General features: G+C 62.9%; 51 protein-coding genes, 1 tRNA gene and 2 pseudogenes. 33 read left to right on the top strand and 21 right to left on the bottom strand.

Annotated elements, in window-relative coordinates:
* Positions 1-39: 39 nt before the first annotated feature.
* The 3 genes and pseudogenes from EN749_RS01695 to EN749_RS01705 all read left to right on the top strand — a co-directional run.
* Positions 40-636 (top strand): annotated as a pseudogene (locus EN749_RS01695) (DUF6638 family protein); the annotation flags it as partial.
* 105 nt (positions 637-741) lie between these two features.
* Positions 742-1,866, top strand: a complete 1,125-nt coding sequence (locus EN749_RS01700) for a DUF2333 family protein (RefSeq protein ID WP_128362443.1) — start codon at positions 742-744, stop codon at positions 1,864-1,866.
* A 313-nt stretch (positions 1,867-2,179) separates the two neighbouring features.
* Positions 2,180-3,859 carry a formate--tetrahydrofolate ligase gene (locus tag EN749_RS01705; protein ID WP_127321325.1) on the top strand — a complete coding sequence of 560 codons (1,680 nt, stop codon included), beginning with the start codon at positions 2,180-2,182 and terminating at the stop codon, positions 3,857-3,859.
* A 66-nt stretch (positions 3,860-3,925) separates the two neighbouring features.
* Here EN749_RS01705 and EN749_RS01710 read toward each other — a convergent pair whose 3' ends face one another.
* The gene (locus EN749_RS01710) at positions 3,926-4,570 is read right to left on the bottom strand and encodes a cysteine hydrolase family protein (RefSeq protein ID WP_128362444.1); all 645 of its coding nucleotides are present in this window, start codon (positions 4,568-4,570) and stop codon (positions 3,926-3,928) included.
* Positions 4,571-4,697: 127 nt separating this feature from the next.
* On the opposite strand from EN749_RS01710, the gene EN749_RS01715 reads away from it, so the two are divergent.
* Entirely contained in the window at positions 4,698-5,687 is a 990-nt protein-coding gene (locus EN749_RS01715; protein WP_128362445.1) for a helix-turn-helix domain-containing protein, read from the top strand.
* 5 nt (positions 5,688-5,692) lie between these two features.
* Here the strand turns inward: EN749_RS01715 and EN749_RS01720 are convergent, their stop codons facing one another.
* Positions 5,693-6,250 carry a sugar O-acetyltransferase gene (locus EN749_RS01720; protein WP_127266541.1) on the bottom strand — a complete coding sequence of 186 codons (558 nt, stop codon included), beginning with the start codon at positions 6,248-6,250 and terminating at the stop codon, positions 5,693-5,695.
* Positions 6,251-6,391: 141 nt separating this feature from the next.
* On the opposite strand from EN749_RS01720, the gene EN749_RS01725 reads away from it, so the two are divergent.
* The 4 genes from EN749_RS01725 (at position 6,392) to EN749_RS01740 (ending at position 10,667) form a co-directional block, all read left to right on the top strand.
* Positions 6,392-6,853: a membrane protein gene (locus tag EN749_RS01725; protein ID WP_023809876.1), complete on the top strand. Its 462-nt coding sequence runs from the start codon at positions 6,392-6,394 to the stop codon at positions 6,851-6,853.
* Positions 6,850-8,226, top strand: a complete 1,377-nt coding sequence (locus EN749_RS01730; protein WP_128289531.1) for an FAD-containing oxidoreductase — start codon at positions 6,850-6,852, stop codon at positions 8,224-8,226. The genes EN749_RS01725 and EN749_RS01730 overlap by 4 nt, the downstream gene beginning before the upstream one ends.
* 126 nt (positions 8,227-8,352) lie before the next feature.
* Entirely contained in the window at positions 8,353-9,525 is a 1,173-nt protein-coding gene (locus EN749_RS01735; protein WP_127272313.1) for an MFS transporter, read from the top strand.
* Between the two features lie 86 nt (positions 9,526-9,611).
* The gene (locus EN749_RS01740; RefSeq protein ID WP_128362446.1) at positions 9,612-10,667 is read left to right on the top strand and encodes a succinylglutamate desuccinylase/aspartoacylase family protein; all 1,056 of its coding nucleotides are present in this window, start codon (positions 9,612-9,614) and stop codon (positions 10,665-10,667) included.
* Between the two features lies 1 nt (position 10,668).
* Here the strand turns inward: EN749_RS01740 and EN749_RS01745 are convergent, their stop codons facing one another.
* Entirely contained in the window at positions 10,669-11,439 is a 771-nt protein-coding gene (locus EN749_RS01745; RefSeq protein ID WP_127273278.1) for an isocitrate lyase/phosphoenolpyruvate mutase family protein, read from the bottom strand.
* A gap of 103 nt (positions 11,440-11,542) precedes the next feature.
* Positions 11,543-11,719 (bottom strand): hypothetical protein, encoded by a 177-nt coding sequence (locus EN749_RS37545; protein WP_164767439.1) that lies wholly within the window; start codon positions 11,717-11,719, stop codon positions 11,543-11,545.
* A gap of 39 nt (positions 11,720-11,758) precedes the next feature.
* Between EN749_RS37545 and EN749_RS01750 the strand changes: the two genes are divergently transcribed.
* Both EN749_RS01750 and EN749_RS01755 read left to right on the top strand, forming a co-directional pair.
* Complete coding sequence (locus EN749_RS01750; RefSeq protein ID WP_128362447.1) at positions 11,759-13,948, top strand: anthranilate synthase; 2,190 nt, start codon at positions 11,759-11,761, stop codon at positions 13,946-13,948.
* Between the two features lie 5 nt (positions 13,949-13,953).
* On the top strand, positions 13,954-14,901 hold the full coding sequence (locus EN749_RS01755) for a cation diffusion facilitator family transporter (RefSeq protein WP_128362448.1): 948 nt from the start codon (positions 13,954-13,956) through the stop codon (positions 14,899-14,901).
* 6 nt (positions 14,902-14,907) lie between these two features.
* Here the strand turns inward: EN749_RS01755 and EN749_RS01760 are convergent, their stop codons facing one another.
* From EN749_RS01760 to EN749_RS01770, 3 genes are all read right to left on the bottom strand, one after another.
* Positions 14,908-15,294, bottom strand: coding sequence for a type II toxin-antitoxin system VapC family toxin (locus EN749_RS01760; protein WP_128362449.1), 387 nt, complete (start codon positions 15,292-15,294; stop codon positions 14,908-14,910).
* Positions 15,291-15,536, bottom strand: a complete 246-nt coding sequence (gene vapB, locus EN749_RS01765) for a type II toxin-antitoxin system VapB family antitoxin (RefSeq protein WP_023760667.1) — start codon at positions 15,534-15,536, stop codon at positions 15,291-15,293. Before vapB ends, EN749_RS01760 begins: the two co-directional genes overlap by 4 nt.
* A gap of 66 nt (positions 15,537-15,602) precedes the next feature.
* Positions 15,603-16,706, bottom strand: coding sequence for a hypothetical protein (locus EN749_RS01770; protein WP_127809502.1), 1,104 nt, complete (start codon positions 16,704-16,706; stop codon positions 15,603-15,605).
* A 102-nt stretch (positions 16,707-16,808) separates the two neighbouring features.
* Here EN749_RS01770 and EN749_RS01775 point away from each other — a divergent pair, with 102 nt between their 5' ends.
* The 5 genes from EN749_RS01775 to EN749_RS01795 all read left to right on the top strand — a co-directional run bounded on the left by EN749_RS01775 (position 16,809) and on the right by EN749_RS01795 (position 20,016).
* Complete coding sequence (locus tag EN749_RS01775; RefSeq protein ID WP_127809501.1) at positions 16,809-17,246, top strand: DsrE family protein; 438 nt, start codon at positions 16,809-16,811, stop codon at positions 17,244-17,246.
* 149 nt (positions 17,247-17,395) lie between these two features.
* Positions 17,396-18,175, top strand: a complete 780-nt coding sequence (locus tag EN749_RS01780) for an SDR family oxidoreductase (RefSeq protein WP_127270549.1) — start codon at positions 17,396-17,398, stop codon at positions 18,173-18,175.
* A 63-nt stretch (positions 18,176-18,238) separates the two neighbouring features.
* On the top strand, positions 18,239-18,547 hold the full coding sequence (locus EN749_RS01785; RefSeq protein WP_127320720.1) for a putative quinol monooxygenase: 309 nt from the start codon (positions 18,239-18,241) through the stop codon (positions 18,545-18,547).
* 28 nt (positions 18,548-18,575) lie between these two features.
* The gene (locus EN749_RS01790; RefSeq protein ID WP_127809500.1) at positions 18,576-18,821 is read left to right on the top strand and encodes a type II toxin-antitoxin system Phd/YefM family antitoxin; all 246 of its coding nucleotides are present in this window, start codon (positions 18,576-18,578) and stop codon (positions 18,819-18,821) included.
* A gap of 91 nt (positions 18,822-18,912) precedes the next feature.
* A complete protein-coding gene (locus EN749_RS01795; protein WP_127809499.1) occupies positions 18,913-20,016 on the top strand; it encodes an AbrB family transcriptional regulator in 1,104 nt (367 codons plus the stop codon).
* A 7-nt stretch (positions 20,017-20,023) separates the two neighbouring features.
* On the opposite strand, the gene EN749_RS38555 is transcribed toward EN749_RS01795, so the two are convergent.
* The 3 genes from EN749_RS38555 to EN749_RS01805 all read right to left on the bottom strand — a co-directional run bounded on the left by EN749_RS38555 (position 20,024) and on the right by EN749_RS01805 (position 22,125).
* The gene (locus EN749_RS38555; RefSeq protein WP_245491224.1) at positions 20,024-20,308 is read right to left on the bottom strand and encodes an SIP domain-containing protein; all 285 of its coding nucleotides are present in this window, start codon (positions 20,306-20,308) and stop codon (positions 20,024-20,026) included.
* Positions 20,202-20,891: a siderophore-interacting protein gene (locus tag EN749_RS38560; RefSeq protein WP_245491226.1), complete on the bottom strand. Its 690-nt coding sequence runs from the start codon at positions 20,889-20,891 to the stop codon at positions 20,202-20,204. The genes EN749_RS38555 and EN749_RS38560 overlap by 107 nt, the downstream gene beginning before the upstream one ends.
* A 340-nt stretch (positions 20,892-21,231) precedes the next feature.
* Positions 21,232-22,125 (bottom strand): LysR family transcriptional regulator, encoded by an 894-nt coding sequence (locus tag EN749_RS01805; protein ID WP_127269787.1) that lies wholly within the window; start codon positions 22,123-22,125, stop codon positions 21,232-21,234.
* A 147-nt stretch (positions 22,126-22,272) separates the two neighbouring features.
* On the opposite strand from EN749_RS01805, the gene EN749_RS01810 reads away from it, so the two are divergent.
* Positions 22,273-23,808 carry an MFS transporter gene (locus EN749_RS01810; RefSeq protein WP_128362450.1) on the top strand — a complete coding sequence of 512 codons (1,536 nt, stop codon included), beginning with the start codon at positions 22,273-22,275 and terminating at the stop codon, positions 23,806-23,808.
* Positions 23,809-23,831: 23 nt separating this feature from the next.
* Here the strand turns inward: EN749_RS01810 and EN749_RS01815 are convergent.
* Together EN749_RS01815 and EN749_RS01820 are read right to left on the bottom strand one after the other, a co-directional pair.
* A pseudogene (locus tag EN749_RS01815) lies at positions 23,832-24,607 on the bottom strand (esterase family protein).
* Positions 24,608-24,611: 4 nt separating this feature from the next.
* Positions 24,612-25,778, bottom strand: coding sequence for an ATP-grasp domain-containing protein (locus tag EN749_RS01820; RefSeq protein ID WP_128362451.1), 1,167 nt, complete (start codon positions 25,776-25,778; stop codon positions 24,612-24,614).
* Positions 25,779-26,341: 563 nt separating this feature from the next.
* Between EN749_RS01820 and leuA the strand changes: the two genes are divergently transcribed.
* The 4 genes from leuA to EN749_RS01845 all read left to right on the top strand — a co-directional run bounded on the left by leuA (position 26,342) and on the right by EN749_RS01845 (position 31,774).
* Positions 26,342-28,081: a 2-isopropylmalate synthase gene (leuA, locus tag EN749_RS01830; protein WP_128362452.1), complete on the top strand. Its 1,740-nt coding sequence runs from the start codon at positions 26,342-26,344 to the stop codon at positions 28,079-28,081.
* A 184-nt stretch (positions 28,082-28,265) separates the two neighbouring features.
* Positions 28,266-30,041, top strand: coding sequence for a hypothetical protein (locus EN749_RS01835; protein ID WP_128362453.1), 1,776 nt, complete (start codon positions 28,266-28,268; stop codon positions 30,039-30,041).
* A gap of 198 nt (positions 30,042-30,239) precedes the next feature.
* The gene (locus tag EN749_RS01840) at positions 30,240-31,043 is read left to right on the top strand and encodes an alpha/beta fold hydrolase (RefSeq protein ID WP_128362460.1); all 804 of its coding nucleotides are present in this window, start codon (positions 30,240-30,242) and stop codon (positions 31,041-31,043) included.
* Between the two features lie 113 nt (positions 31,044-31,156).
* Positions 31,157-31,774, top strand: a complete 618-nt coding sequence (locus tag EN749_RS01845) for a hypothetical protein (protein ID WP_127397201.1) — start codon at positions 31,157-31,159, stop codon at positions 31,772-31,774.
* Here the strand turns inward: EN749_RS01845 and EN749_RS01850 are convergent.
* Positions 31,758-32,681, bottom strand: coding sequence for a metallophosphoesterase (locus EN749_RS01850; RefSeq protein WP_127317849.1), 924 nt, complete (start codon positions 32,679-32,681; stop codon positions 31,758-31,760). The genes EN749_RS01845 and EN749_RS01850 overlap by 17 nt on opposite strands.
* A gap of 53 nt (positions 32,682-32,734) precedes the next feature.
* Here EN749_RS01850 and EN749_RS01855 point away from each other — a divergent pair, with 53 nt between their 5' ends.
* Positions 32,735-33,229: an NUDIX domain-containing protein gene (locus EN749_RS01855; RefSeq protein ID WP_127809493.1), complete on the top strand. Its 495-nt coding sequence runs from the start codon at positions 32,735-32,737 to the stop codon at positions 33,227-33,229.
* A 1-nt stretch (position 33,230) separates the two neighbouring features.
* Here EN749_RS01855 and EN749_RS01860 read toward each other — a convergent pair whose 3' ends face one another.
* Both EN749_RS01860 and EN749_RS37550 read right to left on the bottom strand, forming a co-directional pair.
* Positions 33,231-34,223: a glutathione S-transferase family protein gene (locus EN749_RS01860; protein ID WP_127809492.1), complete on the bottom strand. Its 993-nt coding sequence runs from the start codon at positions 34,221-34,223 to the stop codon at positions 33,231-33,233.
* A gap of 77 nt (positions 34,224-34,300) precedes the next feature.
* The gene (locus EN749_RS37550) at positions 34,301-34,465 is read right to left on the bottom strand and encodes a hypothetical protein (protein WP_164748917.1); all 165 of its coding nucleotides are present in this window, start codon (positions 34,463-34,465) and stop codon (positions 34,301-34,303) included.
* A gap of 29 nt (positions 34,466-34,494) precedes the next feature.
* On the opposite strand from EN749_RS37550, the gene EN749_RS01865 reads away from it, so the two are divergent.
* From EN749_RS01865 to EN749_RS01890, 6 genes are all read left to right on the top strand, one after another.
* Entirely contained in the window at positions 34,495-35,031 is a 537-nt protein-coding gene (locus tag EN749_RS01865) for an N-acetyltransferase (RefSeq protein WP_127317843.1), read from the top strand.
* 61 nt (positions 35,032-35,092) lie between these two features.
* Entirely contained in the window at positions 35,093-35,854 is a 762-nt protein-coding gene (locus tag EN749_RS01870) for a 3-hydroxyacyl-CoA dehydrogenase (protein WP_127267375.1), read from the top strand.
* A 6-nt stretch (positions 35,855-35,860) separates the two neighbouring features.
* Positions 35,861-37,042, top strand: coding sequence for a CaiB/BaiF CoA-transferase family protein (locus tag EN749_RS01875; RefSeq protein ID WP_128362454.1), 1,182 nt, complete (start codon positions 35,861-35,863; stop codon positions 37,040-37,042).
* 31 nt (positions 37,043-37,073) lie between these two features.
* Complete coding sequence (locus EN749_RS01880) at positions 37,074-37,853, top strand: HugZ family protein (protein WP_128362455.1); 780 nt, start codon at positions 37,074-37,076, stop codon at positions 37,851-37,853.
* 152 nt (positions 37,854-38,005) lie between these two features.
* The gene (locus tag EN749_RS01885) at positions 38,006-38,350 is read left to right on the top strand and encodes a metalloregulator ArsR/SmtB family transcription factor (RefSeq protein WP_023809905.1); all 345 of its coding nucleotides are present in this window, start codon (positions 38,006-38,008) and stop codon (positions 38,348-38,350) included.
* A 164-nt stretch (positions 38,351-38,514) separates the two neighbouring features.
* Positions 38,515-39,330, top strand: coding sequence for an RNA methyltransferase (locus EN749_RS01890; RefSeq protein WP_128362456.1), 816 nt, complete (start codon positions 38,515-38,517; stop codon positions 39,328-39,330).
* A gap of 91 nt (positions 39,331-39,421) precedes the next feature.
* Here EN749_RS01890 and EN749_RS01895 read toward each other — a convergent pair whose 3' ends face one another.
* Together EN749_RS01895 and EN749_RS01900 are read right to left on the bottom strand one after the other, a co-directional pair.
* Positions 39,422-40,558 (bottom strand): hypothetical protein, encoded by a 1,137-nt coding sequence (locus EN749_RS01895; protein WP_128362457.1) that lies wholly within the window; start codon positions 40,556-40,558, stop codon positions 39,422-39,424.
* 190 nt (positions 40,559-40,748) lie between these two features.
* Positions 40,749-41,285: an EipA family protein gene (locus EN749_RS01900; protein ID WP_245463604.1), complete on the bottom strand. Its 537-nt coding sequence runs from the start codon at positions 41,283-41,285 to the stop codon at positions 40,749-40,751.
* Between the two features lie 391 nt (positions 41,286-41,676).
* On the opposite strand from EN749_RS01900, the gene EN749_RS01905 reads away from it, so the two are divergent.
* Together EN749_RS01905 and EN749_RS01910 are read left to right on the top strand one after the other, a co-directional pair.
* On the top strand, positions 41,677-42,306 hold the full coding sequence (locus EN749_RS01905) for a histidine phosphotransferase family protein (protein WP_024504504.1): 630 nt from the start codon (positions 41,677-41,679) through the stop codon (positions 42,304-42,306).
* 239 nt (positions 42,307-42,545) lie between these two features.
* On the top strand, positions 42,546-42,950 hold the full coding sequence (locus EN749_RS01910; RefSeq protein WP_127268016.1) for a response regulator: 405 nt from the start codon (positions 42,546-42,548) through the stop codon (positions 42,948-42,950).
* Between the two features lie 102 nt (positions 42,951-43,052).
* Here EN749_RS01910 and ctrA read toward each other — a convergent pair whose 3' ends face one another.
* Positions 43,053-43,748, bottom strand: coding sequence for a cell cycle two-component system response regulator CtrA (gene ctrA / locus EN749_RS01915; RefSeq protein WP_006203583.1), 696 nt, complete (start codon positions 43,746-43,748; stop codon positions 43,053-43,055).
* A gap of 452 nt (positions 43,749-44,200) precedes the next feature.
* On the opposite strand from ctrA, the gene EN749_RS01920 reads away from it, so the two are divergent.
* A complete protein-coding gene (locus EN749_RS01920; protein WP_013529907.1) occupies positions 44,201-44,578 on the top strand; it encodes a flagellar export protein FliJ in 378 nt (125 codons plus the stop codon).
* An 86-nt stretch (positions 44,579-44,664) separates the two neighbouring features.
* On the opposite strand, the gene EN749_RS01925 is transcribed toward EN749_RS01920, so the two are convergent.
* Positions 44,665-45,063 (bottom strand): helix-turn-helix domain-containing protein, encoded by a 399-nt coding sequence (locus tag EN749_RS01925; protein WP_023809911.1) that lies wholly within the window; start codon positions 45,061-45,063, stop codon positions 44,665-44,667.
* A gap of 90 nt (positions 45,064-45,153) precedes the next feature.
* Here EN749_RS01925 and EN749_RS01930 point away from each other — a divergent pair, with 90 nt between their 5' ends.
* Positions 45,154-46,080, top strand: a complete 927-nt coding sequence (locus tag EN749_RS01930; protein ID WP_128362458.1) for an NADP-dependent oxidoreductase — start codon at positions 45,154-45,156, stop codon at positions 46,078-46,080.
* A gap of 62 nt (positions 46,081-46,142) precedes the next feature.
* Here the strand turns inward: EN749_RS01930 and EN749_RS01935 are convergent, their stop codons facing one another.
* On the bottom strand, positions 46,143-46,418 hold the full coding sequence (locus EN749_RS01935; RefSeq protein WP_013529904.1) for a DUF1153 domain-containing protein: 276 nt from the start codon (positions 46,416-46,418) through the stop codon (positions 46,143-46,145).
* 288 nt (positions 46,419-46,706) lie between these two features.
* Between EN749_RS01935 and mnmA the strand changes: the two genes are divergently transcribed.
* Positions 46,707-47,897: a tRNA 2-thiouridine(34) synthase MnmA gene (gene mnmA / locus EN749_RS01940; RefSeq protein ID WP_128362459.1), complete on the top strand. Its 1,191-nt coding sequence runs from the start codon at positions 46,707-46,709 to the stop codon at positions 47,895-47,897.
* A gap of 44 nt (positions 47,898-47,941) precedes the next feature.
* Here mnmA and EN749_RS01945 read toward each other — a convergent pair whose 3' ends face one another.
* The gene (locus EN749_RS01945; protein WP_127317829.1) at positions 47,942-48,907 is read right to left on the bottom strand and encodes a Gfo/Idh/MocA family oxidoreductase; all 966 of its coding nucleotides are present in this window, start codon (positions 48,905-48,907) and stop codon (positions 47,942-47,944) included.
* Positions 48,908-49,147: 240 nt separating this feature from the next.
* Here EN749_RS01945 and EN749_RS01950 point away from each other — a divergent pair.
* Positions 49,148-49,224 (top strand) — tRNA-Met (locus EN749_RS01950).
* Positions 49,225-49,389: the final 165 nt, after the last annotated feature.

Consider the following 49,389-nt stretch of genomic DNA (forward strand, 5'->3'; position numbering starts at 1 on the left):
TGTCGGCGTCGTTGATCGAGAGATAGCTGACCTGCCACGGCCGCCCCCGGTTTTCGCCGCTCGCGGCCGTGGCAGGTCAGCTATCTCTCGATCAACGACGCCGACAAGGTGTTCAAGTTCCTCGCCACCACCGGCCGCATCGAGCTGCCGCGTGCCTCCTGGGTCGAGGCCTCGGGCTATCTCGAGCACCGCGCCGAGATGGTGGTGCGCGCGCTGATCCGCGACGCCGAGCCGAACCGCAACTTGACCAATGTCGACAAGGTCTGGCTGCAGACCTGGATCCAGAGCCATGCCGACCTGATCACCAGGGACGGCAATTTCCCTTTCCTCAACGCCGCCAAGCGCGAGATCGCCCAGCTCGGCCACCTGAAGATCGAGGATGTCTTCCCGCAGCAGCGTTTCCTGGTGATCCGCGCCAAGCCAGACCACCCCGACGCCTGGCTGACCAACCGGCTGATCTCGGATTTCGTACCGTCGGACTTCGTCTCGCGCTACATCTTCAACAAGGACGGCTTCTACAAGGACTATGACGGCTTCAGCGATGCCTGGCGATCGCATGTTGTGGACGTTCTCAAAACCACATATTTGAAGGACAAGGTGGCGTTTCGCACACGCCTCTACGGCCTGACTGACTAGAACGAAATGAACCGTTATTTCGTTCTAGCTTCTTGTTTTGGCGCATGATGTTATCCAAAAAGTCTGCAACTTTTTGGCATCATGCTTTGAGGGGGTGACACAGCCATGCTCGATCCGATCGTGAATTTCTTCACCCGTATTTTCCAGTGGATCGGCCGCGGCATCGGCCTCCTGATCGGCGTCATCCTGTGGCCCTTCCTGTGGGCCGGACGCTGGTATACGCAGCGCGGCTGGATCCTCAAGGCGGCGGTCGGCCTCGCTCTGCTGGTGCTGATCGGCCTCTATGCCAATTTCTTCTACGCCACCCAGTGGTGGAACAATTTCAACCCGAACTATCCCGACACATACACCTTCGAGAAGCGCAATGTCTCGGCCGGCGAACAGGTCGCCGCCGGCGCCGGCACGGACACCGCCAAGACCTGCGGCAACTCTGGTATAGCCCAGATCGCCGCTGACCTGACCGACTTCAACGTCAACCAGAATGCCTGGATCTCGTCGATGATCCTCTACAAGCTGGGCCTGTTCGGCATCGACTGGGACCACACGCCGTGGATGGACAACAAGGCCTCCTTCCAGCGCGGCATCAACCAGGCGGTGCGGCGCACGGCGACCGAACTTGCCGACAATCTCGGCCGCGTCCGCACCACCTCGCAGATCGACAGCGATCTGCAGAATGCCCGCGGCAACCTTCAGTTCGACGAAGAGACCTGGTATTTCGGCCTGAGCCCGTTCGGCCCCAAGACGCCGACGCCAAGCTACTATCGCGACGCCGTGCGCATGCTGCGTTCCTTCAACGCCCGCCTTGCCACCTGCCAGGCGACATTCGACGCCCGCGCCGACAATCTGAAACAGTATATCGACCGCATCTCGTCCGACATCGGCTCGACCTCGGCGATCCTCAAGGAACGCGCCGAGAACCACAACAATGGCTGGTTCGACTTCCGCGCCGACGACCGCTACTGGTTCGCCTATGGCCAGCTCTACGGCTATTACGGCCTGATGAAGGGAGCCCAGGCCGACTTCGAGGACGTCATCAAGGAAAAGCATCTGCAGAACCTGTGGGACACGATGGACTCGCAGTTCGTTTCGGCGCTGCGCATCCAGCCCTTCATCATCGCCAATGGCCGCGAGGATGGCTGGCTGTTGCCGACGCATCTGACGACGATGGGCTTCTATGTGCTCAGGGTGCGCTCCAACATGGTCGAAATCAGCAACGTTCTGACGCAGTAGCGCTGTTCCATTAGGGACCAGGCGATGGCGAATTTGCGCCGTCGCCTCTGTCGCATTCCGTGCATTGTGCGGCTGTTTTGAGACGGCGGAACGGCGCGTCCTCTGGCTTCTATACGGCGCGGCAACGGAGCCGGGAAGAACCGACGACAGTTCGGCCGGTCCGCAGAGGAACTTTCTCCAGAGGAAACATAGTTGCATACAAGTTGACGCCGTGGCAGCGACAGGGTTAGAACATGCCCGCGCCCGGTTCCAACCTGCTTGCCAGTAAGATCAAACCCGTCCCCTCCACCGTCCAATCCAGAGGAAAGCCGTCATGGCCGAAGTGAAGTCCGACATCGAGATCGCGCGCGGCGCCAGGAAAAAGCAGATCCAGGAGATCGGCCAGAAGATCGGCATTCCGACCGAACACCTGCTGCCCTACGGCCACGACAAGGCCAAGATATCAGCGGAATTCATCAAGTCGGTGAAGGGCAACAAGGACGGCAAGCTGATCCTCGTAACCGCCATCAACCCGACGCCGGCCGGCGAAGGCAAGACCACGACTACGGTTGGCCTTGGCGACGGCCTGAACCGCATCGGCAAGAAGGCGATCGTCTGCATCCGCGAGGCCTCGCTAGGCCCGAATTTCGGCGTCAAGGGCGGCGCTGCCGGCGGCGGCTACGCGCAGGTCGTGCCGATGGAGGACATGAACCTTCACTTCACCGGCGACTTCCATGCCATCACCACGGCGCACAATCTGCTTTCCGCACTGATCGACAACCACATCTACTGGGGCAATGAGCTCGGCATCGACACCCGCCGCGTCGTCTGGCGCCGCGTCATGGACATGAACGACCGGGCGCTGCGCGAGATCATCTGCTCGCTCGGCGGCGTCGCCAACGGTTTCCCGCGCGAGGGCGGCTTCGACATCACCGTTGCTTCGGAAGTGATGGCTATCCTGTGCCTGTCGACCGATCTGAAGGACCTGGAAAAGCGCCTCGGCGACATCATCGTCGCCTATCGCCGCGACAAGTCGGCCGTCTATGCCCGCGACCTCAAGGCCGACGGCGCCATGGCCGTGTTGCTCAAGGACGCCATGCAGCCTAACCTGGTGCAGACGCTGGAGAACAACCCGGCCTTCGTGCATGGCGGCCCGTTCGCCAACATCGCGCATGGCTGCAACTCGGTCGTCGCCACCACGACGGCGCTCAAGCTCGCCGACTACGTCGTCACCGAAGCCGGCTTCGGCGCCGACCTGGGTGCTGAAAAGTTCTTCGACATCAAGTGCCGCAAGGCAGGCCTCAAGCCGGCGGCGGCCGTCATTGTCGCCACCGTGCGCGCCATGAAGATGAATGGCGGCGTCAAGAAGGAAGACCTCGGCAAGGAGAACGTCGAGGCGGTGAAGAAGGGCTGCGCCAACCTCGGCCGCCACATCGAGAATATCCGCCAGTTCGGCGTGCCGGCGGTGGTTGCGATCAACCACTTCTACTCCGACACCGACGCCGAAATCCAGGCGATGAAGGACTATGTCGCCTCGATGGGCGAAGAGGCGATCCTGTGCAAGCACTGGGCGCACGGCTCGGCCGGCATCGAGGATCTCGCCAACAAGGTGGTGGCACTGGCCGAATCCGGTGCTTCGCAGTTCGCGCCGCTCTATCCCGATGCGATGCCGCTGTTCGAGAAGATCAACACCATCGTCCAGCGTATCTATCGCGGCTCGGAAGCGATCGCCGACAAGTCGGTGCGCGACCAGCTCAAGGCCTGGGAAGACGCCGGATACGGCCACCTGCCGGTGTGCATGGCCAAGACGCAGTACTCGTTCTCGACCGACCCGAACCTGCGCGGCGCGCCGACCGGCCACACGGTGCCGGTGCGCGAGGTCAGGCTTTCGGCAGGTGCGGGCTTCGTCGTCATCATCTGCGGCGAGGTCATGACCATGCCCGGCCTACCGAGGGCGCCGTCCTCGGAAAAGATCTTCCTCAACGAGATGGGCCAGATCGAAGGCCTGTTCTAGAATCCTTCTATTCGAACAGAAAGGGCGCCGCAGCGACGCGGCGCCCTTTCTGTTTTCAGATAGTCCCTACGCGGCGCTGCGTGACAGCGCCCGCTGGTTGGAGCCGAAGATGGTGTCGCGTTCCGGCAGCGCGCCGGTCTTCAGGCACTCGACCCATTCGGCGGTCTTGAGCACGGCGGCAAAGCGCGACTGCAGGATGATCGTGACCACGCGGTGGATCTCCTCGGCCGAGGCGTAGCCGGCGCTGTTGGCGTAAGGCACCGATCCGGTCGCATCCGACAGGAACTCGACGGCAAAGCTCATATGCACGGCGTGGATGATGGTCGACAGGTCGCAATTGTGCGTCATGTAGCCGACCACCGTGATCGTATCTATGGCGTTGGCGCGCAGCCAGTCCTCGAGGTCGGTGCCGGTGAAGGCGGAGGGCAGGTTCTTTTCGACATAATGGTCGCGCCCACGCCTGGCTATTTCGGGATGCAGTTCGCCGCCATGGCTTCCCCTGGCGAAGATCGGCGATGTCTCGGGCGCCATCTGCTTGACGACCACCACCTTGATGCCGGCAGCAGTCGCTGCATCCATCGCCCGCGCCACATTGACGACGCTGTCGCGGAACGGCGGATGCTGGATGGCAAGACTGCCGCCGTCATAATCGTTCTGCACATCGACGACGATCAGCGCCCGGCGCGGCGTGGCGTTGGCTGGGTCAGACATGGTGTTTTCCTTTCCGGCTTGAATGCGATGGGTGGAAAATAGGTGGGTTGCCAGACAGCCGAAAGTGGCCCGATTGACATCATTCGAAAGAATTGGGACAATCCGCATTCAACTGCCGGAAGCACCCATGACCGACCCGATCATTGCCGTACTCGCCTTCGACGTCATCAGCCCGTTCCACCTTTCCGTACCGTGCCTGGTCTTCGCAGAGGACAGGACGGCGCTTGGCCTGCCGCGCTTCGACTTCCGCATCTGCGCGGTCAAGCCCGGCCCGATCCACACCGAGGCCGGACTGACAATTGCCGCGCCGCATGGGCTCGAAGGGCTCGACGGCGCCGATATCGTCATCATTCCAAGCTGGCATCATCTCGGCGAGCCGGCATCGCCGTCGCTGATGGAGGCGTTGCGCCGGGCGCACCAACGCGGCGCCTTGATCGTCGGCCTGTGCCTCGGAACCTTCGCCATTGCCGCGGCCGGGCTGCTTGCGGGCCGTCGTGCCGCGACGCACTGGGCCTATTCCGAACAGTTGCAGAAACTCCATCCCGACATCGCTGTCGATGCCGCGGTGCTCTATGTCGACAATGGTGACGTCGTCACCTCGGCCGGCGTCGCCGCCGGCCTCGACTGCTGTCTCCACATCGTGCGCGCCCGCTATGGCGCGGAAGCAGCACTCCGGCTCGCCCGCCAGATCGTGCTTTCTCCGCATCGGCAAGGCGGGCAGGCGCAATTCATCGAGCATTCCGTGGCAAGAGGCGCCGATGCCGACCGCTTCACCCTGGCCCTGGACTCGGTTCGCGCTACACTTGGCGAGACGCATAGCCTCGACAGCGTCGCCGAGGCCGCCGGCCTGACCCGCCGCACCTTTACCCGGCGCTTTCAGAAATCGATTGGCGCCAGCTTTGGCGATTGGCTGACCAGCCAGCGGGTCGAACTGGCGCAGCGTCTGCTGGAAGCGACGGAGAAATCCATGGACATGGTGGCCTTCGAAGCCGGCTTCGGCAGCGCCACCTCGCTGCGCCAGCATTTTTCGGCAAGGCTCAGGACATCGCCGGCGCAATACCGGCGCGAGTTCTCCAGGCGGGCTGGTCGGGACGAACGCGTGGTGCTGTCGTCCTGATCTATTCAGTCCCGCTTGACCTGATGTGCCGGATTGCCGACCACCGTGGTGTTCGCAGCCACGTCGCGCGTCACCACCGCGCCGGCGCCGACGATGGCGCCTTCACCGATGCTGACGCCGCCAAGGATGACGGCTGAGCCGCCGATCCACGCATTGGCGCCGATCTCGACCGGCTTGGCGATCTCCAGTCCAGCTTGCCGCCCAGCGACCTCCTTGTGATGCTCGGCGCAATAAATCTGCACATTGGGACCGAGCAGCGTTCCCTTGCCGATGCGCACACTCGCCGTGTCGAGGATGGTGCAGCCGGCATTGAGGAAGACGCCGTCGCCGAGAAAGATGTTGAAACCATAGGCGCAGTGAAACGGCGCCTCGATGCGGGCACCCTCGCCGGCGTTGCCGAGTAAAGCTTTCAAGCCCGACCCGAGATTGCCGCGCTGCCGCGGCGGCAGGCAATTGTGCTCGAACACCGCGTCACGCGCTACCACACGCAAGGACTCCAGCTCATCATCGAGGCAGGTGTACCATTCGCCGGCCGCCATCTTCACGCGCTCGCTTTCGGCCATGACGCGGTCTCCAGTTCACGTCCTTCAAAAGCACAAGTGCGGCCAACAGAAAAGCGCCGATGCAAGTACTGGTCAAATATTGGACCTATGGTAGCCTGCGTCTCAAGGCCGTCCTGGCCCGGTGATCGAGGGGGATCGACCATGCTCTACATTCTCGCACTTCTGATCGGCGTCATTGCCGGTCTTCGCGCCATGACGGCGCCGGCTGCCGTTGCCTGGGGCGCTTATCTCGGCTGGCTGCCGGTTGCCGGCACCTGGGCGAGCTTCATGAGTCACTGGGCGGCTGTCGGCATCTTCACCATCCTGGCCATCGTCGAACTGGTCACCGACCAGTTGCCGTCGACGCCGAGCCGTAAAGTGCCGCAGCAATTCGGCGCCCGCATCGTCATGGGCGCCTTCACCGGCGCGGTGATCGGCGCGACAGGCGGCGCCACCATCGGCGGCTTGATTGCCGGCGCCATCGGCGCTGTCATCGGCACGCTGGGCGGCGCTGAAGCTCGCGGCCGGCTCGCAGCCGCCTTCGGCAAGGATCCGCCCGCCGCCTTCATCGAGGACGCGGTGGCGATCATCGGCGGCCTGCTGATCGTAGCGGCGGTGGCATGACGACGAAAACTTTCGACGCCATCATCATCGGTGCCGGACAGGCTGGCCCTCCGCTGGCCGGCCGGCTGACGGCCGCCGGCATGAGCGTGGCGCTGATCGAGCGCAAGCTGGTCGGCGGCACTTGCGTCAACACCGGCTGCATGCCGACCAAGACCATGGTCGCCAGCGCCTATGCCGCGCATCTGGCGCGCCGCGCCGCCGACTACGGCGTGACGCTCAGTGGCCCCGTCGGCGTCGACTATGCCAGGATCAAGGCGCGCAAGGACAAGGTGACGATCGACGCCCGCACCAATCTCGAGACCTGGATTGCCGGCATGGACAAATGCACCCTCTATCGCGGCCATGCGCGTTTCGAATCCGCCAACACGGTGCGCGTCGGCGACGATCTGCTGACCGCCGAAAAGATCTTCCTCAACACCGGCGGCCGAGCCTCGGTCCCAGACCTGCCCGGCATCCACGACATCGACTATCTGACCAATTCCTCGATGATGGATCTCGACGTGCTGCCGCGCCATCTCATCGTCGTCGGCGGCAGCTACATCTCGCTCGAATTCGCACAGATGTTCCGCCGCTTCGGTAGCGAAGTCACCGTCATCGAGAAGAGCCCACGCCTGACCGGCCGCGAGGACGAGGATGTCTCCGCCGCCATCCTGTCGATCCTCGAAAACGAGGGCATCACGGTCCATGTCGGCGCCGACGACATCGCTTTCGCCAGACAGGGCCAGGACATTGCCGTGACCTTCTCCGCCGGCAAACCGCCGGCGGTCGGCTCGCACGTGCTGCTGGCTCTGGGGCGGACGCCCAACACCGATGACCTCGGCCTGGAGAGGGCTGGCGTGGAGGTCGACAAGCGCGGCTTCGTCTCTGTAGACGACCAGTTGCGCAGCAGCGTGCCCGGCATCTGGGCGATGGGCGACTGCAACGGCAGGGGCGCCTTCACCCACACCTCCTACAACGACTACGAGATCGTCGCCGCCAACCTGCTGGACAACGATCCGCGCAAGGTCAGTGATCGCATCGAAGCCTATGCGCTCTACATCGACCCACCGCTCGGCCGCTGCGGCATGACCGAGGCCGCGGTGAAGAAATCCGGCCGTCGCGCGCTGGTCGGCCAGCGGCCGATGACCCGCGTCGGCCGCGCTATCGAAAAGGGCGAGACGCAGGGCTTCATGAGGATTCTGGTCGACGCCGACACCAGGCAGATCCTCGGCTGCTCGGTGCTCGGCCCCGGCGGCGACGAGGTTATCCATTGCGTACTCGACCTGATGTACGCCAAGGCGCCCGTCGACACGCTGGCGCGTGCCGTGCACATCCACCCGAATGTCTCGGAGCTGTTGCCAACCATTGCCCAGGAATTGAAGCCGCTGGCCTGACAGCCTGTTGGCGACCCCATTTCAAAGCTCTTCCTTTTCTGCATCGCTGCAATGCAGCAATGCAGCTTGCGCACGGTGGCGTCCTTCGCGCAGTTTCAATTTGAACCGATTCAGTCTGGACGCCCCATGCCCTTGCCGATCCTTGCGCTTGCCATTGCGTCCTTCTGCATCGGCACCACCGAATTCGTCATCATGGGCCTGCTGCCCGAGGTCGCAGCCGACCTCGGCGTGTCGATCCCTTCGGCGGGCCTGCTGGTCACCGGCTATGCGCTGGGTGTCGTCTTCGGCGCCCCGATCGTCGCAATGGCCACCGCGCATTTGCCGCGCAAGCCGGTGCTGGTCGGGCTGGCCGTCCTGTTCGTCATCGGCAATCTGTTTTGCGCCATCTCGCCCAACTACTGGACGCTGATGGCCGCGCGCGTTTTCACCGCTTTCGGCCATGGCGCCTTCTTCGGCATTGGCTCGGTCGTTGCCGCCAGCCTGGTACCGCGCAACAAACGGGCCAGCGCCATCGCGCTGATGTTCGCCGGGCTGACGCTGTCCAACATCCTGGGTGTTCCCGCCGGAACCGCACTTGGCGAAGCGTTCGGCTGGCGCTCCACCTTCGTTGCCGTGGTCGGTATCGGCCTGATCTCGGTGGCAGCGATCGCCTGGCTGGTGCCGTCCGATGTCGCCCAGCCAAGCGGTGGCGGCCTGCGCGGCGAACTGCGCGTGCTGGGCAAGCTGCAGGTCTGGCTGGCGATGCTGATCGCGGCGCTGACTTCCGCAAGCCTGTTCACCGTCTTCACCTACATCAAACCCTACCTCACCGAGGTGTCGGGCTTGTCGACCTCCGCAGTCACGTGGGTTCTGCTGCTGTTCGGCGCGGGCATGACCATTGGCAACATTATCGGCGGCAGACTGGCCGACTGGAAACTGATGCCGACAGTGATCGGCACGCTGCTGCTGATGGCCCTGCTCTTCGTTGGCTTCAGGCAGTTCGGCGCAATCGCAAGCGTTGCCGTCGGCATCGTCTTCCTGTGGGGTCTGCTGATCTTCGTCGTCGTCCCGCCGCTGCAGATCCGGGTCGTCGAGGCCGCTTCCGAGGGGCCGAACCTCGCCGCCACGCTGAACCAGGGCGCCTTCAATGTCGGCAATGCCAGCGGCGCCTGGATCGGCGGCGTGGCCCTGTCCGCCGGTGTTTCCTATGCCAATTTGCCGCTGGTCGGCGCAGCACTAGCTTTGTTGGCGGTCACCGTCGCCGTGCTGTCGCAGGCGCTGGACCGGCGCGCGCCGGTCATCCCGCTTCCGGCTGAATAGCCTCTTGCGCCCATAGCGCGGCGGGCTGGACCAATCGACATCGGCGCCTTCAAATCGCATGTCTCTCGCTCTTGATGGAGGAAGTCATGCAGAAATCGATCGAGCGCATCGCCGCCGAAAGCGAAGGGGTTTCCTACGAATTCCCGCTGTTCCGCTTCACTGGTTCCGACAAGGCTGCTCCTTCGGCATACCTACAGGCGGCACTCCATGCCGGCGAGTTGCCGGGCGTCGTCGCCATCGACGCGCTGATGCCGATGCTTGCCAAAGCGGAGGCCGAAGGCCGCATCAAGGGCAATCTCACCGTCGTGCCCTGGGCCAATCCGATCGGCCGGGCGCAATATCATTTCGGCGAGCATCAGGGCCGCTTCCATCTGGGCACGCGCACCAATTTCAACCGCGGCTTTCCGCTGCTCGCCGCGCCCGACACAGCGCTCTTGCCCGACACCACCCTTGGCAGCGTCGACCAGCGGCTGAAGACGCGGCTGGTGCAGCTCTCGCTCGGCCATGACATCGTGCTCGACCTGCACTGCGATGACGAGGGCCTCGCCTACCTCTACGTCCACACCAGCCTGTGGCCTGCCATGGCCGATTGCGCCGCCGCCATGGGCGTCGACGCGGTCGTGCTGTGGAGCGAGGACACCGACGGCACCTTCGAGGGCGCCTCGATCATGCCCTACCAGAACGTCCCCGCCGATGTGGCCAAGCTCGACCGCCGCGTCGCCACCACCGTCGAATATCGCGGCATCCTCGATGTCGACGGTGCCCTGGCCGCCGCCGACGCCGACGGCCTCTACCGGCTGTTGGTGGCGCGCGGCGTGATCGCCGATAGCACCCTGCCCGCGCCGGGTCCTTTCACCGGCTTCGTGGCGCCATTGGAAAACATCGACATGATGCCGGCGCCACGGGCCGGTGCCGTGCTCTACGACGTGAAACCCGGCGACCGCGTCGCCAGGGGCGCGCGCCTCGCCACCATCGTCCATGCACCGGGTGAAGCCGACGGCCGCACCGAGGTGTTCGCGCCGCAGGACGGCATCATCCTGACCCGCCGCTCGCGCCGCATCATCCGCGCCGGCGAGGATCTTCTGAAGCTGGTCGGCGACAGGAAGAGCACCGACGCCCGGTCGGGAACGCTGGAGGACTGACTTAACCCGAAATAGCTAGTCGCGCCTTCGCCTCCAGCCATTCCGCCATCTGCCGGTAAGGCACCGGGCCGTGGCTGATGCGGGCGACGCCGAGTTCGGCCAGCCGCTGGCGCGGCGGCACGTGCCCCAGCGCAATGATGTTGACCGGCAACGCGATTGCCTTGCAAAGCGTCTCGATCAGGTCCTCATCGCCAAGACCCGGCGCAAAGAAGCCGTGTGCGCCGGCTTTTTCGAAGGCCTGCGCGCGCTCGATGGCCTGGTCGAGCAGGACGTCGTCATGCGCATCCGGTTTCGCCTTGAGGAAGATGTCGGTTCGGGCGTTGATGAACGCCGGTATGCCGGAGGCCTTGACGGCCGCTGCCGCAGCTTCGATGCGTTTTACCTGAACAGAAATGTCGTGCAGGCCGGTGCCGCCGACAACCTGGTCTTCGAAATTGAAACCGATAGCGCCGGCCCGTAGCGCCAACGTCACCGTGCGAGCCACAATCTCCGGATCGACGCCGTAGCCGCCCTCGAGGTCCATGGTCACCGGCAGGTCGACGGCAGTGACGATGCGCTTGATGTTGTCGAGCGCCAGCTCCAGCGGGATTTTCTCGCCATCGGCATAGCCGAACGCGGCAGCCACCGGCCAGCTTCCGGTGGCGATCGCCTTGGCGCCCGCTTTCTCGACGATCTTGGCCGAACCCGGATCCCAGACGTTGTAGAGAACGATCGGGTTTCCCTTGACGTGGAGGGAATGGAACGTCCGCGCACGCTCGATCTGCTCGGTCATGGTGTTTTCCCGTCTCCTGCTGTTAGAGGAACAGTCTAAGCGGCACTGTCCGCCCTGGCGATGTGCCATGAGACGCTGAAGCGGCGGCCACCGGACAGGCTTTTCAAATCAGTTGCGCATCCGGTTTTTCGCGGCTATGGATTTTCGCCATGAACATGCGTTCGATCAAGACCATTTGGTGGTGGGCCTGCTGACAGCGGCCTGTTCGAACACGTGCGCGTGAAAAGAGAGGGTGGCCGCAGCGGAAAGTCCGGGCGGCCATTTGTTTTTTCCAAGCCATTCCCGGGTCCGTTGCCCCAAGACGCTGATGGAGACGGCAATGACGATAAAGCTTCTGGAAAACGGCGCGGAAAGTTTCGTGACCGCGGGTGGCATCACCATCACGCGCGCGCGCCACGACCGGCCCTATGCAGGTGCGATTGACGCCTATGTCGACGGCCTGAATTCGCGCCGCGGTGCGGTGTTTTCCTCCAATTATGAGTATCCCGGCCGCTACACGCGCTGGGACACCGCCATCATCGATCCGCCGCTGGTCGTCTCGGCGCGCGGCCGTGCCATGCGCATCGAGGCGCTGAACCGCCGTGGCGAGGCGCTGCTGCCGGTCATCGGCAAGGCGCTCGCCAGCCAGGCGGATGTCACCATCGCCGAGACGTCGAAGACACTCATCCGCCTCGATGTCGCCAGGCCCGGCCGTGTCTTCACCGAGGAGGAGCGCAGCCGCGTCCCTTCAGTCTTCACGGTGCTGCGCGCCATCACCGCTCTGTTCAAGACCGAGGAAGACGCCAATCTCGGTCTTTACGGCGCCTTCGGCTACGACCTCGCCTTCCAGTTCGACCCGGTCGACTACAAGCTCGAGCGCAAGCCAAGCCAGCGCGACCTGGTGCTTTTCCTGCCCGACGAGATCCTGGTCGTCGACCATTATTCGGCCAAGGCCTGGACTGACCGCTACGACTATGCCGGTGAAGGTTTTTCGACCGAAGGGCTGCCGCGCGACGAAATCGCCGAGCCGTTCAAGAGCCCCGACCGCATCCCGCCGCGCGGCGACCATGAACCGGGCGAATACGCCAATCTGGTCCGCAAGGCGATGGATTCGTTCAAGCGCGGCGACCTGTTCGAGGTCGTGCCCGGCCAAATGTTCTACGAGCGCTGCGAAACGCAGCCATCCGAGATTTCGCGCAAGCTGAAGGCAATCAACCCCTCGCCCTATTCCTTCTTCATCAATCTGGGCGAAGGCGAATACCTGATCGGCGCCTCGCCCGAAATGTTCGTTCGCGTCAACGGCCGCCGCGTCGAGACCTGCCCGATCTCGGGCACCATCAAGCGCGGCGACGATGCCATTTCGGACTCCGAGCAGATCCTGAAACTGCTCAACTCCAAGAAGGACGAATCCGAGCTGACCATGTGCTCGGACGTCGACCGCAACGACAAGTCGCGGGTCTGCGAGCCGGGTTCGGTGCGCGTCATCGGCCGTCGGCAGATCGAAATGTATTCGCGCCTGATCCACACGGTCGACCACATCGAAGGCCGGCTGCGCGAAGGCATGGATGCCTTCGATGCCTTCCTGTCGCATGCCTGGGCGGTCACCGTCACCGGCGCGCCGAAACTGTGGGCCATGCGCTTCATCGAACAGAACGAGAAGAGCCCGCGCGCCTGGTATGGCGGTGCGATCGGCATGGTCAATTTCAACGGTGACATGAACACCGGCCTGACGCTCCGCACCATCCGTATCAAGGACGGCATTGCCGAAGTGCGGGCCGGCGCCACATTGCTGTTCGACAGCATTCCCGAGGAAGAAGAAGCCGAAACCGAACTGAAGGCATCCGCCATGCTCTCCGCCATCCGCGACGCCAAGACAGGCAATTCCGCCAGCACCGAGCGCACGACCGCGCGCGTCGGCGACGGCGTCAACATCCTGCTGGTCGACCACGAGGATAGTTTCGTCCACACGCTGGCCAATTATTTCCGCCAGACCGGCGCCAACGTCTCGACCGTTCGCTCGCCGGTGCCTGAGGAAGTCTTCGACCGGCTGAAACCCGATCTCGTCGTGCTGTCGCCCGGCCCCGGCACGCCGAAGGACTTCGATTGCGCCGCAACCATCAAGAAGGCGCGCGCCCGCGAACTGCCGATCTTCGGCGTCTGCCTTGGCCTGCAGGCATTGGCGGAGGCCTATGGCGGCGAACTGCGGCAGCTGCACATACCGATGCACGGCAAGCCGTCGCGCATCCGGGTCTCCAAGCCCGGCATCATCTTCTCGGGCCTGCCCAAGGAAGTGACCGTCGGCCGCTACCACTCGATCTTTGCCGATCCGGTGCGCCTGCCCGACGATTTCATCGTCACAGCCGAGACCGAGGACGGCATAATCATGGCCTTCGAACACCGCAAGGAGCCTATCGCCGCGGTACAGTTCCACCCGGAATCGATCATGACGCTCGGCCACAATGCCGGCATGCGCATCATCGAGAACATCGTCGCCCACTTGCCCCGCAAGGCCAAGGAAAAGGCCGCCTGACGATCATGGCTGAAGCCGAGAACACGATGGCGATCGCGGCCAAGGCGGCCGCGAAGCGCAAAATCGCCAATCTCGCCTTCTGGTCGATTATCGTCGCTTTTGTCGTGCTCGCGCTGAAGGCTGCCGCCTGGTACGTCACCGGCTCGGTGGCGCTCTACTCGGACGCCTTGGAATCGATCGTCAACGTCATTGCCTCGGTTGCAGCCTTCTGGGCGATCCAGGTCAGCCACAAGCCGGCCGACCAGGACCACCCTTTCGGCCATCACAAGGCCGAGTATTTCTCGGCGGTGCTGGAAGGCGTGCTGATCGTGCTCGCCGCCCTTTTGATCCTCAACGAGGTCTGGCGCCACTGGCAGACCCCGGCACCGCTCGAACAGCCCTGGGAAGGTCTTGCCGTCAACGGCGTCGCTACGGTCATCAACGCCTTCTGGGCCTGGATGTTGATCCGCGCCGGCAGGGCGGAGAAATCACCGGCACTGGTCGCCGACGGCAACCACATCATGACCGACGTGGTCACCTCGATCGGCGTCTTCGGCGGCCTGGTCGGAGCGATCCTGACCGGTTGGCAGATCCTTGACCCCGCACTTGCCGTCCTCGTGGCTTTGAACATCCTGTGGCAGGGCTGGCATGTCATCGGCTCGTCGATGAACGGCCTGATGGACCGCGCCGTCGACACCCAGGAACACATGCGCATCCGTGACGTCATCTCGGCCAATTGCAAGGGCGCGCTCGAGGTGCACGACCTCAAGACGCGCATCGCCGGCCGCGCCACCTTCATCGAGTTTCATCTGGTCGTCGACGCAGACATGTCGGTCGGCGCCAGCCATGTCATCTGCGACCGCATCGAGGACGCGCTGAAAGCCGAAATCCCCTCGGTGCGCGTCACCATCCATGTCGAGCCCGACGACGAGGCCAAGCTGCCGAAGGGCACGACGGCCGTGCCGTTCGCCTGAGGCGGTTCACCAGGTCTCGATTGAGAGATCTTTTATCCGCTCGAATTCCCGGACATTACGGGTCATCAGCGTAAGGTTCCGAGCGCGCGCTTGCCCACCGATCAACGCATCGTAGGGACCGATCGGAGTTCCCAACGTCGCAAGCGTTGCCCGAATCTCCCCAGCATGTCTTGCGTCTTCTCGGTCGAATTCGAGCACCGGGAACTGCAGAGCTTCGATGCGCGCCAAATTTTCAGCTCTTCGCTGGCTCTTTTCAGCACCATAGTACAGTTCGTGCGCGACGATCGCAGAGAGGGCAAAGTCATGCGGCCTGTGCCGTTTCAGCAACGCCAACAGACCCGCGTCGCCCTTGATGACCGCGATGACGGCATTGGTGTCGAGCAGGTAGATCACTTGAAAACGTCATCCAAGGCAGGTCGATCCTGCCCGTCTTGACGTTCGAGCGCCGCCTCGGCGAAATCGTTATCAAGCGGTCCGATCACTTGGTCTAGCCACGCCCAGTCCTGCGCAAGCGGTTCCAGAATGACGGTTTGCCCGTGACGGCGGATCGAAACCTCATCTGTTTCGAAACGGAACTCCTTGGGCAGACGCACAGCTTGTGACCGGCCCGACCAGAACACTTTCGCCTTGTCCATCATGCTATCCTCAAATGAGATATAGCAAAGATATATCCCTTCATGGCGACATAGACAAGTCCGAGCTCAGGGCGAGCAGGCCGATTGCGGCATCGGCTGCAGCCGATAGACCTTGTCGTCGGATTTCGTCTTGCCATCGGCGGCCTTCGAACACAGGTCGACGATCGCGAGTGCACTGTTGGGATTTGCCAGCATTATCGTGCCATTGAGGCCACGCTTGAGGAAAATCTCCTTCTGCGCGATGTCGCAGGAAAAATCGCTCATCTTCGAACTGGCCGCGCAGCGCCACTGGTCGGCTTCGCCCTGGCAGGAATAGGTCTGCGTCACCTCAGCCGATCCCTGCCGTGTGGTGACGGTAACGGCAATGTCGGCGCCGTCTGGCCAGTTGGCGGCGTCGCCACCCGGGGCGAAGGACGCCAGCTCTACCTTGCCGCGGAAAACCCGGATCGACCGGGTGAGTTGATCGGGGTGCGAGGCGAGATGCGCTGCATCGTAGTCGCGCCCATAGCAGAAGGCCTGGTCCGGCTTCAGCCGCTCGCGCAGCGGCGGGCCTAGCGCCGGGTCGACCGGATCGATGCGCGCGAACTCCGCCTTGCAGGTCGCCGCTGGGATCGGGTCGAGGCGAAAATTGTCGTCATCCTTGCCGAGTGCCTGCCTGCTATATTCCGCAGCGCCAAGTTCTTCTTCCGAACCGGCATCGAGATAGATGTCGGGCTGCAGATCCGAGAGGAACAGCCGGCCCTTGTCGTCGACCTTCAGCGACGCAAGCGTCCGGTCGCATTCCATGCCGCAATGAACCGGGCCTGTCTTGCCGTCCTCGGACGCATGATTGCACCAGCCGCCGGCCCATTCCGGCGACTTGGCGCCGCGCACGGTGGTGGCGATGAAGGCATTGTAGGACGTGTCGGAATTCACGGTCGGTTCCTCGTTCGGCCGGCTGACCGGATCATGGCCGTAGTAGAAGAAGATCCGCGTCACCTTCTGCTTCGGGTGCGCCTTGAGATGCCCCGCATCATAGACGCGGCCGAAACAGGCATCAGCGCCGTTCGGACTGAGTTCGGTGAGCTTCAGCGCATCGTCGGCGGAGGCCGATCCGGCAAGCAAGCCAAGCAGCGCCGCGCCAAACCCGGCGCCGGCGACTGTCTTCCATTCCCCTGCCCTGAACGCCATGTGATCTCTCCTCCGCATCGACAGGACGCAACGTCAATTTATGCTAGTATTGCGGCCGCAGCCACGCAATTCGCGGCGGGCCGCCAAGCGGAGGAGGATTCCATGCGTCGGCGCGATATGTTCCGCGCGGTTCTTGCCGGAACCGGAACGCTTCTCGGTTTGCGGGCAGCACAGGCAGCCGCCACCGAGCCCGCAAGGCAAAAAGTCGCCTACCACTTGAGCGACACCGACAAGGTCAATTTCGTGCTCGGCAACATCAAGAACCACTATGAGGGCACCGGCGGCAATGTCGACATCGTGCTGGTCGTGCATGGTCCCGCGCTCGCGGCCTTCAAGTCGAAAGGCATATCGGCCGCGATTTCCGGGCGCTTCGCCGGCCTGGTGCGGCAGGGGCTGGAACCCCAAGCCTGCGCCAACACCATGCAAGGCATGGATATTTCGCTCCCCGACCTGCTCGCCGGGTTTCATGCCGCCGACAAGGGCGGCGTCGTCAAACTCGCCGAACTGCAAGGCCAGGGTTACGCCTATCTGCATCCGTAGAGCGGTTTGTTTGGCGCAAATTCCCGAGGGAAAGCGCTACTCGCTTTGCCGGGAAACCGCTCCACACGTTTCCTTGAATTGCTCAAAGGCTTGAACACCGGGGTGGCAAGGGCCTACGAAGGACAGGCAGACCTCCCGGAGGAAGAACCGTGCCAGCCACCACACTCAGCATACCCGATCTTGCCGGCAAGGCAGTGCTGGTCACCGGTGCGTCGACCGGCATCGGAGCGGCGCTCGCGCTGGCCTATGCAGCGCAGAAATGCAAGGTGGCGCTGCACTACAATTCGAGTCAAGACGCCGCCGAGAAGCTCGGCCTGACGATTGCCGACAAGGGCGGCGAGGTGTTTCTCGTTCAGGGCGATTTTTCCGTTGCCGCCGATGTCGAGCGCGTCGTCGAAGACAGCGCGCAATATTTCGGCCGCCTCGACGGGCTGGTCAACAATGCCGGCGGCATGCTTGGCCGCATCCCTTATGCCGAGCAGACCGAGGCGCATTACGACGCTGTGATGGACCTCAATGCGCGCTCGGTGCTGACTGCTTCGCGCAAGGCGATCCCGTGGCTGAAGAAACAGGGCGGCTTCATCGTCAACACCTCCTCGATCGCCGCGCGCAACGGCGCCGGCGGCGGCGCCGGGCTTTACGGCTCGGCCAAGGCCTTCGTCTCCAATGTGACGCGCGGCATGGCCAAGGAACTGATCGGCTTCGGCATCCGCGTCAACGCGGTAGCGCCCGGAACCATTCTCACCCCGTTCCACGAGCGCTATTCGACCGACGAGCAGATGAAGGGCATGGTCGCCACCATTCCGCAGGGACGCGCCGGCACGGCGCAGGATTGCGTCGGCGCCTATCTGTTCCTCTCTTCGGACCTTCTCAGCGGCTACATCACCGGCCAGGTGATCGAGGTGAATGGCGGCCAGTTGATGCCTTGAACGGCTACCGGCATACTGGCGGTCTGCATGTTCTTGTCGAAAACCTCAAAGGGAGACAACGGAATGTACGGACTGATCGGCAAGATGCGGGCGGCGCGCGGCCAGCGTGACGCGGTCATGGACCTTCTGCGCGACAGTACAGGCGCCCTGCCGGGCTGCCTGAGCTATATCATCGCGCGCGACCCCGCCGATGCCGACGCGATCTGGGTCACCGAAGTGTGGACCGACGCCGAAAGCCACAAGGCCTCGCTGCAGCTTCCCGAAGTCCAGGCGGCGATCGCCAAGGCGCGGCCGTTCATCGCCGGCTTCGAATTCCAGGTCGAGACCCACCCCGTCGCCGGCTTCGGGCTGGCTGACGGCAAGACGGGGTGAGTTCGATGCCAACTTTGAGGAGCAACCTTTGACGCAGACAGTAAACATTCGCGATGCGAAAGCCCATCTGTCGCGCCTTGTGAGACGTGCAGCCCAAGGCGAGTCGTTTGTTATTGCCAAATCCGGCAAGCCGTTGGCCAGAATCGTGCCGATCGAACAGCCGGCGCTGCAGGCGCGACGGGTCGGTTTTATGGAGGGCCAGTTTTCTGTCCCCGACGATTTCGACCGCATGGGTCGCAATGAGATCGAGCAACGGTTCGACGCCGGCTTATGAAACCTGTTACTCGACACTTGGACGGGTGAAACAATCATTTTTCTGTGAATCGCGGTTCGCATTTTTCGCCCTGCGGGTCTAAGACCGAAACATGGATTCCGCGGCCGAGCAGCCATCCCCGGACCTGCCCACACTCGAGCGCATGGCGCGGATGCGCAAGCTCTGGCAGTGGCTTGCCCTGCTGGTTGTTTCCCTGCTGTTTGCCGGCGCGCTGGAACTCGCCACCCTGCCGGCGGCGCTGCTGATCGGACCGATGCTGGCGGCCATCGTCGCCGGCACCAATGGCGCCACGGTGCGTGTGCCGCGTCTTCTGTTCGGCGCCGCCCAGGCGATCGTCGGCTGCCTCGTCGCCAGCTCGATCTCGGCCGACATCTTTCCGGTCTTCTACCAGGAATGGCCGCTGTTTTTCGGCGTCGTGGTGGCGACCGTCACTGCCTCCAGTCTGCTCGGCTGGCTGATCAGCCGCTGGCGCATCCTGCCCGGCACCACCGCCGTCTGGGGCTCGTCGCCGGGTGCGGCCACCGCCATGGTGCTGATGGCCGGTGCCTTCGGTGCCGACCAGCGTCTCGTCGCTTTCATGCAATATCTGCGCGTCATCTTCGTCTCGATGACCGCAGCACTCGTTGCCAAGATGTGGGTCGACACCTCGGGCGTCGAAATCCCGCCCATCGTCTGGTTTCCGCCGATCGACCGCCAGGCCTTCGCCGCCACCATCGGCATCGCGCTGGTTGGCGGCCTGTCGGGAAAGATTTTCCGGCTGCCCTCGCCCTTCTTCCTCGGCACCTTTATCTTCGGCACCGTCGTCCATCTTGGCTTGGGCGTGGAGATGCAATTGCCGCAATGGCTGCTGGCCGTCAGCTACGCCATGGTCGGCTGGTCGATCGGCCTGAACTTCACAAGGGCGATCCTGCGCCATGCAACGCGCGCATTGCCGCAGATCATCGCCTCGATCGTGGCGCTGATCGCCTTTTGCGGCGGCCTTGCCTTCCTGATCAGCCATCTCCTGGGCATCGATCCGCTGACCGCCTATCTGGCGACCAGCCCCGGCGGCATGGACAGCATCGCCATCATCGCCGCCGCCGCGCAGAACGTCGACATCTCCTTCGTCATGGCCCTGCAATCGGCACGCTTCCTGATCGTGCTGCTGGTCGGCCCGAGCGTCGCTCGGCTGGTGGCCAGAAGCGTCAGGCAATAAGCAGCGACTAGTCCTCGCCGCCCTCGCCCACGCTATGCGCATCCCAACGCCAGTAGGCCGTAACCAGGTGCCGGTCGCGCGGCAGGCCCCACTGCTTGCGCACGATCTTGCGTATCTCCCGGAAATCGCCGAATTCGCAACTTGCCCAGACGTACAGGCCGTCGGCAAGCGCCATGTGATTGCGCTCACGCAAGGCGGTCGACAATAGGCCCGCGGTGCCGGCATCGAGGCCGCGCCGGTAAAGCCAGGTGATGTCGATATTGTCCCCTTGCGCCAGCGGCCATTCGGTCATCCGGGCTATCGACCTCGATCAGCGCCTCGGCACGTGTTGATGGCGGCAGATGCTCCAAAATCCTGCCGATGGCGGGCAGCGCGGTGTCGTCGCCGAGCAGAAGCAAGGGCTGCGCCACCGGGGCGTCGCCGCCGCGGGGTCCGATCATGCCGATGACGTCTCCCGCCCGTGCGTTTTGCGCGAATGTGGCGGCGGGCGTGTTCTGGCCGGGGTGCAACACGAAATCGACATCGAGCCAACCGCTTGCGGCATCCAGCGCCCGGATCGTGTAGACCCGCACGGCAAGCGCATCGTCGCCAGAAGGCCAGACGATCAAGCCGTCAGCGCCCATCGTCGGCCAAACCAGCCGGCGGCCAGGCGGCGGCAGCAGCAGCCGCATGTGCAGGCCGCCATGGCTAAATCGGCCGAGATCCTTGCCGGCGAAGCGCAGGCGCTGCATATGCGCCGATATCCGCGTCGACGACATCACCATGATCTCGCGGAAGAAGACCGGAGTACCGGCGTCGCTGCCGTCGCCTTGCCAATGGATGCCCTTGGTCGTGCCGAGATGTTCGGCGACATGGCCGGCGACCGTCATCTTCATAGGACAGGCAGGTTTCGTCTGTCGCCGCGACGCGGATCAGCACGCTTTCATCATCGAGCGTAGCGCTCAACGAGCCGTAGTAGAGGCGGAGCTCCCACTGGTCGGCAACGCCAGTGTCAATCTCGAATTCGCTGTGCTCTGCGCGCAGCCGGTCCATCACCGATCTGATCGCCGCGTCGCTGATCCGGGTTTGCGCGCTAAGTTGGTCCATCGCTCAAGTCCTTCGAAACGGTTCGGGCAAGGCGCCGCGCGGCACCCTCACCGTCAGCGGCATGCCACAGCCGCTCCGATGTTTCCACAGAAACATGACAATAATAATCATATTTATTCGATGAGTTGGCTACGAGCCGCTTGTCGCAGCAAGTCGCTCGGGAAGGAAATCAACGAAGACGCGCACCTTCGGCGACAGATGGCGATTGGAGGGCCACAGCATCCGGAACTGGCCACGGCCGTCGACATGACCATCGAGGACGGTACGCAGCCTGTCTTCGTGCAGCGCCTCGCGCACCAGGAAATCCGGCATGCAAGCTATGCCGAGGCCGGCGAGCGTGGCGCCCTTCAAGGCTTCCATGTTGTTGCAGGTCAGCATCGAGCGGATCTGCGGTTCGGCGCTTCCGGTAGTGAACGGCCACTCCAGCAGCCTGCCGCTATTCAGGAAGCGGAAGTTTATGCCGAAATGTCTGATGAGATCAGCCGGCACGCTGGGGGCGCCATGGCGGTCCAGGTAGGAGGGCGCCGCGCACAGCAGCATGCGAAAGGGCGCAACGGGTCTCGACACAAGGCGCGAATCCGGCAGTTCGCCGCTGCGGATCGCGACATCGATACCCTCGTCGATGACGTCGACGATCCGGTCGTTGAAATCGATGTCGAGCTCGATCTCGGGATAGCGTGCCATGAACTCCGACAGCACCGGCAGCAGCAGATGATAGGTGACGATCGGGGTGGATATGCGCAGCCGCCCACGCGGTGTTTCCCGTGTCTGCGACAGCATCGCCTCGGCATCGTCGATGTCGTCGAGGATGCGGCGCACCCGCTCGTTGAACAGCTTGCCCTCTTCCGTCAGGCCAATGCGCCGCGTGCTGCGCTGCAGGAGCCGCACGCCGAGTTCCTGCTCGAGCCGGGCGACACTTTTGCCCACAGCGGAAGCCGAGATGCCAAGCGCCCGCCCGGCGGCGACGAAACTGCCGAATTCGGCGGTGCGGGCGAAGGCCAGGAGCCCGTTGAGACGATCCATTGCGTCATTCCATTCGAGCGTTTCAGTCCGATATGCCAAGAGATATAACACCATTTTTCCTGAAATGCCGACGACCTATCTTGTCATCACGACCGGCTCCGCAATCGCCCGGGCCACCGGCGAGTACTGTTTCAGATAGGGAAATCCATGACTTCCAGGACCACAACCGGCTCTGCCGAGAGATGGCTCGTGCTCTTGTCCGTGTGCCTTGCCGCGATGACGATGCCCTTGACCTTCACCGGTCCGGCCGTCGCTCTGTCGCGCATCGCGGCCGATCTCGGCGGCAGTCCGATCGAGCTCAACTGGGTGACAAACGCCTTCATGCTGACCTTCGGCGCCACCCTGATGGCGTCGGGCGCTCTGGCCGACAATCATGGGCGCAAGCGCCTCTTCCTCGTCGGCCTCTCCCTCTATGTCCTGGCGTCGCTGGGCGCGATGCTGGCGCCGGACATCATCTGGTTCGACATTTTCCGCGCCGCGCAGGGTATCGGCAGTGCGGCCGCCTTCGCTGGCGGCGCCTCGGCACTTGCCCAGGAATTCGAAGGGCCGTTGCGGCTGCGCGCCTTCAGCTTCCTCGGCACCAGTTTCGGCGTCGGCCTCGCCTTCGGCCCAATCGCGTCGGGCCTGCTCATCTCTGCATTCGGCTGGCGGTCGATCTTTCTTCTGGTTGCAGCACTCGCGATTGCCGCCGCCATGCTCGGCCTGCGCACCATCAGGGAATCGCGCGACCCGGATGCGACGGGCCTAGATTGGGCGGGAGCCGGCACCTTCACGATCGCGCTGGCGTCGCTGACCTATGGCGTGCTCCAGGCCCCGCAGAGCGGCTGGGCCGATCCCCTTGTCGTCTCCCTTCTGGCCGCTTCTGCCATCTGTTTTGTCGCCTTCGTCGTTGTCGAGCGGCGAGCACAACGGCCGATGCTCGATCTCACGCTGTTTGCCTATCCCCGCTTCGTCGGCGTCCAGTTTCTGGCTGCGGCACCCGCTTACGCCTTCGTCGTCCTGCTCGTCCTGTTGCCGATCCGCTTCATCGGCATCGAGGGCATGAGCGAGATCAAGGCCGGGCAATTGATGATCTGCCTATCAGGCCCGCTGCTGATCCTGCCGATGCTCGCCGGACAGCTGGCGCGCTGGATCGCGCCGGCCACGATCTGCGGCGTCGGTCTGCTCGTCGCTGCCGCCGGGCTTATCTGGCTAAGCCTGACACCACCGGTCGATAGGGCGCTGGTGGCGCCGCTGATGCTGATCGGCGTCGGCATCGCTTTGCCCTGGGGATTGATGGACGGGCTCGCCGTCAGTGTCGTGCCGAGAGAGCGCGCAGGCATGGCGGTCGGCATCTTCAACACCACCCGCGTCGCTTGCGAGGGCGTGGCGCTGGCGATCGTCATGGCGACCCTTTCCGGCTTTACCGCCGCGCATCTCGCCGCACAGGGAACGGCATCTTCGACGCAGGCAGCAGCGGCAGCCCAACTGCTGGTGACCGGCAATCTCGGCGAAGCAGCACAACATCTGCCCCAGGCTGGAGCCATTGTTCTGGTCCAGGCCTACGAGGCGGCGTTCGACAGGCTGCTGATCGTGCTGGCGGCAATCACCGTCATGACCGCCATCGTCGTCTTCCTTGGCCTGCGTCGCGGATCGGCGTCGGAACACGAGACCGTCGCTCTGCCGGCAGGCCAGGAAGGGTAGCTGTCAGCGGACGAGCCCCGCTGTCAGTCGAGCCTGTGCATCAGGTCCTCATCCAGCCAACGGCCGAAGAAATAGACCAGTTGCTTGTGCCACCATGGCCAGTCGTGGCTGACATCGCCGCCCCAATAATCGACCCAGGCGGGAATGGATTTGTCGCGCAGGATCTGTTCCAACTTGCGCGTCTCGACCAGCATCCGCTCTTCCCAGGCGCCCTGGCCGCAGCAGAAGATCAGCCTGAGCGTCTTCAACCGGGCCAGCAGTTTAGGATCGACGATGCCGGGCAGATAGTCGAGCGGCGAGTTGTAGAAAATGTCGCCCTCGAGCGCTTTGCCGAAGAAGTCGCGCGCCGAATAGACGCCGACAGGGCAATGACGCCGCTGGCGAGTTCAGGAAAGCGGAAGACGAAGTTCGACGAGTGATAGCCGCCCATCGAACAGCCCGAGAACAGCGGCTTCAGCTTGCGCCCGCCATTGGCCTGCTCGGCTGTGGACAGGAAGTCCGGCAGCGCCTCCTCGCGCACATAGCGGAAATAGGCCTCGTGGCGGGCGATGCGGTGGGCGGCGTCGGCATGCTTGTCGAAGAAGGATTCAGAATCGACGCCGTCGACCGTGAACAGCTGGATGCGGCCGGTGTCGATGAATTCGGCCAGTGCGCCCACCCCGCCGGAATCCTCGAACTGGTAGAACCGGCCCTGCGAGGTCGGGAACACCACCACCGGCCGGCCGGCATGGCCGTAGCGCTTGTAGTCCATGTCGCGGCCGAGCTGGCTCGAGAAATTCTTGTGATAGGAAATGTCCATCGCCTCACGCCTTTTCCGCGTGGATGTACGCGACCGCTGCACGCAACGCTGCTTCGTCCTTCGAGCGCATCTGGTAGGCGTAATTTCCCATGGCGCGGCTGAAAACCTCTTCGATGGCCTGATGGTGGACGATCTTGTCGCGGTGCGCGGCTAGCACGTCCTCATGGCGGTGCAAATAGTGGAGGCGCCGCTTGCGGCTGGCATAGGCGGTGAAATATTTGCCCTCGTAAGGGCCGCCGGCGGCATCCCTGACCACCATGTCGGCCCATGCCGCGTAGACGTCGATGTCGAACGTATAGTTGATCGCATCGGTCATCCAGGCGCCGGGCGGGCGCATGTTGACCTCCAGCGCGATGACCCGGTCGTCCTTGGTCTCGAACAGCTCGATGTGGAAGAAGCGTTCGCGTACGTCGAATGCTTTCAGGATCTTGCGGCCGGCCTCCTCGACCGCCGGGCTGATCCTGGGAAAGCAGGTGTAGCTCATATGGCGGTCCTTGTTGACCACCTCCATGACGCTCTGGTCGTAGCGGTGGCTGGCCGCCAGCACCACCTCGCCGTCGCGGTTGACCAGCCCGTCGAAGGTCACCACCAGCCCCTCGATGAACTGCTCCATGACGAAGGTCACGTCCTCGGGCTTGTCCCGGAAGAACTGGTCGAGCTCTTTGGCGTTGGAGATCTTGAAGGTGTTCGATGCGCCGGAACCGCTGTCAGGCTTGACCACGACGGGGTAGCCGACGCGCCGGATGAAAGTCATGGCCCCGGCACGGTCGGAGCATTTGCGCTGCGCGATGGTGTCGACGCCGCTCTTGCGGAAGAAGGCACGCATGCGGCTCTTGCGCTTCAGGTTCTTCACGAAATCGAGCTTGGTGCCGTAAATGTTGAAGTCGGTGCGTATGTTGGCTTCCAGCTCAAGCCAATGTTCGTTGAGCGATTCAAAACGGTCGATACGGCCCCATTTGTGGACGAAATGCCCCATCGCCCGGAACACCGGATCGTAGTCCTCCATGTTGGCGACGCGGTAATATTCCGAAAGGGCGGCTTTCAGCTTGGCGTCGAGCGCGTCATAGGGCGCGTCGCCGATACCGAGCACCCTGGCCCCGGCCTTCTTCAAACGGTCGCAGAAATCCGCGCCATTGGCGGGAAAATGCGGCGAGAAGAACACGAAATTCATGGACGACCCCCTCCCGCGACAAGGCATCGAAACCCTATCGATGCCCAAGTCTGGCGCATTTGCCGCGCGTGGGGAAGAGCGCGCACGATAGGAATTTTTTCTTGACACCCTGCCCTCAGCTATGGTACATTTTTATCCATGGTGCTGATTTGCGCCAGTGACCCGCCGCGCAGGCGGGTTTTTGTTTGACGCTTCGTCAGCCAACGTGCCGGCAAAGGGCTCCCAAGGAACCCGTTAACCCGAATTCGTTGTCCTACACGGCCTGCGGCCCCACTTGCCTCCCACAAGCCGCTCCTGTAAGAGAACCGCCATGAACCCGCGCGCCACCAACGCTTCCCGTCCGACCGGTTTTTCCGGCGAGACCGTGCGCGCGCTGGCTTCGACCCTGCTTCTTCTCGGCCTTATCGGCGATCGCCGGGTTCGCTGAAGGAGCGCCCGGCGGTCGAACCGCCGCGCAAGCGCATGCTCCTTGGCAATCACATCAAGCGAACGAAATTCTGATAAAGGCGCCGCTCGCCATCAATCCACCGAAGGTGGATCATGAGCCGCCGGGAGAAACGACGATGAACGCACGAGAAGAAATCCGCTCCGATGCCGCGGTAGCCGACACGGATTCGGCCAAAGGGATGCCCGACGCGGCTCGCAAATATCAGCCCTATCCGACCGTCGGCCTCACCGACCGGACCTGGCCTTCGAAGGTGATCGACAAGGCGCCGATCTGGTGCTCGGTCGACCTGCGCGACGGCAACCAGGCGCTGATCGATCCGATGGGCCATGAGCGCAAGGCACGCATGTTCGGCCTGCTGCTCGACATGGGCTTCAAGGAGATCGAGATCGGCTTCCCGTCGGCATCGCAGACCGATTTCGACTTTGCCCGCTGGTGCATCGAGGAAGGCAACGTGCCAGCCGATGTCTCGCTGCAGGTGCTGGTGCAGTGCCGACCGGAGCTGATCACCCGCACCTTCGAGGCGCTGAAGGGCGCCACCAACCCGATCGTCCATTTCTACAATTCGACCAGCGAGCTGCAGCGTCGCGTCGTCTTCGAAAAGGACGTCGGCGGCATCAAGCGCATCGCCACCGACGCCGCCAAGATGATCACCGATATGGCGGCCAAGGCCGGCGGAGGCTTTCGTTTCGAGTATTCGCCGGAAAGCTTTACCGGCACCGAACTCGAAGTGGCGCTGGAGATCTGCAACGCCGTCACCGAGATCGTCAGGCCGACGGCGGACAACAAGCTGATCGTCAACCTGCCCTCGACGGTCGAGATGTCGACACCCAACATCTATGCCGATCGCATCGAGTGGATGTGCCGCAACCTCGACAACCGGGAAAACCTGCTGGTCTCGCTGCATCCGCACAATGACCGCGGCACCGGCATCGCCACCACCGAGCTCGGCCTGATGGCCGGCGCCGACCGTGTCGAAGGCACGCTGTTCGGCAATGGCGAGCGCACCGGCAATGTCGACATCGTCACGCTGGCGCTGAACATGTACACGCAAGGTGTCGATCCCTTGATCGATTGCTCCGACATCAACCGGATGAAGGACGTCTACGAATATTCGAACCAGTTGAAGATCCCCGAGCGCCATCCCTATGTCGGCGAACTCGTCTACACCGCCTTTTCCGGTTCGCACCAGGATGCCATCAACAAGGGCATGAAGGCGCTGAAGAAGGCCAATACGAGCCTGTGGGAAGTGCCCTATCTGCCGATCGACCCGGCCGATGTCGGACGCAGCTACGAAGCCATCATCCGCATCAATTCGCAGTCCGGCAAGGGCGGCATCGCCTATGTGCTGCAGGCCGATTACGGCCTCAACCTGCCGCGCAATCTGCAGATCGAGTTCAGCCAGGAAATCCAGGCGATCACCGATGCCGAGGGCAAGGAAGTGCCGGCCAGACGCATCTACGAGCGCTTTATCGAGACCTATGTCGACCAGCCCGGCGCGCGGCTGAAATTCCTCGATCACCACACCTATCCCAGCACCGAGATCAAGGGCCGGCGCGTCGTCGAGGCGGTCATCCTCGACGACGGCAAGGAAGTGACGATTACAGGCACGGGTACCGGCCCGATCGATGGGTTCGTCAATGCGCTGTCGCGCCATGTCGGCGTCGAGATGTCGGTGCTCGACTATTCCGAGCACTCGATGCAGCGCGGCTCGAACGCGTCGGCCATTTCGTATGTCGAGATGGAGTATCCCCAGGGCAAGCTGTTCGGCGCCGGCATCAACACCAACATCGTCGCCGCCTCACTGGAGGCGGTGATGTCTGCCGCGAACCGTATCGTCGGTAAAAAAGCCGGCTGACGCCCGACGGGAACAAAGATCGGAACCCACCCAACCTGGTGATCGGTTCCGATCTTTCGGGCCATTAACCACCGCGGAATTATCCGGTGGGTACGTGATCGCATAACGGGGTGTATACTTGTGTGGTGGTGCGGGACCTATATGATCGCGCCTCAACCTGTGCCGACTTCGAGAGGATCGACACTTGCAGCATGCCACGCCTGCCGCCCCCGCAGTGCGCGAGACACTGGAGCGACTGCTTGCCAGCCAAACGTTCGGCCGATCCGAACGCGCGCGCAAGCTGCTGCGTTATCTTGTCGAACGTGAACAGGCCGGCGAAGCCGACAGGCTCAAGGGCTTTTCCATTGCCATGGATGTTTTCGGCAAGGACGGCGACTTCGATCCGTCCACCGATGCCGTGGTGCGTGTGCAGGCAGGCAGGCTGCGCGAGCTTCTGCAGCACTATTTTGCCAATGAGGGAATTGCCGAGCCGGTCCGCATCGCCATTCCGCGCGGCGGCTATGTTCCTGCCTATGAATTGAACGCGATCCGCCTGCCGGATATTGCCGAGTCTGTTCCCGAACTCAGGCTGGACGGCGCCGCATCCACCGATCGGTCAAACGAAGCCGGCACGGGCATGCTGGAGGCGATGTCTCTGGCTTCCGTACCGTCTTCGCCTGCCCCCTCGGTGGCGCGCCATCTCCGCTTTTTCTGGATGGCGATCGCCTTGGTCATCGCCATGCTGGGCGTACTGATCCTTCGCCAGGGCAGCACTGCCTTGCTGGCAGGCGGCGACATCTCGGCAATGCCGGAGATCGCTGGCGCAACCGCAAGCATCACGGCATCGGCAAGGGCTGACGCTCTGCCGCAAGTCTATATCGGACTGAAGGCTGACGGCCCCGACGCCAGCCGTGTCGCCGCATCGCTGCGCGCCGGCCTGAGTGGCTTCGATACGATCGACTTCATCGGCCGCGACACCGTCGGCGATCCGGCCGACGACGCGACGAGCTTCATATTCGACGTCCTATCTGGACCGGACGCGGGCGACATCACCATAGAACTGCAAAGCATGGCGTCCGGACGGGTGCTTCTATCGCGCAATCTCACCCCCGCCGACAGCGCACCTGCCGCGGTCGAAGACCGTATCGCCGACATGCTGAGCTCGGCACTCCCCGCCTCCGGCACCATCTACAACTATATCGAGCAGACCGGCACGCCAAACGGTCTGACGCAATGTCTGCTGCTCAACGGCAAATATTACCTCGACCAGAACGCCAGGACCCATGAGGCAGCCTACCGTTGCCTCGAGAAGCTGGCCAATGGTGGAACCAAGTCCTCGCTCGTCTATTCGGAACTTGCTTCCCTGCATCTCGAGGCGGTGTCCGATCATTACGCCTATCCGCCCAATGCGACGATTGAGACAGCCGTCGAGTTTGCCCATCGCGGCGTGCAGATGGGTCCGACCAGCCCTTATGCCCATCGCTCCTACGGCTATGTCAGTTCGCGCCTCGGCAATACGGACGAAGCGATCCGCTGGATGCGCAAGGCCTATGAACTCAATCCCTACGATCTCGGCATGGCCGCCGCTTACGGCTACGGGCTGATCTTCGCCGGACGATATGCTGAGGGAACGCCGATCCTCGATCATGCGGCGGAGACCTTCAGCGGGCACCCGACATGGTGGGATTATGGGCTGTTCGTCGGTGAGCTCATGCTCGGCGACATGAACAAGGCGGTCGCAGCCAGCATGGCCCTGAGAACGACGGCAACGAAATCACACTATCTGGCGGCGCGGCTGATCGGCGCCAAGGCTGCCGGACAGGATCATCTGGTGAGCACGCTGCTGAAACAACTGACCACCGAGTTCCCCAAATTTGCCGCCGATCCGCGGGCGACTTTCGTCGAGCGGAAATATCCGGCCGACCTGACCGACCGGCTGGTCCAGGCACTCCGCGCTGCCGGGCTCGGCAGCCCAAGCTGACACCATCGACGTCCGCGTACTGGCTGTGCCGCGTCCCGATGGATTTCCTGCGCTCCGATCGCCGATTGCCGATTGGTCGCCAAGTTCTGTACACAACCGTACAAATCGCGAAAATTTTACTGGTCATCACGTTGGACTAGGAGCAATTCAGCCACCATTGGGTGTCGCGCATTCTGCAATAACAAAAAATCAGCTTTCATGACCGCATCACTTTTTGCCGCCGAAGAGGGTGTTGGCTCGAAGGCCATCGTCCTGCTGCACGGTTTCGGCGGCTGCCATGATGTATGGCGCGAGGTGATTTCCGCCCTGACGCCTTCCACGCATACGCTGGCCTATGATCTGCCTGGGCACGGGTTGTCGCTCGATTTTCCCGCCGCCGGTCCCGCCAGGGTGGCAGCCAAGGCCGTGCTCGCCGATCTCTCGGAGCGTCGCCTGAAGCGCGTTCATCTCGTGGGCCACTCGATGGGCGGTGCCGTGGCGGCGCTGATGGCGCTGGCCGAGCCCGAAAAGATAGCCTCGCTGACGCTTCTGGCGCCGGGCGGCCTTGGCCCCGAAATCAATGGACCGCTGTTGCGCCGCTATGCCGAAGCCGCGGATCGGTCCGAGATCCGCTCCTGCCTCGCCGTCATGTCGGGACCTTCAGCCCCGCCGCTCGAACATACGGTGGACACCCTTTGGGAAATGCGCAGGCGACCCGGCCAACTCGAAAAGCTCGTCGAGATCGCAGCCGCCATGACCGTGGACGGTCGGCAAGGCGTCATCCCGCACGATCGCCTCGATGGACTGAACATGCCGGTGATGGTGGCATGGGGAATCAGCGATGCGGTGCTGCCCTTTACCCAGGCGGATGTCCTGCCGGCGCATTTTCACGTGCACCACGTGCTGGAGGCCGGCCATATGCTGGCTGAGGAAGCCCCCGACCTTGTTGCCGAGATCATTCGCCGGAACACCAATCGTCGCGCCAGGCCACACCGCCAGAAATTTGCCGCCGCAGCCAGCTGACCTTTTTCGCGCACGACAACCTTCCTGGACACCCCGGGCCGTCGATCTCGCCAGTGCATTTCGCCGGCGGCTGTGTTAACCCGGTGTTAACCAAACCTACGAGGCAGACGCCGATGAAGGAAGCAGGCGAGAAGACCATCGACCAGTCCAAGAAACTGTCCGATGCCATCCGTGATGTCAAAAATGCCTTCGCCGACCGCGACGACGTCGTCGTCGACATGCGCGAGGCGCATCGCATGCGTCTCGATCTGCTCGCCGCCGAACTGGCACCGGTTTTTGCCGATGTTCCGGCCGACATGGACAATTTCGACTTTGTCGTCTCGTCCGGCTTGCAGCCGCGCCTGTGGATCGACGCCATCAGCCATGTCGCCATGGGGCGCGACCGCCGGACCTATCGCTTCCTCAAGGACACCCGTATCGGCCGAGTGGTGCTTGCCGAATCCACCGAGATGAAGCCGGTTGCCGATTCCGTGACGCGCTATGTCGCCGAGCGCATCGTCGAGCGTCAGAGGATGCTGGAAGGCGGCGTCGAACCCGCCGTCGCCGGCCTGAAACGTGCCTATGTGCCGGAAGCCGAACCGCCGCTGCGCGCAGCGGAGCGCGGCAAACGCTGGTCGGCCCTTCTGTCCGGGCTTGGCCTGATCGCTGCCGGCGCACTGGTCGGCCTTGTGGTGTCGGTCGTCCTGTTCTGGGACCGCATCGTGGCCATGGTTGTCAATTTGCGGCCATAGCGGCCTCGGCGCCAAGCTCCACCGTCTGCAGATCGGATGGCGGTATGGACGGCCCGGTCAGGCCGCGCCGTGTCAGCCGGATCCGCCAATTGCCCGTCTCGCCGTCAATGTCGAACAGATTGTACTGCGCCGCCGGGTTCTTGCCGCCCGGCGCCTGGCCGGCGGCAGCGACACCGACCGCCGGGATCCTGACGCCGCGACCGCCTATGAAGAACAGCGACGGCAGATGCGAATGGCCGTGCAGCACAAGGTCGGCGCCGTGGCGACGAATGATCTTGTTGAAGCGGGCAATGCCGAACAGCCGCTTGTGCTGCGGGACCGCACCGCGCACCGGCGGATGATGGATCATGATGACGCGGAACAGCCCCTGTCCGGCGGTATCCCCGAGGATTTTGCCGAGCCGCTTCGCTTGGCCCTCCATGAAGAAACCATTGGCCATGAAGGGCGCCGTGGCGCGCGCCGTCGAGACACCGATCAGTGCGACGTTGCCGCGCACGCGCAGATAGGGAAATGCGTTGCGATCGACCGGCGTGTTGACGCCGTCGCCGCTCATCCACGCCGCCCAGGATCGGCAGACCTTGTCGAAGGCGCCTGGCACATAGGCGTCGTGGTTGCCCGGAACGACCGAAACATCATGCGCCGGCCCTAACGTCTCCAACCAGTGCCTGGCCATCTCGATCTCGCCGTCGAGCGCCAGATTGACCAGGTCGCCGGTGACGGCGAGGTGGTCAGGCGTGTTCGCCTTGATGTCGGCGACGATCGTGTCGATGACCGCATCATGCATATGGCGGCGGCGGTTGCGCTGCCAGTTGACATAGCCGAGCACGCGCTTGGAGGCGAGATCGCGATAGGATACATCGGGGAGCGGCCCCAGATGGACATCGGAAATATGCGCGAGCCTGAACATACAACCTTCATAGGCGACCCGCGCACGGCTTTCCACCCACGGTTTCGCTATCAATGACGAGCCCTGAAGATGCCTTCCGCCAGACCGGCTGGCCAGGTTTGAGGGCCAGGCTGTTCCATCTCTATTTCGTGCTGCGGAGGCCGATGACGCTTGGCGTGCGCGGCCTGATCCACGACAGGGCGTCCAGGTCCGTCTTCCTCATTCGCCATACCTACGTACCAGGCTGGCAGCTGCCCGGCGGCGGCGTCGAAGTCGGCGAGACGATGAACGAGGCACTGGCCCGTGAACTGGCCGAGGAAGGCAACATCGCTCTCACCGCCCCGCCGGTGTTCAAATCGATGCATTTCAACCGCCGCTCCAGCCGCCGCGACCATGTCGGCTTTTATTTGCTCGAGCATTTCAGCCAGACGGCGCCGAAGCGGCCGGATCACGAAATCGCCGAAGCTGGCTTCTTCCCGCTCGACCGCTTGCCGCAGGGCACGACGCCGGCGACGCTGCGCCGGATCGCCGAGGTTTTTGACGGCGAGCAGCCCTCGCCCTACTGGTAGATCAGGCTGCCGCTTTCTCGAAGCGCGCCCGGTCGTGCCATGCGGCATAATCCAGATCCGGTCCGACAGGCACGATCCGCGTCGGATTGATCGTCTGGTGGCTGCCGTAATAGTGCGCCTTGATATGATGCATGTTCACCGTCCCGGCCACACCAGGCACCTGGTAGAGATCACGCAGATAGTTGGACAGGTTCGGGTAGTCGGCGATACGGCGCAGATTGCATTTGAAGTGGCCGACATACACCGGATCGAAGCGCACCAGCGTGGTGAACAGCCGCCAGTCGGCCTCGGTGATAGGACCACCGACGAGATAGCGCTGCTTCGACAGCCGCTCCTCCAGCGCATCCAGCGCTGTGAACACTTCACCGAACGCCTCTTCATAAGCGCGTTGCGTGGTGGCGAAGCCGGCGCGATAGACGCCGTTGTTGACCGCGGGATAGACCAGCGCATTGATGCGATCGATCTCGCCGCGCAATGCCTTCGGATAGAAATCGAGGCTGGCGTCGCCCCATTCGTCGAAGGCTGAATTCAGCATGCGGATGATTTCGGAAGACTCGTTGGAGACGATGGTCTGCTCCTTTTTGTCCCACAGCACCGGCACAGTCACCCGGCCCGAATAGGCGGGATCGGCCTTGGCATAGATCTGGTGCAGGAAGTCGAGGCCATAGAGCATGTCGCCCGTGGCGCCGTCCTCAGCCACGAACGTCCAGCCGTTGGCGCCCATGAAATGATGCACCACCGACACCGATATGACGCCTTCCAGCTTCTTCAGCGCGCGAAAGATCAACGTCCGGTGGGCCCACGGACAGGCAAGCGAGACATAGAGGTGATAGCGGCCGGGCTCGGCCTTGAAACCACGCGTCCGGCCTTCGGCAGGCGCCCCGTCAACGGTGACCCAGTCGCGCCATTGCGACTGCGTCCGCACGAACCTGCCACCATTGTCCGCTGTATCGTACCAGCGGTCCTGCCACCTTCCTTCGACCAGCATTCCCATACAAATCTCCTTGCGTCCTGTTGGTTGATGTAGGCGCAAGGCTGCCCTGTCGAAGACGTCAGGTGCTGAACAGACCGTCACTTGGCGGAAATGACGAACAAAACGGCCGATTGCAGCGGCGGGAAATTGATGCTAGCGGACAATCCGCATGTTCGATTTTGCTTCGATCCGGTTTTACCGACGACGAAAGGGCGCCCGCGCTTGATGAAGCGCTGACTGGCGAACGCTGCCGTTTGCAGCAACCTTTCCTCCTTACCGGAACGCAAAGACCATGAGCCTTGCCGACGTGAAATACCTGCCGGAAACCCCGGCGCACGACCCCGAGATCGAAGCCATCAACGACGAAGCCTTCGGGCCCGGCCGCTTTGTGCTGGCCGCCTACAAGATTCGTGAGGCCGGAGGGCACGAGCGCTCGTTGTCCTTTGTCGCCGTCGATGGCGACATCGTCGTCGCCTCGGTGCGCATGACCCGCATCGCCGCCGGTGCCGGTCGCGCGCTAATGCTCGGGCCGCTCGCGGTGCGGCCGGCCTTCAAGAATCTCGGCATCGGCCGCCGGTTGGTGGCGATCGCGCTGGAGGCCGCCGCCAAGGCCGGCGCGCCCGCTGTCATGCTGGTGGGTGACGAACCCTACTACGGGCCGCTCGGTTTCAAGCGGATTCCGCGCGGCCAGATTTCGATGCCGCGCCCCGTCGATCTCGACCGGCTGCTGTCGCACGAGATCGCGCCGGGCGCGGTCGCCAGGCTCTTGGGCGAGGTCTGCCACGCCGATCAGGCCAGGGTGGCCGATCCTGTCGCCGCGATGGCTTGACCTTTCCCGTCGATCTGGCGCCTGATCCGTCCCACTGTTCCTGAGATCAAAGGATGACGTCATGAACCCCAACGGCCAGATCGCGATCGTCACCGGCGGCGGCTCCGGCCTTGGCGAGGCAACGGCGCGCGCGCTGGCCGCCAAGGGCGCCCGCGTCGCCATCTTCGACGTGGGTATTGACCGCGCCGCCAAGGTCGCGGCCGAGATCGGTGGTATTGCCGTCCAGTGCGACGTCAGCAGCGCCGACAGCGGAACCGCTGCGCTCGCCGACGTAGCCGCCAAGCTTGGCGAGCCGCGGATCCTGGTCAACTGCGCCGGCATCGCCATCGGCGTGAAGACGATCGGCAAGGATGGTCCCCACCCCCTTGATCAGTATCGCAAGGTGATCGAGGTCAATCTGATCGGTACGTTCAACATGATCCGCCTCGTTGCCGAGCGCGCGTCGAAGCTCGAGCCGCTGCAGGGCGGCGAGCGCGGCATCATCGTCAACACCGCTTCGGTTGCCGCCTATGATGGCCAGATCGGCCAGGCCGCCTATGCGGCATCCAAGGGCGGCGTCGTCGGCATGACGCTGCCGGTGGCGCGCGACCTTGCCCGTTCCGGCATCCGCGTCTGCACCATCGCGCCCGGCATCTTCAAGACGCCGATGATGGCCGGCATGCCGCAAGAGGTTCAGGATTCGCTGGGCGCCGCCGTGCCTTTCCCGTCGCGCCTGGGCGAACCGTCCGAATATGCCGCTCTCGCCCTGCACATCATCGAGAACCAGATGTTGAACGGCGAGACCATTCGTCTCGATGGCGCCATCCGCATGGCGCCGAAATAGAAGGTCATGAACGCCGGCCTGTCCGCTGCCGCTAAAACCGGTCCGCTGACCGGGCTGAAGGTGATCGAGATGGCCGGACTCGGACCGGTGCCGCTGGCGGGCCTGATGCTGTCGGAGATGGGCGCGCAACTATTGCGCATCGAACGGACGGGGACGAGCGAGCTCCTGTCGCTGCCGGATGAGTACAATATCGACCGCCATGGCCGCGCCCTCCTGCGCCTCGACCTGAAGCGCCGTGAAGGCACCGATCTGTTGCTGCGCCTTGCCGAAAAGGCGGACATGTTGCTCGAAGGGTTTCGCCCGGGTGTCATGGAACGGCTTGGCCTCGGCCCCGAAACGGTGCTGGCGCGCAACCCGGCGCTGATCTACGGCCGTCTGACCGGCTTCGGCCAGGACGGCCCGCTCGCCGGCCGCGCCGGCCACGACATCACCTACCTCGCCTATAGCGGCGTGCTGCACGCCATCGGCCATGTCGGCAGCCGTCCCGTCCCGCCGCTCAACCTTGTCGCCGACTATGGCGGTGGCGCCATGATGCTGATTGCCGGCGTGCTGGCCGCCCTGTTCCAACGTTCGCGCACGGGCAAGGGTGAAGTCATCGACGCCGCGATGGTCGACGGTGCCTCGATGCTGGCGCTGCCCCTGCACGCCTTGATGGCGGCCGGCTTGTGGAGCGACAAGCGCGGCGCGAACCTGCTCGATTCCGGCGCCCCGTTCTACGATACCTATGAGACGTCGGACGGACTCCATATCGCCATCGGCTGCCTCGAGCCGCAATTCTTCGCCGAATTCGCCAGGCTGCTGCCGCTCGACGGGCGCTTTGCGTCCGGCCAGTACGACAAGGCCCTGTGGCCGCCGATGCGCGCCGCCATTGCCGATCGGATCCGGCAGAAACCACGCGACGACTGGGACCGGCTGTTCGCGCAAACCGATGCCTGCGTTGCACCCGTCCTGTCGCTGCATGAGGCGAAGCACCACCCGCACAATCGGGCACGCAACGCCTCTGTGGCGACAGGTGCATTTGAGCGCCCGGCCCCCGCGCCGCGTTTCTCGAGCTCGCAACCGACATTGGCCACTATGCCAGGCAATGAGGATTTGTCGCCATCGGCAATTCTGGCACGTTTCGGCTTTGCGAAAGCCGAGATCGACGGCCTTGTCAAATCCGGCTTGCTGACCGATAACGATAACTAGAGAAGAAAGATCAACTTACTGCGGTGCTGCCTTGGACGAGCCGAAAAAGGACGTGATCCGCGAGACGGACGCCGAAGCGATCCGGCTGGCGAAGACGCTTCTGCGCAGCGCCCGCTTTGGCGCCCTGGCGGTGATCGAACCGCAAACCGGCTCGCCGCTGGCCAGCAGGGTCGGCGTGGCCACCGACATCGATGGCGCGCCGCTGATCCTGGTGTCGATGCTTTCGGCGCACACCGGCGCCCTGCTTGCCGATCCGCGCTGTTCCCTGTTGCTCGGCGAACCGGGCAAGGGCGACCCGCTGGCGCACCCGCGCCTGACATTGATCTGCCAGGCGGCACGGCTTGAGCGCGGATCAGGCGAACACGCCCGCGCCGAGCGCCGCTATCTCAACCGCAATCCCAAGGCGAAACTTTACGCCGGTCTCGGCGACTTTTCGATCTTTCGCCTCGATCCGCAACGCGCCAGCCTCAACGGCGGCTTCGGCAAGGCCTATCAGCTCGATCGATCGGATTTGCTCGCCAGCGGACCGATCGTCGAGGAACTCGCGGCGCGCGAACAATCCGCCATCGACCACATGAACGCCGACCATCTCGACGCGATCGCCGTTTACGCACAGCATTTCGCCAAAGTATCCGGAAACGGCTGGAGTGTTGCCGGATTCGATGCCGATGGCATGGACCTGGTGTTGGGCGACGATGTTTGCCGGGTCCCCTACCCACAACCTTTGGCTGCGGCAGGCGAATTGCGGCACGTTCTGGTCGATATGGGCAAGGCCGGCCGAGCCATTGTTGACGCCGGGACGGAGACTTAATTATGCTGGACCAAAAGCAACACTTGAGATTTAAGTGAAATGCTCTACCTTTTGGTGACGCTGAATCGCCAGTGCCGATCGACAAGTGAATTTATGGAATCAGACGCCATTGCCCCCATGGCGTCGGGATGAACAGGAAGCATGGGGGATCGATGGTCTCGACAAAGCTAATCGTGAACGCCGAATCGGCGGCAGAGTTTCTCATGCTGATGGGCAATGAGAAGCGACTGTTGATCATGAGCTACCTCGCCGAAGGTGAGATGTCGGTTGGAGCCATTGCCGAGAAGGTGATGCTCAGCCAATCCGCCCTGTCCCAGCACCTCGCCAAGTTGCGGGCGCTCGACCTAGTCGAGACCCGCCGCGACCGGCAGATGATCTACTACTCCTGCAAATCCGACGCCGTGCGAGAACTACTTGTCATGCTGGACGGCATTTTCGGCAGCGGCAAGGATGATCTGTCCCAGATGGCGCACCGTTTGCGCCGTGCTGGAACCTGACCACATAGCGCCGATCTCGCCGGCGATTTCAGAGCGACATGCGCCCATCCGGGGCGTACAGAGCTGGCTGATTGTCCCGAATTGTCGCATCGTGCTTTCCAAACAAGGTGAGCGCCGGGAAGCGGTCCGGATTTTCGGGCCGATGCGACGGTCGCGAGGAATGCATGGATCCCATTCGCATCGACGACCCGCAAGATCCGCGCGTCGTTGCCTATCTCGACATTCGCGAGCGTGACCTCGCCGGCCGGCAAGGCCGCTTCGTCGCCGAAGGCAAGGTGGTGCTCGACCTGCTGCTCTCGACCGGGCGCTTTGCCGCCGAATCGATCCTGGTCCTGGAAAACCGGCTGGCAGGTCTCGACAACATCCTGAGCAAGGCGCCCGCCGACCTCCCGGTCTATGTCGCCACCAGCGCGGTGATGGACGCTATCGCCGGATTTCACATGCATCGCGGCATCCTGGCCATTGGCCGCAAGGGAGAGCCGCAGCCGGCCGAAGACCTGCTCGACGGCTTGCCGCCTCGGGCGCTGGTCGTGGTGCTCGTCGGCATCGCCAACCATGACAATGTGGGCTCGATCTTCCGCAATGCCGCCGCCTTTGGCGCTGACGCGGTTCTGCTGGATGCGACATGCTGCGACCCGCTCTATCGCAAGGCGATCCGCGTTTCGGTCGGCGCCGCGCTCAAGATCCCCTTCGCATCGTTCTCCGACACCGCCGGCTTCACAACGATGCTCGCCCGACGTGGCTTCGAACAATTCGCGCTGTCGCCACGCGGGAAGACCGACATCCGCGATGCGCAGCGCAGCAAGCGCCTGGCGCTCTATCTCGGCACCGAGGGCGAAGGCTTGCCGGGCAACCTGCTCGCAAGCCTGCGCAACGTGCGGATCACCATGGCGGAAGGCTTCGACAGCCTGAATGTCGCCGCGGCTTCAGCCATCGCGCTGCATCATTTTTCGGCTAGAGCAATTCCAGGAAAAGTGTGAAGCGGTTTTCCGTCCAGAATTGCGTCAAAGCAAAGAGTTAGGGCATTTCGCCGTTTCCGTGAAACGGTGAAATGCTCTAAGGAGGCCTGATTCAGCTTGTCGCGTCAGCCTTCTGCAGCGCGCGCACGCGGTCGGCAAGACTGCGGTCACCGTTGCCGGAGCGGGCGTCCGACGGTACCGCCAATGCCTTGGCGATCGGCGAACCAGGCCCCTCGAGCTTCGCCGTCAGATGGACGACCTCCGCCGCCAGCGCGTTCATCTGCTCGCGCAAGGCGGAGCTGCTGTCCGTGGCCTTGGACGCGGCCAGTGCGGTGAGGTCGGCCTTCAGCCGCTTGTTCTCGCGCGCCAGCGCCGTCAGCCTCGCCTCGAGCTGCTCACGGTCACTGTCGAGCTTGGCGATTGCCTTGTCCAAGTCATCGCTCCTGGCGACATCGCCGCCCTTGCCGACCAGCCGCAAGGCTGGCGCGCTGTCTTCGGATTTCGATCTTTCGCGCATGCGTGCCAGTTCCTTTTGGCGGCGGTCGAGTTTGTCTTCGCGATCGGCAAGTGTGGCCAGCAGCCGCTCGACCTTCTTGTCGAGCTCGGCGGTCCTTTTCTTCTCGGCTTTCAGGGCCTCCCGCGCGGCCTTGCTTTCGGCCGCGATTTCCTGGCCGCGCCTGTCGGCTTCCTTGCGCTGGCCACGCAGCATCGCAATGTCACTGGCGAGTTTCTGCATTTCGGACTCTCGCGCCACGAGCTCGATCTGCCGGCTGCTCGAGGAAAAACTGGCGTCGTCATACATGCGCTCCAGCTTTTGCAGCTCAAGTGCGCGCTTTTCCAGCTTGCGCTCGGTTTCCTTCAGCCGCTCCGAAAGCTGCTGCAACTCGCCCTCTCGCTGGCGCAGCGCTTCGTTCTTCGCGCCCAGCTCGGTCAGCGCCTGGTTCTTGTCCGTCCGCTCGACCGCCAGGCCCTTCATGGCCTCGTGACCGCGATTGATCTCGACCAGTTGTTCGGCCGTCTTCTCTCGCAACGCCTTGACGCTGATTTCCAGGCGGCGCGTCGTCATGGCGTATTCGGCGCGGATGCGATCCTTGTCCGCCTGGATTTCGGTTTGCGTCAGAGGGATCGAGGATTCGACGCGTCTGCGTGTAAGCGTGACCGCACGACGCCATATGGCCGGAGCCACCATGAGCGCCAGAAAGCCAGCGCAGAGAAAGCCGAGGACGAAGAACAGGACCGACTGGACCAAGTGACTACCCGTTGTGGCCGGTAAGCATCAAACCAGATAAACCAAAAGCGCATGGAGCGCTTTGACTGTGCCACGTTGACATGGCGGAAATCCAGCGTTGCGGCAAGGGTTTGCCGCAACGCCACGAGTTTAATGCATGTCGACCCAAAAGCGGTCCCGGTTTTGGGCAACGACAGCCAAGGACTTCAGCTTAGAACGGATTCCAAGTGGCGCGCTCGGTAAGCTTCAGATAGCCGAGATTGACGCCAAGCCGGGCACCGACACCGGTGCGGATCGGCACCAAAACCACATTGTTGTTCTTCAGCACGTTGAAGCCGACGCCAGCCACCACATAGGCCGAACCGGCGACGCCGCCATAGCGGTTGTAGAGGCTGCCCACATCGTCGAGATTGTAGACCAGCATCATCACCCGCGACCCCTCGCCGCCGAAATCCCAGCCGAGCGATGGGCCTTGCCAGAACACTTTGTGATCGCCGGCATTCTTGGTGTAGAGCGTGCCTTCGCCATAGGTCAGGCCACCGATCAGCGCGCCCGAGCCCTCTTCGCCCAGCAGATAGCCGTTGGGCAGGCCGTAGGAAGCAAAAATCTTCTCGACGACCGTGGCGAGCCCGCCCGATGTCGCGCCGAAGAACTTGTGACCGGAATCGACAATCTCCTGAGCGGTGTATTCCTGGGCCCGCAGGGTTGAAGTCGAGAAGACGAGAACGCCCAGGAGCGTGACCGCCATTGAGAAGACACGGAGAAAGCTCCGGTCGTAGTATCGGGAAAACATGCTTCCAATCTCCGTCAGGGAGCACCTTCGCCGACGCCTCGCACCCCGTACGGCTCTTTTAGCCGGCCGTTAAGGGTAACTGTTAGGGGCAAACTATGCCGTAATCCTTTTTCAACCATTAAGCTCACACATGAACATGGCGGTTCGAAGGCTGTTTGGGGTCGCTCAAGTGGGGCCGGCAGCCTGCGTCAACACGCCATTTGCCACAACCACAATTTGGATTTGTTGCTGCACGCACGGGCGCTGTGTATTCAGAAAGCCCGAGGAGAGAGTGTGTGATTCGTGTGGCAGGCGACGATCGATCGCCCGGCCATGAGTTGTGAGATTTTGCAGGGATTTTTCGCCGATGGCCGATCTGTTCACCCTTTCCGCACCCGATCTGGCAGCGCTTTTGTGCAGCCGGGTCTGCCACGATATCATCTCGCCGGTCGGCGCGATCAACAACGGGCTCGAATTGCTTGATGAAGGCGGCGCCGACGAGGACGCCATGAAGCTGATCCGTCAGAGCGCCCGCAACGCTTCGGCCCGCCTGCAGTTCGCCCGCATCGCCTTTGGTGCCGCCGGCTCGGCCGGCATGTTGATCGATACCGGCGATGCCGAAGCGGTCGCCATCGCCTTCCTCAAGAACGAAAAGCCGGAACTGACCTGGAACGGGCCCCGCGCGTTGCTGCCCAAGAACAAGGTCAAGCTGCTGCTCAACCTGATCCTCGTCGCCAATGCCGCCATTCCGCGCGGCGGCAAGCTTTCCGTGACGCTGGAAAATCTTGAGACCGAACCTCGTTTCGCGCTTGCGTCGGCTGGCCCGATGCTGCGTGTGCCGCCGAAATTCCTCGAACTGCATTCCGGCCACAAGCCGGAGGAACCGATCGACGCGCATTCCGTGCAGCCCTACTACACGCTGCTTCTGGCGCGCGAAGCCGGCATGACGATATCGATCCACGCGACGCCGGAAGAAATCGTGCTTTCTGCGGCCTGATTGCGCAGCCGATAAAGCGAAGTATTTCTACATTGAAATCTGTAATTCCAGCTCATCGACTTGAGATGCGTCTGGTCGTCCAGGCAGCGCCAAAGCATTCGCGAATAAAAGTAGGCACCTGCCTATCTTTGTAAAAATTTTACCTAACGCCTTTTCGGCTTCTTTACCAGATTGGCCTATGGTGCGTCCTGGATGCCCCCGACGCTACCGGACTGCCAGAAGGCAAAGAGGACCCGGAAATGAAACGCTGCATGTTCGTCGACGATTCAAGCGTCATCAGGAAGGTTGCAAAACGCATCCTGGGCGGCTCCGAAATGATTGTCATCGAGGCCGCCAGCGGACTTGACGCGCTGGAGATGTGCGCCGCCGACATGCCCGACATCATCGTCGTCGATGGCGCCTTGCCTGACGTACCGGCGGTCGATCTCATCCGTCGCGTCCGCGCCATGGAGAGCCCGATAAGGCCGCAGATCCTGATTTCCCTGGTCGAGCTCGATATTGCTTCGATCATGCGGGCCAAGCGAGCCGGCGCCCAGGGCTATCTCTTGAAGCCGTTCAACCGCCCGCAGCTGCTCGAGCGCTTTCGCACCTTGAAGAGCGCACCTGATTCGGTACCCTTGAGCAATTCCAGAAAAAGTGCGTGACGGTTTCCTGCTCGGCAGCCCAAAACAGACCCTTACCAGCCGTCATGCAAAAACCCGGCCGAAGCCGGGTTTTTTATGGAAAAGATTCGATCGATTCGTCGCTCAGGCGCTGACGCGAATGTCTTCCGGTTCGCGCAGCACATAGCCGCGCCCCCAGACCGTTTCAATGTAGTTCTGACCGCCCGATGCCGCGTCGAGCTTTTTGCGCAGCTTGCAGATGAAGACGTCGATGATCTTCAACTCAGGCTCGTCCATGCCGCCATAGAGGTGGTTGAGGAACATTTCCTTGGTCAGCGTGGTGCCTTTGCGCAGCGAAAGCAACTCCAGCATCTGGTATTCCTTGCCGGTCAGGTGCACGCGCTGGCCGCCGACTTCGACGGTCTTGGCATCTAGGTTGACCACCAGGTCGCCGGTGGTGATGACCGACTGGGCGTGGCCCTTGGAGCGCCGCACGATGGCATGAATGCGGGCAACCAGCTCATCCTTGTGGAACGGCTTGGTCATGTAGTCGTCCGCGCCGAAGCCGAGGCCGCGCACCTTGTCCTCGATGCCGGCCATGCCGGAGAGGATGAGAATAGGTGTTTTGACCTTGGAAAGGCGAAGCGTTCTCAAGACCTCGTAGCCCGACATATCAGGCAGGTTGAGATCGAGAAGAATGATATCGTAGTCGTAGAGCTTGCCTAGATCGACGCCCTCTTCCCCGAGATCGGTCGTGTAGACGTTGAAACTTTCCGATTTCAGCATCAGTTCGATGCTTTGTGCGGTTGCACTGTCATCTTCTATCAGCAGAACACGCATTTCATTCCCCTTTTCTGCTGCCGGACCATTTCACGACCCGTCCGGACCCGGAGCAGTGGTTGCCTTGTGCAGAGGCTGCCATTGAATGGTTAACAAATCCTAATTTCCCGTCCATGACGGTACCAGATTTTTTAACCTCTTTCTACACCCTCTTGAATCTAATAACGAATCTCAGAACCAAATTCCTAATGCAACACATTAAAAACCCGGACTAAGCGACTCCAGGGACTCATCGACGTCGCTTCCGCATCGGTGGCCGGAATTTTTACCCGGCCTTAAGTCCTGACCCGTATGATTAACAATGCCCGTAAACGAATGGTTACCGCCGGCAAAAAACTTTAGGGTTTTGTTTCCCATAGTTCGGGGAAAGGCGGTGGACACGGGTGCGGCCTGGGCGTTCCCAGGTGGTTTGGACGATAAGTGCGGGTGTGCGTTTCCGGGAGTACCGAATCATGAAGTCACGTGAAAACCTCGTTCGGCTGAAACAGTTTCAGGTGAATGAGAAGCGGCGGCAGCTGCTGCAGCTCGACATGATGATCGCCGAGTTCGAACGCATGGCCGTCGAGCTGGAGCTTCAGATCACCGCCGAGGAAAAGAAGGCCGGCATCACCGACATCAACCATTTCGCCTATCCGACCTTCGCCAAGGCGGCTCGCCTGCGCCGCGACAACCTCAGGAATTCCCAAAGCGACCTCGCCCAGCAGCGAAGCGCCGCCGAATCATTACTCGGCGAAGCTGAAGCGGAGCTTTCCAAGGCGGAAATGCTGGAATCGCGCGACACGAAGATCCGCGAAGCCGAAGTCGGTGGCCGCAGCGCCATGATCGGCTAAGACCTGGCGGTTTGCCGCACCAACGCTCGCCATCAGGCTGGCGCATTGTCGCGGCTTGCGGCTCCGGCGGGAAAAATGAACCCGCCCTACGCGGCCCAATCCCCTTCACTCTCGGCAATTGCCCTTGCACGGGCATCCTTGATATCCGGCGCATGCTGCTCCGCCCATGACCTGATCTGGGTAAGCAGCCCCGCCAGGTTCTGGCCGAGCTCGGTCAATTCATATTCGACGCGCGGCGGAATGACCGGGAAAATCTCGCGCCGCACCAGGCCGTCGCGCTCGAGTACCCGCAGCGTCTGCGTCAGCATCTTCGGCGTGATGCCCTCGAGCTTCCGGGCAAGCTCGCCATTGCGCAGCCGGCCTTTGCGTAGCGCGCAAACCACCAGATACACCCATTTGCTGGCCAGCATCTCCAGCACGGTGTGCGAAGGGCACGTTCGCCGGAACGCGTCATAGCCGAAACCGCAATCATCTTCACTATCCATGAGGTGCGTATATATCAGGAAGGTACATACTGGACAAGGGGATATTACTATCCAAATGATAGTGGCACCAACCAAGCAGGAGACATCTCAATGCGTGCCGTTATCCAGAATTCCGTCGGCGGACCCGACGTCCTTGTCATCGCCGATCAGCCGGATCCCACGCCAGAGGCCGGCGAAGTGCTGGTCCGCGTCAAGGCCGCAGGCATCAATCCGGTCGACGGCGCCGTCCGTGCCGGCTACTACCCCTTGCTCGGCGAGCCGCCTTACATCCTGGGTTGGGATATCTCGGGAACTGTCGAAGCACTCGGCGCCGGCGTCACCGGCTTCAAGATCGGCGACGAGGTGTTCGGCATGCCGCGCTTCCCCAAGCAGGCGGCGGCCTATGCCGAGCTGGCTGCCGTGCCTGCCGATCAAATCGCACTGAAGCCGAAGAGCGCGGACCACCTTAAGGCAGGCGCCTTGCCGCTGGCCGGCCTCACCGCCTGGCAAGGGCTTGTTCGCCACGGCGGGCTGAAATCGGGGCAGCGCATATTGGTCCATGCAGGAGCCGGCGGCGTCGGTCATCTGGCGGTGCAGATCGCCAAGGCGCGCGGCGCCTACATTGTCGCCACGGTCAGCCCGGGCAAGCTCGATTTCGTCCGCGAACTCGGCGCCGACGAGGTCATCGACTACACCAAGGGCGATTTCACCGATCAGGTTCGCGACATCGATCTGGTGCTGGATCCAATGGGCGGCGACCACGCCCAACGCTCGCTGAAGGTGCTCAGGCGTGGCGGCGTTTTGGTGTCATTGCTCGATGTCGGCGACAACACCAGGACCCAGGCCGGCGCGCGAGACATTCGGGTCGAGCGTATGTCCGTCGTTCCCGACAGGGAGGGCCTGGTGGAACTGGCTCGGTTGATCGATGCCAACAAGCTCGCCGTCCATGTGGCGAAGAGCTTCCCGCTGGACCAGGCGGGGGCCGCTCACGCCTTCCTCGCCACCAAGCCGATCGGCAAGGTTGTGCTATCGCTCTGAGCGGGAACGGTGAAAACAGAAGGGCGCGAGGTTAGCCGCGCCCTTCGTCTAAATTCGCAATGTCAGTGCCGGTATTGCTGGATGCGTGTCGTGCGCAGCCCGGCAAGGCCATATTCGTCGATCGACGCCTGCCAGGACAGGAATTCCTCGGTGGTGAGCTTGTAGCGTTGGCATGCCTCGTCCAGGCTCAAAAGCCCGCCGCGCACGGCCGCAACCACTTCCGCCTTACGCCGGATAACCCAGCGACGTGTATTGGTCGGCGGCAGATCGGCAATCGTAAGAGGGCTGCCGTCAGGCCCGATAACATATTTGACTCTCGGTCTAACCAGATCGGTCATCGTACTCTCTACAAAAAACTCAAAGACCCAATCCCCGCCACGTTACCGCCACAGCTTTAAAAATTGCCTAAGCAGACCCTAATGACTAGGTAAGGATCATGAACGCCGCGTTAGTCTTTTCGCCGGCATTTGAAACATCTGCCCGCAAACGCTGATTTGCCGGGGAAAATGCATCACCTGGCGGAGATCGGCCGCAACCGGTGAATCGCCCTGCACGCTGGCGCGCCGGTAAAGCTTGACCTATATTCTCGACATTGGCATTGAGGCGCCGCGCAGAACGAAAGCATCATGAACAGTCTCGATCTTCCCGGACGTCCCGAAAACACCCGCATCGTCGTCGCCATGTCGGGCGGCGTCGATTCCTCTGTCGTCGCAGGCCTGCTGAAACGCGAGGGCTACGACGTCGTCGGCGTCACCTTGCAACTCTACGACCACGGCGCGGCGACGCACCGGGCCGGCTCATGCTGCGCCGGGCAGGACATCGACGATGCCCGCCGTGTCTCCGAGACGCTCGGCATCCCCCATTATGTGCTCGACTACGAGGAACGCTTCCGCAAGGCGGTCATCGATCCCTTCGCCGAGAGCTATGTCGCCGGCGAGACGCCGATCCCGTGCGTTTCCTGCAACCAGACGGTGAAGTTCGCCGACCTGTTGGCCACCGCCAAGGAGCTCGGCGCCGACGCGCTGGCCACCGGCCACTACATCCGTTCCGGCGCCAACGGCGCCCACCGCGCGCTCTACAGGCCGGTCGACGCCGACCGTGACCAGAGTTATTTCCTGTTCGCCACCACGCAGGCACAGATCGATTATCTGCGCTTTCCCCTCGGCGGCCTGTCGAAGCCTCAGGTTCGCGCCATCGCCGAGGAGATGGGGCTGGCGGTTGCCGCCAAGCAGGACAGCCAGGACATCTGCTTCGTGCCGCAGGGCAAGTATTCCGACATCATCGCCAAGCTGAAGCCAACTGCGGCCAATCCGGGCGACATCGTTCACATCGACGGCCGCGTGCTCGGCCGCCATGAGGGTATCCTGCGCTACACGATCGGCCAGCGCCGCGGCATCGGCATCGCTTCCGGCGAGCCGCTTTACGTCGTCCACCTCGATGCCGACCGCGCTCGCGTCGTGGTTGGCCCGCGCGAGGCGCTGGAGACGCACAAGATCTATCTGCGCAATATGAACTGGCTGGGCGACGGACCGCTCACAGACGTCCCTGCAGGCGGGCTGGAGCTGTTCGCCAAGGTCCGCTCGACGCGGCCGCCGCGCCCGGCCGTGCTGCATCATCGTGCCGGTGCCACATGGGTGGAACTGGTCGACGGCGAATCCGGCATCGCGCCGGGCCAGGCCTGCGTGCTCTACTCCGATGACGGCAACGAAGCTCGCGTGTTCGGCGGCGGCTTCATCGAGCGTTCGCAGCGTGGCGCGGAGGCCGAGGCGATGCTGATCCGGCTTGCCGCCAGGCCGGCCCAGATACCTGCCGAATAAGATACCTGCCGAATAAGATTCCCGCCGAATAAATAATCCGCGCTTCAGGAATTCGACTTGGTGTGGGTGACCGTGCCGGCGGTCAGGATGCGCAGCACCCTGATCGCTTCCTCGCCGCTGGTACGCGGTTCGGCACGCGTCTCGATGCACTGGATGAAATGCTCCAGCTCGCGTGTCAGCGGCATGCCCTGGGCAACCGCGACATAGGATGGCTCATTGGTGGTGAAGGCCCATTGGCCGCTGTCCTGCCACACTGCATGGCGGTAGACGGCAAGCTTGCGTTCCCATGGCTCGACATCGTCGAACACCGCCATCGCCTTGGTGCCGACCACGGTCAGCCGCCGCTCGCGATAGGGATTGAGACGCGAGGTGAAGAGATGGCTGCGCAGGCCGTTGGGGAAGCGCATGTGCAGATGCGCGAAGTCGCTGAGATTGTCGAGCAGGGCGGCCCCCTCGCCGCGCACCTCGATCGGCTCTGTGCCGGTGATCGCCAGGATCATCGACAGATCGTGCGGCGCCAGGTCCCACAGCGCGTCGTTCTCTGTGTGGAACTTGCCGAGGCCGAGCCGGTGCGAGTGGATGTAGCGGACTTCGCCGAGTTCGCCCTTGTCGATCAGCCCTTTCAGCGTCTCGAAGGCAGGGTGGAACCGCAGGACATGGCCGACCATGAAGACGCGGCCATTGTCCTTGGCCGCCTGCACCGCACGCTCGGCATCCGCCACAGTCAGAGCGATCGGCTTTTCCACCAGCACGTCCTTGCCGGCCGCGACGGCACGCACGGCAAGGTCGGCATGGAATTGCGGCGGCAGCGCCATGACGATGGCGTCGATATCGTCACGCACGAACAACTGGTCCGGCTCGATCGCCAGGCAGTCCTGCTCGCTGGCGAAGCCTTCTGCGCGGGCCCGGTTGGTGTCGGAGACCGCGTACAGCGCGCCGAGCGCCTTGAGAGTGCGGATGTGGTTGCTGCCCCAGTATCCGCAACCGAGGACTGCTATGCGCGGCTTCATCTGTTTCAAACTCTAAAAACTCGTGGCCGAGACATAGCGACGTGCCCCTTCGAACTCAACCCCGGCGGCGGCAACCAAATGTCCGCGTGGCAAAGCTTTTCGATAATGACGATAAGCCGGCAAGCCGGTTGCTTCGAAGCTTGACAGGCTCACCCTCCCAACCTTATATCCGCGCGACCTTGGCGAACGCCCCCGACATGCCTTTCGATTTGAGGCGGATTTCGGGCCTTTCGCCGCCCTGGCGGGGTAGCTCAGTTGGTTAGAGCACGGGAATCATAATCCTGGGGTCGGGGGTTCAAGTCCCTCTCCCGCTACCAGCCCCTCCCTAAGGGGTTGATATCTCAGCAAGCAGCTGGTTTTGAACGTGTTTTCTCTCGCAGCAGGTCCCTTTCTCTGGTACCTTTTCGGGATGGAAGACGTGGCGAAAATCCGTTATTTGGTCGGCAAGCCGGGCGACCAGAAATTCAAGCGCAATATCCCTC

This window comes from Mesorhizobium sp. M7A.F.Ca.ET.027.02.1.1, assembly GCF_004022985.1.
In the GTDB taxonomy this organism is placed as follows: Bacteria; Pseudomonadota; Alphaproteobacteria; order Rhizobiales; family Rhizobiaceae; genus Mesorhizobium.

What these genes read in the sequence shown, in the direction of transcription:
- EN749_RS01700 (WP_128362443.1), top strand. Translation starts at nt 742, where the DNA reads ATGCTCGATCCGATCGTGAATTTCTTCACCCGTATTTTCCAGTGGATC.
- EN749_RS01705 (WP_127321325.1), top strand. Translation starts at nt 2,180, where the DNA reads ATGGCCGAAGTGAAGTCCGACATCGAGATCGCGCGCGGCGCCAGGAAA.
- EN749_RS01710 (WP_128362444.1), bottom strand. Translation starts at nt 4,570, where the DNA reads ATGTCTGACCCAGCCAACGCCACGCCGCGCCGGGCGCTGATCGTCGTC.
- EN749_RS01715 (WP_128362445.1), top strand. Translation starts at nt 4,698, where the DNA reads ATGACCGACCCGATCATTGCCGTACTCGCCTTCGACGTCATCAGCCCG.
- EN749_RS01720 (WP_127266541.1), bottom strand. Translation starts at nt 6,250, where the DNA reads ATGGCCGAAAGCGAGCGCGTGAAGATGGCGGCCGGCGAATGGTACACC.
- EN749_RS01725 (WP_023809876.1), top strand. Translation starts at nt 6,392, where the DNA reads ATGCTCTACATTCTCGCACTTCTGATCGGCGTCATTGCCGGTCTTCGC.
- EN749_RS01730 (WP_128289531.1), top strand. Translation starts at nt 6,850, where the DNA reads ATGACGACGAAAACTTTCGACGCCATCATCATCGGTGCCGGACAGGCT.
- EN749_RS01735 (WP_127272313.1), top strand. Translation starts at nt 8,353, where the DNA reads ATGCCCTTGCCGATCCTTGCGCTTGCCATTGCGTCCTTCTGCATCGGC.
- EN749_RS01740 (WP_128362446.1), top strand. Translation starts at nt 9,612, where the DNA reads ATGCAGAAATCGATCGAGCGCATCGCCGCCGAAAGCGAAGGGGTTTCC.
- EN749_RS01745 (WP_127273278.1), bottom strand. Translation starts at nt 11,439, where the DNA reads ATGACCGAGCAGATCGAGCGTGCGCGGACGTTCCATTCCCTCCACGTC.
- EN749_RS37545 (WP_164767439.1), bottom strand. Translation starts at nt 11,719, where the DNA reads ATGGCTTGGAAAAAACAAATGGCCGCCCGGACTTTCCGCTGCGGCCAC.
- EN749_RS01750 (WP_128362447.1), top strand. Translation starts at nt 11,759, where the DNA reads ATGACGATAAAGCTTCTGGAAAACGGCGCGGAAAGTTTCGTGACCGCG.
- EN749_RS01755 (WP_128362448.1), top strand. Translation starts at nt 13,954, where the DNA reads ATGGCTGAAGCCGAGAACACGATGGCGATCGCGGCCAAGGCGGCCGCG.
- vapB (WP_023760667.1), bottom strand. Translation starts at nt 15,536, where the DNA reads ATGGACAAGGCGAAAGTGTTCTGGTCGGGCCGGTCACAAGCTGTGCGT.
- EN749_RS01770 (WP_127809502.1), bottom strand. Translation starts at nt 16,706, where the DNA reads ATGGCGTTCAGGGCAGGGGAATGGAAGACAGTCGCCGGCGCCGGGTTT.
- EN749_RS01775 (WP_127809501.1), top strand. Translation starts at nt 16,809, where the DNA reads ATGCGTCGGCGCGATATGTTCCGCGCGGTTCTTGCCGGAACCGGAACG.
- EN749_RS01785 (WP_127320720.1), top strand. Translation starts at nt 18,239, where the DNA reads ATGTACGGACTGATCGGCAAGATGCGGGCGGCGCGCGGCCAGCGTGAC.
- EN749_RS01795 (WP_127809499.1), top strand. Translation starts at nt 18,913, where the DNA reads ATGGATTCCGCGGCCGAGCAGCCATCCCCGGACCTGCCCACACTCGAG.
- EN749_RS38555 (WP_245491224.1), bottom strand. Translation starts at nt 20,308, where the DNA reads ATGACCGAATGGCCGCTGGCGCAAGGGGACAATATCGACATCACCTGG.
- EN749_RS38560 (WP_245491226.1), bottom strand. Translation starts at nt 20,891, where the DNA reads ATGAAGATGACGGTCGCCGGCCATGTCGCCGAACATCTCGGCACGACC.
- EN749_RS01805 (WP_127269787.1), bottom strand. Translation starts at nt 22,125, where the DNA reads ATGGATCGTCTCAACGGGCTCCTGGCCTTCGCCCGCACCGCCGAATTC.
- EN749_RS01810 (WP_128362450.1), top strand. Translation starts at nt 22,273, where the DNA reads ATGACTTCCAGGACCACAACCGGCTCTGCCGAGAGATGGCTCGTGCTC.
- EN749_RS01820 (WP_128362451.1), bottom strand. Translation starts at nt 25,778, where the DNA reads ATGAATTTCGTGTTCTTCTCGCCGCATTTTCCCGCCAATGGCGCGGAT.
- leuA (WP_128362452.1), top strand. Translation starts at nt 26,342, where the DNA reads ATGAACGCACGAGAAGAAATCCGCTCCGATGCCGCGGTAGCCGACACG.
- EN749_RS01840 (WP_128362460.1), top strand. Translation starts at nt 30,240, where the DNA reads ATGACCGCATCACTTTTTGCCGCCGAAGAGGGTGTTGGCTCGAAGGCC.
- EN749_RS01845 (WP_127397201.1), top strand. Translation starts at nt 31,157, where the DNA reads ATGAAGGAAGCAGGCGAGAAGACCATCGACCAGTCCAAGAAACTGTCC.
- EN749_RS01850 (WP_127317849.1), bottom strand. Translation starts at nt 32,681, where the DNA reads ATGTTCAGGCTCGCGCATATTTCCGATGTCCATCTGGGGCCGCTCCCC.
- EN749_RS01855 (WP_127809493.1), top strand. Translation starts at nt 32,735, where the DNA reads ATGACGAGCCCTGAAGATGCCTTCCGCCAGACCGGCTGGCCAGGTTTG.
- EN749_RS01860 (WP_127809492.1), bottom strand. Translation starts at nt 34,223, where the DNA reads ATGGGAATGCTGGTCGAAGGAAGGTGGCAGGACCGCTGGTACGATACA.
- EN749_RS01865 (WP_127317843.1), top strand. Translation starts at nt 34,495, where the DNA reads ATGAGCCTTGCCGACGTGAAATACCTGCCGGAAACCCCGGCGCACGAC.
- EN749_RS01870 (WP_127267375.1), top strand. Translation starts at nt 35,093, where the DNA reads ATGAACCCCAACGGCCAGATCGCGATCGTCACCGGCGGCGGCTCCGGC.
- EN749_RS01875 (WP_128362454.1), top strand. Translation starts at nt 35,861, where the DNA reads ATGAACGCCGGCCTGTCCGCTGCCGCTAAAACCGGTCCGCTGACCGGG.
- EN749_RS01885 (WP_023809905.1), top strand. Translation starts at nt 38,006, where the DNA reads ATGGTCTCGACAAAGCTAATCGTGAACGCCGAATCGGCGGCAGAGTTT.
- EN749_RS01890 (WP_128362456.1), top strand. Translation starts at nt 38,515, where the DNA reads ATGGATCCCATTCGCATCGACGACCCGCAAGATCCGCGCGTCGTTGCC.
- EN749_RS01900 (WP_245463604.1), bottom strand. Translation starts at nt 41,285, where the DNA reads ATGGCGGTCACGCTCCTGGGCGTTCTCGTCTTCTCGACTTCAACCCTG.
- EN749_RS01905 (WP_024504504.1), top strand. Translation starts at nt 41,677, where the DNA reads ATGGCCGATCTGTTCACCCTTTCCGCACCCGATCTGGCAGCGCTTTTG.
- EN749_RS01910 (WP_127268016.1), top strand. Translation starts at nt 42,546, where the DNA reads ATGAAACGCTGCATGTTCGTCGACGATTCAAGCGTCATCAGGAAGGTT.
- ctrA (WP_006203583.1), bottom strand. Translation starts at nt 43,748, where the DNA reads ATGCGTGTTCTGCTGATAGAAGATGACAGTGCAACCGCACAAAGCATC.
- EN749_RS01920 (WP_013529907.1), top strand. Translation starts at nt 44,201, where the DNA reads ATGAAGTCACGTGAAAACCTCGTTCGGCTGAAACAGTTTCAGGTGAAT.
- EN749_RS01925 (WP_023809911.1), bottom strand. Translation starts at nt 45,063, where the DNA reads ATGGATAGTGAAGATGATTGCGGTTTCGGCTATGACGCGTTCCGGCGA.
- EN749_RS01930 (WP_128362458.1), top strand. Translation starts at nt 45,154, where the DNA reads ATGCGTGCCGTTATCCAGAATTCCGTCGGCGGACCCGACGTCCTTGTC.
- EN749_RS01935 (WP_013529904.1), bottom strand. Translation starts at nt 46,418, where the DNA reads ATGACCGATCTGGTTAGACCGAGAGTCAAATATGTTATCGGGCCTGAC.
- mnmA (WP_128362459.1), top strand. Translation starts at nt 46,707, where the DNA reads ATGAACAGTCTCGATCTTCCCGGACGTCCCGAAAACACCCGCATCGTC.
- EN749_RS01945 (WP_127317829.1), bottom strand. Translation starts at nt 48,907, where the DNA reads ATGAAGCCGCGCATAGCAGTCCTCGGTTGCGGATACTGGGGCAGCAAC.